We start from the raw sequence: 57,671 nt of genomic DNA, 5'->3' as shown, positions 1-57,671 counted from the left end.
GCATTGAATATTATGCTTTAGCTGTTTGTTTGGAATGTCGTTTTGAAAACAATAACATGAAATAACCAAATGTTAATGCCAAGCAAGCAACCATGAAACCAATTAACACACTATTATTAAACCAAATTTGACTAACATCGCCCGAAGAAATAGACGCTTTAAATGCTTGAACTGAATAAGTCATTGGTAATAATTTGTTGAAAAATTGTAATGGCTCAGGAAGTAACTCTAATGGGAATGTTCCAGCGCTAGTTGTTAACTGAAGAATTAACACAATTATCGCTAAAAATCTTCCTGGATCACTGAATACAGAAACGAACAATTGAATCATCGCTAAGAAAGTAAAGCTAGTGATGATTGCAGTTAAAATGAACAATCCTATGCTTTGAGTTTCTAGTTTTAATGCAAATAATGCAATTAGAACAACAATAAGCGATTGGATAATTCCAACAGCGGCAAGAACGGTAACCTTACTTGTAAACCATTTCGCTCCACTAGAAGGCGTAATAGCAGGTTGTACGAATGGGAATACAATGGAGATTAGTAACGCACCAACAAATAAACCAAGTGATAAGAAATATGGTGTAAATCCTGTTCCATAGTTTGGAACTGCATTCACTTCTTCTGTTTTTACTTCAACAGGAGCGGCAACCATATTGAATGTATCATCTGTGGCACTTACGTCTCCCACTTCTTTACTAGCGTCTTTAAGGCTAGATTGCAGTGTATTTGTACCATCGACCAAAGCTTTTGTTCCATCTGCTAGTTTTGTAGAGCCAGCTGCTAGTTCACCAGATTTTTCTGCCAGTGTTCCGGTTCCAGTTTGTAGTTGTGTGGACCCAGCTGCTAATTGATTTAAGCCACTAACCAAACTATTTGAACCAGTATAAGCTTGTTGTATTCCGGATTGAAGCTCTTTCATTTTTGCTGCTAACGTACTTGTACCTGTGGATAGACTAGTTGAGCCTTCAACTAACGCAGAAGAAGAATCATTTAGTTTTGATATACCTTGTTGTGCCTGTGAATAACCAGCACTTAGTTGTTCAGCTCCATCATGCACTTTAGCTGTTCCACTCTCCAAAGCGGCTGTACCACTTGTTAATTTTTCTAACCCTGCTGATACAGTTGAACTACCAGTCTCCAGCTGTTTCAGTGATTCCTTTAATGCAGTTGACTGTTCTTCTGGTAATGCGGCACTTAGTTGTTCCAGTTGTTTGGATAATGCTTGTATCCCAGCTGTTACATTTGTCGACCCTTGTGCTAATTGGGTAGCACTATCATTTAAATTTGCAGAACTATTTTGTAGTTGGGCTAATGATGCTAACAAAGTTTTGTCTTTCTCACTTAATAATTGATAACTTTCATTTAGCTTTGCTACTCCTTCTGTGTACTGCTGAATACCTGTTTGTAATGACCCAGCTCCTGTTGCGGCTTGACTTGCCCCATCTGCAAGTTGTGTTGAGCCATCAGACAATTGAGAGAGACCAGTATTTAATTGGGTAGAACCTTCGGCAGCAGTTTGTATTCCTGAATTAACTGTAGTAGTTCCATCACGAAGCTCTATTGTACTGCTTGCAAGTTGCTCTAAATAACCTTTTAAATCACTTGCTCCATCGTTAAGTTCAGATGCACCGTCTTTTAATTGACCTGCTCCGTCTGATGCTTCAGCGAATCCATCACCAAGTTTGTTAATAGAAGAAAATAGTTGTTCCGCATAAGTAGTCGTAACTTCTTCATTCACTTGTGCACGAATTTGTTCCATTGCAGAGTTACCAATTTGTGATGCTAAAAAGTTATATCCTTCATTCGCTTTATACGTAATAACCATTTTTTCTGGTTGTTCCTCTAATAATGTTGTTGCATGCTGTGAAAAATTACTTGGTATTTCAATTAGTAAATAATAATCTTGATCTAATAATCCTTGTTCTGCTTCCTTCTTGGAGACAGATTCAAAATTAAACTGTTCACTATCTATCAGTTTATCCGTTAATGTTTCTCCTAGAGCCAGTTTCGTCCCGTTATAATCTGCCCCTTCATCGCTATTGATAATAGCCACTGGTAGATCGCTCAATTTTGCATAAGGATCCCAAAATGCCCATAAAAACATGCCCGCATACAAAACTGGTATAAATAACACCGCAATAATTGAAACCAATACTTTCCGGTTTTTAAAGATTGCTTTCCATTCTGCTTTTATCATTTTTACCCCTCCAAAACTAATTGACCAAAATGTTCATTCGGTCATTTTTCTTCAAAAAAAGGAGTCTCAATTTAAGAGACTACGAAAGAAAGTATCTTGAATAATAGTTGAAATTTCATCTTCCGATAAAGATTGGTCATGAGTTATGTTCCAATCATTCACGAGAGCAAGATACGTTTTTAATAGTAAATATGCTACAAGTTCACTATTAACTTGTCGAATTTCTCCTCTTTCTATATATTTATCAATCTTTTCTTTCACAAACGAAACTATTGCTTGTTCCACTTGTTGGACTACTTGTTGAACGGTAGGTGTTCGTAATTCTTTTTCTTCATCTATTATTTTTACAAATAGCTGATGTGTTTCTCTAAACTCCAACATCTTCATCAACGCCGCGTGAGCATTTTCCTGAAACGAACCATCCTCTTTAATCGCTTTCGTTGCCTCATGTTTCATTTCTGCTATCATTTGAAGGACAATTTCTTGAAAAAGGACTTCTTTGTTTTCGAAAAATGTATAAATAGTTCCTTTTCCAACGTTTGCAATTTTGGCGATTTGATCCATTGTTGTAGCTTTATAACCGAAAAGCGAAAAAGATTTCGTTGCTGCTGTTAGTATTTCCTGCTTCCGATCCATCGATTTCACCCCTAAAGAAAAATTGACTAGAAAACCAAATCGGTCATCTAGTCAATATAATACACTCATTTTGTTTTTTTAGCAAGTATTTATTCGTGATGCATAGAATCATCACTGTCGTCTGGTTTCACTTTACTCATGTCAGGATTTCCGACCTTTAATTCTTGTTTCGGCATAACATGAAGGCCACGTGCTGTTGTATGGGCAAACATATAATAGACACCATCATGATCAAAAGTATAATTAGCTTCGTAAACACCGTCTTTCGTGAAAGTACCTTCTAACATTTCACTTTGGTCGCGCATCCCAGACTCCCATACTTCAAACTCCACTTTATCCGCATCGTTAACAGCCTCCTCGCCTTGAGTAACTTTTGCTGAAAGTGTGATTTCCTCTCCAACAGGTAATGTCTCTTCTGTTTGAATATCTACTACAACCTCTTCTAAAGTACCTTCATTATGTGAACCTTCGTCATGTGTTGTATCTTTAGAAGAACAACCTACTAACGTTAAAGTTACTAATGCAAGTATAGCTAAAATATTTTTCATTCGAATGAATCCTCCCAAATAGGTAATGTAATGTATACCGTCGTTCCTTTTCCAACTTCACTAGTAAATTCTAGCTTTCCTTTTTGAATAGCAACTAATTGGGAGGCAATGGAAAGTCCTAATCCTGTGCCCCCGTCTGAACGACTTCTTGCTTTATTCACGCGGTAAAAACGCTCCGTAATATGAGCTAAATGCTCTTTTTCCATACCACATCCTTCATCCTTTATTTCAATTGTCGTATCCTTTTTTGTCGTTTTATTGCTAATGCTTATACTGGACCGGTTTGGCGAATAGTGAATCGCATTTTCCAAAACATTTATCAAAATTTGTTTTGTTTTCGGTTCATCCACATTTAATATGGTATCTTCATCAACCGTTACAATAAATGATATTTCTTTTTCATAAGCGTTAGATTGTACGAGGTGAATTACTTCACGAATGGCTTCCGCTAAAACAATCGGTCCAGTCTCGACATCTTCATCGTTTTCTGCTCTAGCAACGGTTAGCAAATCATTCGTTAACTTTTGCATGCGATCTGCCTCTCGAACGATTAGTTTATAAATTTCTTCTTGTTTCTCTTCTGGTATAAGCTTTTGTTCAAAAGCCTCTCCATAACCTTTTATATAACTAATTGGTGTTCTTAATTCATGCGAAACAATTGAAAGGAAATCTCGTTTTTTTTCATCTTCCTCCTGTATAGAAGCAGCCATTTGGTTAAAGGTTTGAGCGAGCTCACCAATCTCATCTTGAGACTCCACATTCACTCGAGTAGTATAATTTCCGCCTGCCATCGAAAGAGCTGCTTCTTTTAACCTTGCCAATGGTGTTAACACTTTCTGTAGACTTTTTAGGCTAATATAAGCCATTCCTATTAACAGTAAAGAAACAATCCCAATCAAAAAGACAACATCTTTAGAAGCCATTTCGGTTATTTTTGTTAATGGTACATATAAATAAATAATTCCTTCTAACCGATTTTCATCGACAAGAGGGTAAATAACCGATACAACTTCTCGATCAAATCTACTTTCAAACCCTCTTTTCGTAACTGAATTACCGGCAAGCAGTTCTGCTCTTTCCTCTGCTCCTATTAAACTGTCATAATCGATATCGAAAGGAACGCATGCACTCAATTCCCTCGGATTTCGAACAGTAAAAGCTTCTATATTCGAAAAACGATTATACTCTTCTGTTTGTTTAATAAATTCGTCTGAGACAACTCCACCATCATATGTACGATGTAAATTTTCTGCAACCTCTTTCATAGAGTTCTCCGTATGTTGCACATACAGCTCCTCATATAAAAAATTTGTAAATACGACTAAGAAAACAATGGTAGTAGCAATAAAGACAAGCAACAGCATCCAAATTTTAAAGGATAACTTTTTCATTCTTTAACCTCAAAACGATATCCTATTCCCCAAACTGTATCAATGTATTTCCCAGCAACTTCACCGAGTTTCAGACGAAGCGTTTTTATATGCGTATCAACAGTGCGTGTACCACCTTCATACTGTATACCCCAAAGCAATTCTAGCAACTGCTCCCTAGAGAAAACTTTTCCTTCATTCTCCATGAATAAATAGATGAGTTCATATTCTTTCAAAGTAAGGACAATTTTAAAACCATCTCTCTTGAGTTGTCTCCCCACAATGTCATTTACTAATATTCCCTTTGTTATAATATCATTATTCGAGGAATATCCAGTTCTTCTAAGTATTGCATTGATTCTAGCAGTTAACTCCATTGCCGTGAATGGCTTTACAACATAATCATCTCCACCAAGCTGTAGTCCTTTTACTAAATCGCTCTTTGCATCAAGCGCTGTTAAGAAAATAATAGGAACTTCAGAAAACTGACGAATCTCTTCACAAACAGCAAACCCATCCTTTTCAGGCATCATAACATCTAAGAGAATAAGATCGATTTCTGTACTTTGTAGAAATTCGATTGCTTGATTTCCATTTTCAGCTTGGATTACTTGGAGGCCAGCCTTTTGTAAATGCATTTCAACTAGTTTTCGCATATCCTGTTCGTCATCTACAACTAATATAGTCGTCATTTACTTGCCTCCCTCTTAATCAGTTGAAAAGGCCCTTTACCAACTGAAACCTTCTTTATTACTTCTCCATTTTGTAAGAAGTAAACTTGATGATCGTCATAACCTGCTACTACAAGGCTTTCGCCAAAAGATGTAATAGAGAAAGGATTGGCTCCAACTTTAATAGAAGAAACCAGTTCTCCTCCTTTAGTGAATTTATAAACATAATTATTACCATGACTAACAGCATAAACGAATCCATCTGACGCATCCGCAAAATCTATAGGCATCATTGGTGCTTCCATTTCTCCCTGCAGTTCTCCGCTCTGTATATTGTACTTGCTAATAACTTTATTTGCCTGGCTTCCTGCACCATGTCCACCAACCCAAAGCTCGTTATCAACCAAATGTAGTCCGTGGGAGGATGTAGGTATTTCCCAAGTAGTAACTAATTTTAAATCATTTATATTGTAGACAGACAATATCGTGTCTTTGAAATTAATAACGTACAAATTGTTATGATCTGCAATCATCGACATCGGATACCGACCAGTATCAGCTTTAGCAATTTCATTCCCTTTTACATCATATGAAGTAACCGTATTTTCCTTCCCATTTGCAACATATATAGTTTCTTTAACTGCATATGCAAAGGTAGCTCCTTCATGGACAGGGTAAGTTGCAATAAGTTTTCCCGTAGAAATTTGTAAAAGTTCTGCTTCTTCTAATGTGTAACCATACAAAAATATGTAATCATCTGAGACATGTGTAAATCCCGTATATGGCTTATCCAACTCCCAAGTTTCTATCAATTCTAGATTTTTTGAAATAAATTGAATAGATGGCTCCAATGTGTTTAAGCTTGCTACAAAATCCGTAGACGAATCAATGGGTGGAAATGTTTTATCTGAACAGGCTGACAGCATTCCACATAAAAAGAATAAACCTATTATTTTTCTCAAGAATTCGCCTCCTTTTTAACCATTCTAGCCGAAATCTGTGAAAAAAGATTGAAATACCTCGAAAAATCAATCAAAAATGGAATAGTCGCAATTAGGAGATAATTTATTTGTCTGATACGCTAATAAAAAAGGGGCTGATATCAATTATTTCTCGAAATCCTCCGCAATCCCACATAGCATCAAATCGACTTCTCATTAGACTTCACACCTCACATCCAAAGACAAATGAAATATGTGAACAATTAAATAAAATAGAAGCAGGTTTTGCTGGAGAACAACTAGTAGACCGCAGTATTTTGGAAGTAAGTTTCCCAAAAGACCTGTACATTTTTACTGACCTTCAGTTGAAAATCCATGATTATCTTTACATTCAGTTAGATACGCTTATTGTTACCAAAAAATACTTACTCATTATTGAAGTGAAAAATATGGTTGGAACGATTACTTTTCAACCACATAAAGGACAGGTTATACGGAACCTGGATGGAGTAAGAACACCCTTCGAATGCCCAATCACGCAAATCAATAGACATATACACGCTATTGGGCAAATGCAATTGCCTCTCCCTATATTTAAAGCAATTGTTTATTCTTCTAATCGTGTCATATTAGAAAATGTACCCCCAGGCGAACCTATTTTCTTTCGTAAAAATCTCCCTCTATATATTCAAAATCTTAATAATATAGAGGACAGCATAAACACTTCTCAATTTGAGGAAGTAATTAAGAAAATACAATTGAGGCGAAGTACGTTTCAACAAAAACCTCTTTGTGAAAGATGGAATATACATCCTGAAACTCTCATTAGAGGATTGCTATGCAAAAACTGTGGGAAATCCTTATGTAAAATAACTAATAAAACATGGAAATGCACCAATTGTAAAGCTGTTGATCGTAATCCTATTGCACATAATATAGATGATTATTTTATATTAATTAAAGATTCTATCACTACTGCCGAATGCAAAGACTTTTTCGGTTTATCTTCTTCACATGAAGCATACTATATGTTGAAGAAGTGCAATTTACAGAGCATCAATCATGGAAAAAAAACAGTATATCGGAAGAAAAGTGGGATTTTCTGAGATTGGCCCGGGTTTTTCTGAGATACTCAGAGATTTTCTGAGATACGCTCGAGATTTTCCGAGATACTTCAAGATTTTCTGAGATACTCACGCGATTTTCTGAGATCCCTCGAGATTTTCTGAGATTCCCGGAGATTTTCTGTGATACTCGAGGTTTTCTGTGATACTCCGAGATTTCCTGAGATATTCCGAGATTTTCTGAGATACTTCGAGATTTTCTGAGATACTCCGAGATTTCCTGAGATACTTCGAGATTTTCTGAGATACCTAGATATTTTCTGAGATACTTCGAGATTTTCTGAGATACTCCTAGATTTTCTGAGATACTCCCGGGATTTTCTGAGATTCCCAGAGATTTTCTGAGATACTCAGAGATTTTCCGAGATACTTCAAGATTTTCTGAGATACTCACGTGATTTTCTGAGATCCGTATGAGATTTTCTGAGATCCCTCGAGATTTTCTGAAATACTCCCGGGATTTTCTGAGATTCCCAGAGATTTTCTGAGATACTTTTTTCGAACAATATAAAAACCTCTAGCGAGAACTATGCTAGAGGCTTTCTATGATTAAGCTTTTAAGTGTTTTAATACGACGTCTGCCATTGCATCGATAAAAAGAGGTTGTGCATTCGGCATAGCTGGACGAACATAGGTTGCGCCGATTTCGTCACAAACTACTTTACATTCGTAGTCATTATCGTATAGCACTTCTAAGTGCTCTGCTACAAATCCAACTGGAGTGTAAACGAATGTTGTGAAGCCTTTTTCTTCATGTAATTCACGTGTTAAGTCTTGTACATCTGGACCAATCCATGGTTCTGGAGTTTGTCCCGCACTTTGCCAGCCAACAGCATAGTTTTTCACGCCAGCTGCTTTTGCGATTAAGTCAGCAGTTTCTTTCAATTGATCTGGGTATGGATCGCCTAGCTCTTTAATTTTTTCTGGTAAAGAATGCGCTGAAACGATTAAGCAAGCTTTCTCACGTTGCTCTTCAGACATCGCCGCAAATGCTTCGCCTACTTTTTCAGTCCAATATTGTATGAATTTAGGCTCGTCATACCAGCTTTCAACGGAGGTAATTTTTAAGTTGCCAAGTTTTTCTGCCTCTTCTTTAATTCGACCGTTATACGATTTAATCGAGAATGTTGAGAAGTGAGGAGCCAATACCATGGAAACTGCTTCTGTAATACCGTCTTTGTGCATTTCAGACACAGCATCTTCTAGGTAAGGTTCAATATGCTTTAATCCAATGTATAATTTAAATTCAATTTCATCTTGAATTTCATTTAAACGTTCACAAAGACCTTTCGCTTGGTTTTCTGTAATTTTAGCAAGTGGAGAAATTCCTCCGATTGCTTTGTAGCGACCAGTTAAATCGGCCAATTGCTCTTCACTTGGTTTACGTCCATGACGGATATGTGTATAGTAGCGTTCTATATCTGCTTCCTCATATGGTGTTCCATATGCCATTACTAGTAATCCCATTGTTTTTTTCATTCGTATCACCTCAAGATAGTTTAGTTAGATTTTGCTGCAATCAATTCTTTACTATATTCATGTACTAAAGTTGTTAAGCGCTTCAGCGTGTCCGGATCTACCTCTGGAAATACACCATGTCCAAGATTAAAGATATGTCCTGGATTTGCTACTCCTTGTTCTACAATAACTTTTGCACGTTTTTCGATTTCTGCCCAATCTCCAATCAGATAAGAAGGATCTAGGTTCCCCATAAGCGTTTTCGTTAATCCTTTAGCACGAGCTTCCTCAATAGATAAACGCCAGTCGATTCCGACTACATCCACCGACAAATCATGCCATTCCATTGCTAAGTGACTAGCTCCAACACCAAACGTTATTAAAGGAACACCTGTCTCACGAAGCTCATTGAAAATACGTGTCATTACTGGTTTAATGAAAATACGATAATCTGCTACGTTTAAAGCTCCAACCCAAGAGTCAAAAATTTGTATCATTTTAGCTCCGGCTTTGACTTGTGCTTTGATATAAACAATGATCATATCAGCTAGCTTGTCCATTAGAGCAAACCATGCTTGAGATTCAGAAACCATAAATGCTTTCGTTTTGTTATAACTTTTCGAAGGGCCACCCTCAATCATGTAACTTGCCAATGTAAAAGGTGCACCTGCAAATCCGATTAGTGGAACATTTAATTGTTCCGTTGTTAGAAGTTTAATCGTTTCTAAAACAAAAGGTACATCATCTTCTGGTGATAGGTCCCCAAGATTATACACATCTTGCACAGTTCGAATCGGATTCGAAATGACAGGGCCAACACCCGCTTTTATTTTTACATCTACTCCAATTCCAGTTAGAGGAGTTACGATATCTTTATATAGTATAGCTGCATCCACATTATAATTTTCTACTGGAAGACGTGTTACATAGGCACATAACTCAGGCTCATGCGTAATCTGTTCTAACGAGTATTTTTCTTTAATTTTTCTATACTCTGGTTGTGAACGGCCAGCCTGCCTCATATACCATACTGGTGTGTGATCTACTGCTTCTCCACGAGCTGCACGTAGTATTGTATCATTAAAAGTTGACATTCCCTTTTCCTACCTTTCTTCTATATAACTGTACCCTGTTCAATATACGTCTCAACTATAGACGTTCTCTTGCTTATTGTATATAAATATAATGTAATTGTCATAAATTTGTCCTGCATTTCCAGTCTTTATTTTGAAATAGAGTTTTTAATTTGACTTTAAGGGGAAAAGTATTACCAATAAAGAAAGTGGAGGTTAATTATATGAACTTTTATATAACATCTGGAACACCCGAATTTATGGATTCAATTAAAAAGAAGCATCCAAAAGAAGATTTGTTTCTTTTGCATGGTGTAGGTAACTCTGTTCTGATTCATGAAACTTCTGGCAAGTCTGTTTTCCAAGTACCACGTAAATATGAAATTCTAGAGTCTTATGGTAGGTTTTCCGAAAAAGGGTATTTCGTTTTGCAACACATACCTCTTTCCGATGAAGGACGTCCTATATTTGAATATCAGTATACCAAATTAACTGAAACAGTTGAAAAAGAGCCTGGTTTTATCGCTCTTCGTGTACTGAAGCCCTTGAAGTCTGACACGTATATTATTTTAACAGAATGGTCTGGACCAAATAGTTTTGAAGTATGGAAAAAATCAAATCCATTAAATTTTGACCATGTAGCAGATAAGCAAAAGATTTTCACAAGTGCCCCTTATGTATCTACCTATAAATCATTGCCTAAAGAAGCTTGAGATGAAAGCTTCTTTTTTTCTGTTATAATATAACAAAAAGAAATTAACGGGGGCGAGGATTTTGACAGAAGAATTATTAAACAAATTAGAGAACTCTTTTAACGATATGGTTTCAATTCGCCGTTACTTACATATGCATCCTGAGGTATCCTTTCAAGAAACAAAAACAGCAAAATATATTCAAGACTTTTACACAGAATTAGGAATTCCTTTTCAAGCAAATGTTGGTGGGAATGGAGTTGTAGCAAGAGTTAAATGTGCACTTCCTGGTAAAACAGTTGCACTACGCGCTGACTTTGATGCACTTCCAATACAAGATGAAAAGGATGTCCCATACAAATCAACAGTTGCCGGAGTAATGCATGCTTGCGGACATGATGGACATACTGCCACACTACTTATTCTCGCTCGATCAATCAATGAATTGAAGGACCAATTATCTGGTGAATTTGTTTTTATTCATCAACATGCGGAAGAATATGCGCCTGGTGGAGCTAAACCGATGATTGATGCAGGCTGTTTAGAAGGTGTCGACGTTATTTTCGGTACGCATTTGTGGTCATTAACCCCCCTTGGCACAATTGAATATAAATCCGGACCTATTATGGCAGCTGCCGACCGTTTTCATATAACTATTCAAGGTAGAGGTGGTCATGGTGCCAATCCTCATCAAGCGAAGGATGCAATCTTAGTTGCTTCTCAGTTAGTTGTAAACTTGCAACAGCTAGTTTCTAGAAGAGTAAATCCAACAGAAGCTGCTGTTCTATCAGTTGGTTCTTTTGTAGCCGAAAATGCATTCAATATTATTGCAGATTCTGTTAAACTTGCTGGTACAGTGCGTACTTTTAATGCAGAAGTTCGTGATTTGATGGAAAATGAACTAGAACGTGTTATTAAGGGAACATGTCTGACAGCCGACTGTACATACTCATTTAACTTCGATAGAGGGTATCCGCCAGTTATTAACCATAAATCAGAAACAGAATTTCTAGCATCTATAGCAAATGAAATTCCCGGAGTTGAAAAGGTTCAAGAATCTGAGCTCCTCATGATTGGCGAAGATTTTGGCTATTATTTAGAGAACATTCCTGGAACATTTTTCTTCACGGGGGCTATGCCTCAAGGTGAAGTCTTCCCACACCATAGTCCAAAGTTTGACTTTGATGAACGTGCCATGCTAATCGCAGCTAAAACGTTAGGAACCGCTGCAATAAATTATCAAAAATAAAAAGAAGGCTGTCCGTGACGACAGCCTTCTTTTTATTGCTTACTCATTCGAAGTGTTATTTCAGATATTACATATATCGCTAGTGGCACTAATAGCATGAGGTTAGTGTATTCTGAAAAAATTAAGATCGCTAACAAGACAAATAATGCCTGTACAAATTGTATGATGCGAAGCAACTTATTTACAGCTATTTTTCTAGCATTCGAATCTATTGGAAATAGTAAATCCATTCGAAATTCTTGTCCTGAAAGAAGTGCATGTTTTAACTGAATGACCGAGGCAAATGCTAAAGCACCAGTGAAAATAATCGCAACGATTGGGAAAGGAATAAAAATAGCGCCTACTACAGATAAAAAGGTCAATCGAACCCATAAATAAAAATAATCATCTGTTCGAATAAACGTACGCAACACTAAATATAACTGAGCATTTTTTTGTGCAAATGGTGCAAGTTTATAAAAGCCATCCAGCCATTTTCTTCTTTTCTTTTTACCTCTAATATGTGGGACATCAGTAAACATATTGGCAAATCGATAAAAACGCATCATTCGGGATTGTTCCACTTCTATAAAATGATCAAATGGATATGCAATCTCTTTCTTTTTCTTTTGCCAAACTATGAGGTATATCACCCCAATTACAACTGCTCCAATTGAAACTATATAATAACCACTCATGAGAAAGTAAAATACGGAGAATATTAAAAGAAATCTTACAAAACGATCTATCCAAACGTACTTACCATTTGAAGCCCATCGGTAATTAAATTCCACTTGAATGCTCCAGTTTTTTAGTACAAGTAAAATTAAAAATAAATTGAAAATCTCATTTTTAGATAAACCGCCTATTTTAGTTAGCAAAGGAATTGAAACAACATAAACTGCGATAGAAACAAAGACACTTGAAAAGTATGTCCATCTTAAAGCAAGCTTTAAATAATCGGGTAGTTTTGTCTCCAAAGGAAGAAAATAAACACCATCGGCATGTTTCATTAATGTGACAGGGGGACTTATCACTAAAAACAAACTCAATACAAAAGCTACGAGTAAAAAAGCCGGGAAATCGGTTGGGGCTGTTTTTAACCATTCACTATAGGCATATCCTGCTGCTCCAATTGCAAAAACAAAGACAACCGCAATATGACCAGTTGCTATAAACTTTAAGTATTTCTGCAACTCATTTATATAAAAAACAAACCGTTTATTCCATACTTCACGCAAGTTTTTCATCGTTTTGTTCCTTCGTCATTTCGATATATAAATCATCTAATGTCGCATATGGCATATTAAAAACAGCCCGCAAATCATCCATTGTCCCCTGTGCTCTAATTTTCCCGTTGTGTAAAAGTAAAATTCGATCACAATATCTTTCTGCAGTAGATAATATATGCGTCGACATAAGTACGGATGCTCCCTCATCTTTTCTTGCTTTCATTTGATCTAGGAGTGATTGTATTCCTAATGGGTCTAGTCCCACAAATGGTTCATCGATAATATATAATGATGGACTCACTAAAAAAGCACACATTATCATAACTTTTTGACGCATTCCTTTAGAGAAATGGGAAGGAAACCAGTTAAGCCTTTTTTCCATACGAAACTCTTTTAACAAAGATTCCTTTCGTGCCTCAAATACAGATGGTTCTAAGTTGTAAGCCATAGCTGTCAATTGCAAATGCTCCATTAATGTTAGTTCATCGTATAGCACAGGTGTTTCTGGAATATAAGAAAAAGAAGAACGGTATATTTCTGGGTCTTCTTTCATCGTTTTTCCGTTTAATCGAATCTCACCTTGTGCAGCGTTCATTGTTCCAATGATATGCTTAATAGTTGTACTCTTCCCTGCTCCATTCAATCCAATTAATCCAACTAATTCTCCTTTACCAATCGAAAAAGTTAGATCATGTAAAACCGGCTTCCTTGTATAGCCGCCTGTCACATTATTTACTTCTAATACTGTCATTTCTGCACCTCATCTCTAATAAATAGTTTACCAAAGCTAATAGGAAAAATCTTCTTTCATCCACCCCAATCTATATATTATATGGTAAACTCATCGTAAGAATGAATAGGAGGTTTTTTCATGAGTGAATGTATTTTTTGCAAAATAATTGATGGTTCTATTCCTAGCGCAAAAATTTATGAAGATGAGCATGTTTACGCCTTTATGGATATTATGCCTTTGACAAAAGGCCATGCACTTGTAATACCAAAAAACCATAAAGAAAATGTGTATGATTTATCAGAAGAAGAAGCAAGTAATCTATTTAAAGTAGTTCCTAAAATCGCTTCTGCTTTAAAAGATGCATATGGCCCAGTAGGAATGAACCTACTAAACAATAACGGTGCGCCTGCAGGACAAAGTGTATTTCATTTCCATTTACACTTCATTCCTAGATACGACCAAACAGACGGGTTCCGTGCAACATGGAATACAAAAGAAAAAACATATTCACCTGAAATTATCCAAGATTTAGCGAAAGAGGTATATGAAAAGCTAAACAATTAGTTGTTGCATTTAGATTCGAAAAGAATTACAATCTAGGTAAGTTTCTTGCTAGTGGTCAAGAGGATACGTTAGAGGAATCTTACAAATAGAGCTTAGAAAAGCTGAGGAGAGATGAGAATTGAATACAAAAAATTTAGTATTAATGTCCCTATTAGTAGGTGTAGGTGCAGTTCTTTATATTGTTATCCCAGGATTTAATGGTGGGATGAAACCAGATTTCATGTTAACAATGATGTTTATCAGTATATTATTATTTCCAGAGGTTAAAAGCGTTTTCTTACTTGGAATTTCTACTGGAATCATTTCGGGATTGTTTTCTACATTCCCAGGAGGATTTATTCCAAACGTGATTGATAAAAGCGTAACAGCGTTTGTTTTCTTCGGTTTAGTACTATTACTTAGTAAATATGCAAAAAAATTACCTGTTGCAATTGTGCTAACATGTGTAGGAACGCTAGTATCTGGAACAGTATTTTTATCAAGTGCAATTTTCGTTTTTGGAGCTAGTGCATTATTTGGAGAATTATTTGTATTAGTTGTACTCCCTGCAGTGGCTATAAATGCGGTTGCATTCTTCATTATTTATCCGATAATTGGAAAGTTAATAAAACGCTCAAAATTTGAAACTGCCTTAACAGCTTAAATTACTAGCTTTCCTTTTCATAGGAAAGCTTTTTTTGTACAGTAAATTATGTTTTAATTATTGTAAGGAGAGGAATAATACATATAAAGGGGTGATGAAATGAAAGTTTCACAATTTTTAATAGGGATTGCTACTGGTGCAATCGCAGGTTCGGTTTCCGTGCTTCTTTCGACTCCACAATCAGGTAGTCAGCTTCGATCTTCCATTAAAACAACTTCACTGGATTATAAGGACAAGCTTGCGGAAGTTAAAATAAAATTACAAGATTTAAAAAGTTCAATAAGCCGGTTAAGTAAAGAGTCAAAGGAAGTAGTGCCTGAAACAATCCAGGGGCTTAAAAAGGATATCACTGAATGGAAGCGCGAAACCACTCCACTTCAGCATCAACTCCAAGCAGAAATTAGTTCCATCCAACAAGCAATCGAAGAATTAGAAAGAACACTTCCAAAACCGAAAGAGAAGGTAGTAAATTAAAAAAAGAGGAATGCATTTAGTCAACTTCATGATTAAACGCATTTCTCTTTTTTTATAAAATTATNGAATAATATTATATTTCCACATACATACTTTCTTGCTATAATGTTCGAAAGAAAAGAATCGAGAAAGAAGGGTTGGACATGACAGAACAGTTTTATACGATGAAAGAAGCAATGCTTTATAGTCAACGAATTGCTCAGCTTTCCAAAGCACTTTGGAAAGCTGTAGAAAAAGATTGGCAAATATGGATAAAACCCTATGACTTAAACATTAATGAACATCATATTCTATGGATATCGTATCATTTAGAAGGAGCGACTATTTCGGACGTAGCAAAATTTGGAGTAATGCATGTTTCTACCGCTTTTAACTTCTCAAAAAAACTAGAAGAACGAGGACTTCTTTCCTTTTCTAAGAGAGATACAGACAAACGAAACACATATGTAGATGTGACTCCAAAAGGAAAAACATTATTAGAAGAAATGTATCACAATTATCATGATACACCCCACTCTGTAATCGAAGGTTCTATACCGATGAAGGAGCTGTATGGCAAATTCCCTGAATTTATGGATGTGATGGCTGTCATTCGTAATATATATGGGGATGACTTTATGGAAATATTCGAGCGTTCTATTAAAAATATTGATGAAACATTCACAAACAATGTAATTGCATCAAGGGATGAAAGCGCTATATAAATTTTAATATATTCCCTATTGCTTTTTACAAGGAAACATCGTATTGTATGTATCTGAAAGATATTCACTTACGTATAGGAGATGCATACACTTGCATTGCTGGAAAACAATTAATGTGAAAAAACAATACGGCTTAGATCGTCTTTTTCTTTTATCTTCTTTGCTCGTTATAACTGTTTTTTCTGTCGCATATGTTTTGTTAGGAATTATTAATGATTCCACCAAATCCGATGATTACTTTTGGGTATTCTTACTTACATTTTTAAGTATCTATCCAATTCATAAACTTTTACACTATATTCCTCTTTTTCGTTATAGAGAAAAAGTAAAATTTTTAATTATTAAGCAATATGGCTTTTTGCCAATCGTTAATTTGCGTGTGATTGAACCAATTAATAAGAATAGATTTATTTTTTCATTGTTAGCACCGTTTATATTTCTTAATCTATCCTTAGTCATCGCTGCTTTATTAGTTCCTATGTTTGCTCATTACTTTACTATGTTATTAGCTTATCACTGTGGAATTTGTTTAATAGATTTAATTTATGTAAAAAATTTAAGTAAGTCACCTAAAACAGCACTTATTGAAGAAACAGATGCTGGTTATGAGATATTAGTGGCTCCAGCCCAACCTTAACAATATCTACTACTTGTAAACTATGTTCCTTCTTTGATATGCTTACTAGTATATGAAGGGAGACTAGACATGATTATATTTACGTTGATTCTATTCTCAGCATTTTACTTAATACAAATCAATCGAATGACATTCGCTTTAGTAATGTCAAAAGAAATTCCAGAAGAAAAACACCCAAAGATTTTTCGTACCATTAATATATTGATTACGATACTTCTTGTAAGCTTCTATGTGGAATTAGTTTATACAGTATAAGAAAAGTGAAAGAAGCCAGCGACAATCAAATGACTGTTTTCTGCGACGAGCTTTCTGCAGGAGCAAACTGGCATTTGACATCGAGCTAACGGCGACTGGACATTTACTTTGTAAAACATTTAATACTTTCTTATTTGAAAAAGAAAAAATTGACCCAAATCATGTAAATGATGCTGGGTCATTTCTTTTAATAAAAAAAAAAGGATGAAAAGAAGAACCAAGATCGTTTTTAACGATCTTAGTCCGCCCTTTCATTAGTAGATGAACGCTGCGCCTACAATGATTAAAAGAATAAATAACACAACAATCAAAGCAAAGCCAGAGCCACTGTTGTAACCACCATTATATTGTCCTCCCATTTTGAACACCTCCTTTTCAATGTATCCTATGCGATTTTGAAAAAAATCGGTAGGCAAATGAATGGGAACTATTTTTGTTTTTATTTCGTTTATGTTATAGTAACTACTGCAACACGAAGAAGTTAGGAGAGAAAAAAATGAAAAAAACAGTATTGTCATTTACACTTGCAGCATCAGTCCTTGCATTAGGAGCATGTAGCAATGATTCTGCAGATAACAGTGAAGTAATTGCTACTTCAAAAGTTGGAGATATCACGCAAAACGATCTATATGAAGAAATGAAATCATCTATTGGAGACCAAGCATTTCAACTTCTTATGATCGAAAAAGTACTTGATTCTAAGTATGATGTGACTAAAAAAGAAGTAGACGCTCAATTGAAAGCTGACAAAGAGCAATTAGGCGAAAACTTCGAAGCTATGATCGCACAACAAGGTTATACAGAAGAATCATATAAAAAGTACTTAGAACTTAACTTACTGCAAGAAAAAGCTTTAATTGAAGATGTAGACGTTACAGAAGAAGAAGTTAAGGCAAAATATGAAAATATTAAAAACGAAATTAACGCTCGCCACGTTTTAGTTGCAGATGAAGCAACTGCTAAAAAAGTAAAAAGTGAACTAGAATCAGGCAAAGACTTTGCTGAAGTAGCAAAAGAATATTCTACTGAACCGGCAGCTCAACAATCTGGTGGAGAATTAGGTTGGTTTGGTAAAGGTGCAATGGTACCAGAATTTGAAGAAGCTGCATTTGCATTAGAAAAAAATGTAATTAGTGATCCAGTCCAATCACAACATGGTTTCCACATTATTGAAGTAACGGACAAGCGTACAATCGAAGAATCATATGAAGATAAAAAAGCAGAACTTGAGAAACAATTAAAGCTTGAAAAAGCAGATACTTCTACATTGTTGACTAAAGTTTCGAAGATGATGAAAGACGCTGATATCAAAATTAAAGATGAAGACTTAAAAACTGCGTTAGATCAATTTTTAAATGCTTCAGACGCACCTGCTGAAGAAGGTACAACTGAAGAAGAAGCAGATACAACTACTGATAGTGAAAAATAATTAGATAAGCCCAATGTCTTTTTTGATGGACACTTTGGACTAAACCTCGTCTACACTATTATCTAGAATATTATTGAAAAGGGGAAAGTGACTGAGTCACTCTCCCCTTTTTTCTCATCTGATCAGAAAAAAACGTAAAAGCATAAAGCTTTTACGTTTTTTTATTATTCAAATGTAGGTTTATAGAACGAACGGTTTTCAAGTGGGAATAAGCGCTCTGTAAATTCACCTGGATTCGTTTTATCTAAAGCCCGATTTAACATGTTCATCTTCGCATCAATATTGTCAATATAATGCAAGATTTCGGCTTCGCGAACCATTGGACGTTTTGGGCTTCCCCATTCTTCTTTACCATGATGACTTAGTACCATATGTTGAAGGAGCATTACCTCTTCTCCTTCAATTTGAAGCTCTTCTGCGGCCTTCGATATCTCGTTCACCATAATAGTAATGTGACCAAGTAAATTACCTTCAATTGTATACGTAGTTGCTACAGGTCCAGACAGCTCTAGTACCTTTCCTATATCGTGCAAAATAATTCCTGCGAATAGCAAGTCTTTGTTAAGTGTTGGATAAAGATCACATAAAGCTTTTCCTAGCTTCAACATGGATACGACATGATCAATCAAACCAGATGCATAATCATGATGATTTTTTGTAGCTGCTGGAAACGTCATAAACTCATTTTGATGCTTTTTTAATAAATGTCGAGTAATTCTCTGTATTAACGGATTTTTCATCTCAAAGAAAAATTGCATGAGCTCTTCCATCAATTCTTCTTTAGATTTTGCAGCAGATGGAACCAAATCATTTATTGTAATCGGTTCATCTGCTTTTGCAGGTCGAATACTTTTTACACGAAGTTGAAATTTCCCACGGTAATCTTGTATTTCACCACCGACACGAACTATTTGACTTGCTGCAAATAGCTTTTCATGCTCTTCGTTTGTATCCCATAATTTAGCTTCTATATCGCCACTTTTATCTTGCAATAAAAGCGACATAAATGGTTTCCCAACAGTTGTAATTCCTTTTGTCGATTGTTTGATTAGTAAGAAATGATCTACTGGATCCCCTACTCGTAATTGTGTAATACCTTTCATTTCACAATCCCTCCACTTCCAGCTAATAATGTCGCTACTCGTATGACATTTACATCCTTCCAGACATATTGCATATTTTCATGACATGTAAAATACAGTAGTTGATGCTCTTTTTGTAGCTCCTCCATTAATTGTACCACTTGTTGTAATCGGAAACGATCGAAATGTACAAAAGGATCATCCATAATAATAGGAAAAGGTGCTTTCGTTTTTAATGATATAGCTAATGCAATACGTAGTGAGATATACGCCTGCTCTTTTGTTGCTTGACTTAGTTCTGCAATTATAAAACGCTGTCCGTTATATTTCACAGCCTCAAAGATTCCTTCTGGTGTTAATATCAATTGTTCGTATGATTGACTAGTAAGCCTTTGAAAATAGCTTTGAGCCAAGTCTAGCACTTCGGGTAGACGTTCCTCTTTTAGTTGCACCATCATTTGTTTTATAGCTACAACAACAGCTTTTAATGCTGCCCATTGCTTCACATATTCTTGCAGCTCTGCTTTTTTTTGTTCTAGTTTTTGTAACATATCACTTTGCTTTTCATCGTGGAGCAGTATGTTAGTCTTATAATCTAAAGATGCTCTCTCTTGAATCAATTCATTACGATTCTTCTGGATATCAGTTAATTGTTCCTTGGTTTCCCGTTCAAACTCTTCTTCAAAGTCATCTATGTCTATTTCTAGATTCCCTAATTGCATTTGTAACTGATGTAATTCTTTTTCTAAAAATACTTTTTGTTCAAATAATCGATGAGCCTCATAAAAATCACTTTCGGACTTTGCATTTGCTTCTTGAAATAGCGTTTGAATGCTTTCTGCATACACATCAAGCAATGAAGTATTTTCTTTTTGCTTAGTTACAATCTCATTTATTTTATCTCGAATAGATTCATTTTCTTCAAATTTCTTTTTCTCTGAAAGATAGTGCTCACGAAGCTGATGGAATAACATGTCATCAATTAAGAAAATATCTGCTACTATTTTGGATTGCTCCAATAGTTCTTTCATTCTTATGTTTATTTCATTTAATTTTATTTCCATTTGATCGAGGTGGATTTGTTGCTCTTGAATTAAACGTAATCTATTAAATAGCTCTTTTAATAAACTCGGTGAAAGTTGGTTATTAAAATAATAATTATTTAGAAATAATTGTACATGCTGATTAATAGAATGCTCACGTTGCTCTAAATCATTTATTTTATTCTCCAGCTGATTAATTTGCTGAAATAGAGCGTCCTCTTCTTTTAATAATAGTTTTTCATATGTTTGTACATCTTCTGTTTGAGTCATCATTTTTTTCAAATAATTAAAACCAACAAAAACAATGACACTGACTATTAGTGAAGCTAATCCAAACATCCAATTGGATAGGACAAAACTAAAAATAATTCCCAAAAGAAGGATGGCACCGCTAAGTGTTAAGCTAATTCCATCTGCTTTACTTTCCTCTTTTTTAGTATGCCTCACTTCTGAAATACGTGTTTTCTGATGGTGAAGATCTTCCTTTTTCATTTGTAAAATACGTTTTTCCTGAAGCAGTTCACTTTCTAACTTTTCTCGTTCTTTTAAAAGAGTTATTAGCTTTTCCTCTTGTTGAATAGATACATCTGCTTCTGTAATGTTGCTTAAGTTCTTCTCCCAATCTATTCCAACAAGAGATAGTTGCTGCATTTGATTTTGTAAAGTTTTCGTTTGTTCTTCTTCTATTTGTATTCGTTTTGCTTTGAGCTGATGCCATTCTGTTTCGTATGCTAAGAAGGATTTCAATCTTTCCAATTCTTCTACTGACAATATTTCATTATTATTCTTTAACTCTTTGAGATTGTCTCTTAACTGTTCATTCGCAATATTAAGGCTCATTCTTTTGTCTTTTATCATTTCATATCGTCTAATACCATCTGCAGGAAAAATCTGATCTTTGACTTTTTCAAAAGATTCTTCAAGCTCCAACTGCTTTTCTTTTAATGGTTTTAATTGCTTCCATTGCATATAAAGTTGTAATTGCGATTGGGCTTGTTTTTCTTGTTCAGATGATTGGACTAGAAGGGAGTCTATTTCCCTCAAACGATTAATAGATGGCTCGTACTCATTTACTTTTTCTAGATATAGCTTCCACTCTTCTTCTAATACACGTAGTTCATCTATTTTTTGATTTATGAGAGGTTTTTTGCCACTTGGTTTAAATAACTCACCCATTTCTTTGACAAATTGAGCTTCCACCTTTGATAATGTGTCCATACCAGTCGTTCCGGAAGCAAGCAAAGTTCGGGTTAACTCTTCTTCAGTCAATTTTTCAAAGCCCTGTAATTGAAGAAGTGAAAATGAAAAAATCGCCTCAAAATCAGAACGATTATATGAATGTAAGAGGGATGCTAATTCTTTTTCTCCTCCACGATCTCCATTCTCAAAGTAAACTATGACGTCACCGCTTGCTTTTCCTTTAATCCTTTCAATTACCACACGTCCCTTTTGTTCATCGTAAAATTGAATCTTTCCACCATACATTGCGCCACTTTTCGGTTCATATCTTAATAGTTGTGCATTTTTTTGTGGAAAGCCAAAAAGTATATGCAAAATGAATTGCTGAATGGACGATTTTCCAGCTTCATTTTCACCATATAGTACGTTTAATCCAGATTGAAAGTTTATTTGTACATTTTCGTGCTTTCCAAAGCCATAAATATGGAGTTTTTCAATTTTCATCGTTATTCACTCCTCTTTGCTAAAACGTTTGAAAGCAGCTGTTCAACTTCATTTATCGTTTCCTTCACAAACTCTGAACTAATTGTCTCCAGATATCTACTACCTTTTGGGTGCTGATATAATTCCTTTAATGCATATTTCCAGTCGGCATTGTTCCATTGTTCTATTGACTGAACAATAGCAGAGGATTCACTCCATATCTCCTTAGGCATTTGTATTCGGAGCTTTTGAACAACGATAAAATTTTCCTCTCCAAGTATACTTTCTTGTATTATTTGGAGCCATTCTTCATTTGTAGAAGATTGTAAAAGTTCTTCCGTATCTTCCGTAATATCAGTTAACATTACATCAACAATTGCACTTCCATTTGATTCTATATAATCACGAAGGGTTACTTCTATGCGGGCAATCAATTCATTTGCATGAATTATTCCATCACAAGACACTGCTACCTCGTCATAAATAAATGCAGAAGAATGGATAAATTGAAGGTTAGCTTGTCCTTTTGTTAAGGAAACCTCATAGAATCCTTTCAAACCCTTTTCGTTTCGGTGTCTACTTTGTGTATTACCAGGGTAGACGATAGGAGGGTCATCAGATAAAATTTGCCGCTTGTGAATATGACCAAGTGCCCAATAATCATATCCTTTACTTATTAAATCCGCTTGTCGAAAAGGCGCATATACATCATGTTCTTCGTTTCCTTCGATACTTCCATGTAGCATTCCAATGTGGAAATCTAATCCATTCGCTATTGGATAATGGACATGCATGGCATCACGAATATGCCTCTCCTTATAACTAAATCCTGATATATGGACTTTATTACCTTCCACTTCAAGTGTTTTTGTGTCTACTTCTTCCCCAAACACGTCTACATTGTCAGGTAGTTGGAATCTCACCCAATTGCCACTCAAATGATCATGGTTTCCATAGCAAATAAAAACAGGGATACCTACAGAAGAAAGCTCTTCCATCCCTTTTTGAAATAGATGCTGAGCACGTAAACTTCTATTTTCTCCATCATAAATATCACCAACAATTAAAATAAAATCAGGCTTACTTGCTTTTGCATAATTAATAATATTTGTAAAAGCTTTAAATGTACTTTCACGTATATCCTGCAATTTATTTTGCGGTATAGAGGTAAGCCCTTTAAATGGACTATCTAAGTGTAAATCAGCTATATGTAGAAAACGAACTCCAGTCATTTACCACACCTCACAAAATCGAATATTTGTTCTTATTTTATCATAAAGAAAAGATTGTATACAGTGAAATGTGTACAATCTTTAATAAAAGTTTACAAACTTTTTCGTTCTTTTTTTATTTGTTGAACACTGATTATTAGTCCGGTAAATCCAGCTGCAAAGGAAGGAAAAATACTATATAAAAAATAATTCCGTTCATTTGTTAGTAGTGAGATTAAAAGAAAAAATAGAGGGATTCCGATTAGTACAAATAAGGAAACGAGTAGAGCAAATTTAGTATTTTTTTTCATAAAAAAACCCCTCCGATTTTTAGTTATCCTTACTAGCTATTACAGCACCTATTAAGTAAGAAGTCATATGAATTACCCAAATAGCAGTCATTAAGAAAAAGTAAAGACCTGGACCTTCAATAGTCAGGATAATCATCCATACGATTAATATAACAACAGTAGTTGTCATCCAAGAAATGGATCTTGCCTTTTCATGTATTCTCGTATATCTTTCATCGAACCACCGTTTTTTCTTACCTATTTTTCTATTGATTAATAAAACAATAGCCATTACTACAATTGCAAGAGGCAAACCTAACATAAATGACACTAAATCAAACTTCTCATACATACTAATCTTCCTCCTCATAAATAAATATGTCTTCGATCGTACAATTGAACAATTTTGAAATCTTAAAAGCTAATGTGATGGATGGATTATATCTTCCCTTTTCTAACGAAATAATTGTTTGTCTGGAAACATTAAGCATTTCCGATAGTTCATCCTGTGTCATACCTAATGCCATTCGTTTATCTCTAACTAAATTTTCCATGTGTACTCCTACCTTTATTGTAAAGCTAACTTTACGTAAAGTGTACTTTACTTCTCTTTCATTTGTCAAGCTAACTTTACATTTTTCTTTTAATGTTTTTGTTGTATAATATTAGGTATAAGAAGAACAAAGGGGTGTTGATTCTTGAAAACATATAAATTTACTGCATTTGAACCAACAGGAAAGCTTATTGTAGAAGAAACATGGAATTTCGATAACGACGAAGACGCGAAGAAAAAAGGCGAGCAATTTATTGAAGAAAAAGGCTTTACTAAAACGACTCATCGTTTAGTGAACAACGCTGGAAAACTTGTTTTATTTCACGTGTAATTTAAAAAGGACATAACCCCCAAAGGGGTTATGTCCTTTTTTTATACCCATTGAAGCTTCTGCAATTTTTAGGTTATCGAGGTTAGTCAGGCTTCATCCTCATGAAAAGTATGTGCCCATGATTTAACAACCTCTATTTTTACTTCCATTCTTTTATTCCCCTTTGAAAGTAGGCTTGCGTTTTTCAACAAAAGCTTGAATGCCTTCTAGATGGTCAGCCGTTTTACGCAAAGCAGTCTGAGCTATAGCTTCTTTTTCTACTACTGCTGCTAGTTCATCTACTTTTGTAGCGTGTAATATTTCTTTGGAAGCAATCATAGCCGCTATTGGCGACTGGAGAAGTTTCTGTGCATAGGAATTTGCTGTTGTATAACCTAAACCATCAGAAGCCACTTCATCCACTATGCCGATTTTTTGCGCTTCCTTTCCTGAAAACAGTTGCCCACTCCACATAAGTTGTTTCGCCTTTGGGATTCCCACTCTTTCTTTTAAGAAGAAATGCCCGCCTCCATCTGGTATTAGCCCTATGCCTATAAAGTTCATAGCGAGCTTACTATTTTCTTCCGCGATAATAATATCGCAGCCCAGTACCATACTGAAGCCTAAACCTGCTGCGGCACCGTGAACAGAGGCAATTGTAATTTGGGGTAATGTATATAATGTTTTTGCGAGTCGCCCAAGATACACCATGACTTCTTCAATATTAAAAGGATTCTCTGTATCCAGCATTGCCTTAATGTCTCCTCCAGCAGAAAAAGCACGCCCCTCTCCTTTAATAATCAACACTTGTACGGAGCGATCTTCTTTAAGAGACTCTAAACATTCCGCTAGCTCTTTCATCATCACATCATCCATTGAATTCATGGCTTGTGGTCTATTTAATGTTAGCGTAGCAATTCTTCCTTCTTTTTCTAACAATAAAGTCTTATACATAGCAATTCCCCTTTATAAGTGAATGGTTATTCATTTATTAATAATTCGACATCTAATAAATTATTCCTTCTATTATTTTCAGCTCTGTTAAACTTCATTTTTATGTGTTTAAACATCAGGGACAGTTATTGCTCCTGCCTAGACTCATGTGTATCTTGTGGCAAGCGTATATCGTAGTCTTAAAAGAGCAAATAAATTAGGCTTTAGTTTCCAGGGAATACTACTTATCTATATGCATTCGCGCTGGCCGCACGTCCGCATGAACCGCTGTATACGCTAGACGCATCCATCTGTCTCATACGGCACGTCATGTGGCTGGGAAGGCGCGAATGAAGGTGTCAGCCATTACAAATAATAGGTTTTCTATTAACATGCGTTTATATAGAATTGGTAATTCTAAATACGTTAGCATTGATTTATAATCTACTCTTTAAAGTGCTGATTAATTTGGCTTTAGGTTATAGAGTCTACTTATCTATATGCATTCGCGCTGGCCGCACGTCCGCATGAGCCGCTGTATGCGCTAGACGCATCCATCTGTCTCATACGGCACGTCATGCGGCTGGGAAGGCGCAAATGCCAGTGTACTCTCTTGATAAGGTAAGTAGATGCTATTATATGATTGTTAATAAACAATCCTGAATACAGGATGTTCATTTACTTATTTATCGAATTGTTTCTATTTCATCGAATGTTTCCAGGATTGACGCCTTGCCTCTCACTCCGCAAAAGCGTTAAGAAGGAGCGACTCATCCTGCGGAGGCTCATGCATAGCGTACAGCAAGTGCACATCCGTGTTTCTAGTTTTTATCCTACGGTGGCTCTTTCGTAGCTTGCGGCAAGCGCGGATCATTGTTTCTAGTATTCTATGTTGTTTAAAATATATTTAAGATATAAAATACTATATCCCACGTTGACTTAATAATGGTCTTTAAATTAAAAAAGGATCTCCTATTTTAGGAGATCCTTAGCATTAAATACCTTCGTATAATTCTTGTACTGGTTTAATTAAAACTCTGTTTACTTCTTCAATTAACTGACTTAAACTCATTTCTGCTTGGAGCATTTGAAAGATTTTTTCATTTCCTTGAGCAAGCTGTGCAGTTTTTTGTGCATATTCTAGCTCTTCACCAGAAATTTCTTCTCCCTTCATTTGCTTTTCTTGAAGGGAAAGTTGAATCTTACGAAAGCTTTGGAATAATGCAAGTGCCTCAGGATCTGCTTTAACAGATTCCACCGCTGCTTTTACCTTAGCAAATTCATCGGTTTTACGTAGTGTTGCTTCCAATTTATTAATATCATCATAAATATTGACCATTTTTATTAGCTCCTTTTATTTAGCTTGTAATAAAGACGATTAGTCCCTGTATGATCCCTATAAGACCACCTAAGACTCCACCAAGTACTGTAATCATTTTAAACTCACGTTTCGATATACCTAAAACGATTTCCTCTAAACGCGCTACTGGGAAAGAATCGACTTGCTCTTTTACCATATCTTCTAATTTCATTTTACGCAATACTTCTTCTAGCTTAGCTTCCGCTTCCATGAATGCAAAGGAAGTTAATTTTGGGACAAGCGTAGTTTGCGTCCATTCTGTTGCCTCTGGGAAATAATGAACTAAACTATGACTTAAACGCTCTTCGATTGCTAGTTCCTTCTTCAAATAACTTTTTACATTTTTTACGACTGGTTCAAAATCAAAGCCGTCCATTATTTCCACAATTGGTCGGTCTTTAAGCTTTTCCCACTCATTACGAACAATATTTTCTAACATATTTTTGGTACCTGGTGCTTTTAAAAACTTTAATATTTCTGGTTGCACTTTTCCTGCAAGAGAGGAAGATTCACCAACAAACATTTGAATCATGCTTCCAAGCGTTCCTTTAGTAGATAGGAAATCATCAATTAAATTTTTTACAGTTCGTTTACCTTCTTCAGATTGAAAAAATTCTTCTCCTTTAAAAAGGATGTATGATACAATTTCTCCTATTTTACTATCTGCTTTAAACTGCCAATCTTCCGGAGCTAACTGTCTAATCGTCTCCTTTTCAAAACGGCTTTTCAAACGATTAAATTGTATATCCACTTGCTCATCTATTTTCGTATTAGCTATCGTTACAATATTTTCAATGCCACTTAGCTTTAACCAATCTTCAATCGTTTTATCAGAAAGTAGAATTTTCTCATTTAATTGTCGAACAATTAGCTTCGTAGTCTTGTCTTGCATTTCTTCATTAAAATATTTTCTTTTGAAAATATCGGGGGTCAATAAGTGATTGATTACTGTATTTCCTAGTTGTTTGGCAAGTTCATCTCGTCTCTTTGGAATTAAACCAGGTGTGAACGGGATTCGCCAAGATCCAATATATTTTGCCTCATGTGGTCGAAAAAGCATTTGAATAGCTAAGTGATTTGTTACTGCCCCTATCGCTGCTCCGACTGCTACCATGAATAAAATCGTCCAAAATAAATCCATCTATTTCACCTTTTTCCTCTAGCATATAGTTTATTATAGCAGAGGAAGGACAAACACTAAAAGAATTACAATGCGTTGAACATTGTCGAAAAACGTATAGCATGCTCCGTTTCATCATGCATCGCCACAAATAGTGGCGCATATGCTTGCTGAACAGGTATTTGGAGCAGCATTTCTTTATACATTTCAGCTCCTTCTAACTCCTCTTTAATCGCATTCTTTGCACAAGTTTTTAAGTCTAAGCAAGGGGGCTTTTTTTTCAGACTTTGAACATAAGTCCCTGTCAGCATATAATAGAGTTGTTGAAACATTTCATAGTGGCTTTTTTCATCTTCATAAGCATGTTGAATAAACCCTTGCCAATATGGATCGTTCGTCAATTTATACATATCTTTATAGAAATGGTAATCTGCGTATTCATTTTGAATCGCAAGTTGTAATTTTTCAATAAACAAGTAGATGCTCCTTCACTAGTCATTTCTACTAGTGTATGCATGGAAATTATGTCACATGAAAGGATGATTATTTTGTTACAGCATTTTAGCTTTAAACCACTATATGAAAATAAGCAATTACCGGGCTGGTCTATCTCATTCTTCTATAAACAAGTACGATATACAGGTGAATACGAACCGGATGGCACAATCAATTGGAATGGAATCGTACCAGCTGATGAAGAAACTATAAAAAAAATGATTCATGAGCTAATGCTGTTTCACGTTTACGATTAACAACATAAAAACTGCATGTGTTAAAAAAAACACATGCAGTTTAGTATTTTATTTGTCTTCTAAATAATCAAATACAGATCCTATAAACACTTTTCCTGTTGTCTTTCATCAAACACATCTCATTGGTTCTCCCTCTACTTAACTTCATTCTCATCTTAAACTCGGCACGTGTAATAGTTTTATAGATTATGATAATCACTTCGTTTTACATTGTACCAATTTTTTTCCGGCCAAATAAAACATAAAAATAAGTGGAAGCTATGATATAAAGAACTCCTGTTATTGTGAAGGTATAAGCATATCCCCAATATGCTCCATATGTCATTACCAATCCTGTAGAGATAGCTCCAGTGCTAGCCCACCCAATATTGAATACCATCTGGTTTACTGAATTGGCAAGCCCCTTATATTTATCATGAACTAAATCCATTGCAATAGCACTTTGTATTGGATTTCCAGCATTCATAAGTGCTTGACGTAGCAAAAATCCGATTGATGCTACTAGCAAGGAATTGGTATAACCAGTGATAAATAAAAAAGGGATTGATAGTAATTGAAAAATTACAAGTGCACGAACCTGCCCTACTCTTTTTACAAGTGCTGGGCCAATAAGCATTGCAATAGCCGTCATTCCTGAGCCTAATGATAATATCAAACCAATATATGAATTAGATGCATCAAAACGGTTAGCAAAGTATAAGTTCAAATAAGGAATAACTAAACCTGATCCTGTACCGATTAACAAGTTGGAAAAACCAAACAATACAATGATTATAATATTTCTTTTGAAAGAACTTGGTAATTCCTTCTCACTTGTTTTAGCAGTTTTATTTTCTTGTCTTGCTATTGGTTTTAATTTAAATAAAGGGATTAAGCCTAGTGCGAATACAATGGTACCTACTATTAAAACCCATTTTATCGATTCCTGAATAGGCATAGCAGCATACAAGTGTAGTGCATCAGCTAATACACCTCCACCGAAACTTCCAATGACACTTGCAATGGTCACTAAAGAGAAATGGATACTAAACAAATGCATACGTTCACTAGCATTCGAGTTTTCTGCTAAGAAAGGGACACCTGAAACTTGGACAAGCGCCATGAATAGTCCAGTTAAAAATGCGGCATAAATTAACGATTGTTCTTCCACCATTACGCTTCTATAAAATAATGTTAACACTGTCACCATCGAACCAACAATAATCATCCATTTTCGTCCAAAACGATCGCTTAAAAAGCCAGCAGGTATTAACATGATTGCCGATGCAAGAGAAGTCATCGTAATCACTTTACCATTTACGGTTTCAGGAAATCCCAGCTCCTTTAAATATAAATTATACATGACAGAAAAAACTCCCATACCTACTTGTATAAGAATATTTGCCATCATGAATAACCGTATATTCCTATTGAATGAAGATATTTTTGTTTTCCAATCTTTTAGCCACAGGATCATAAGATACCTCTCTTGCTTTTTATTTCGTCTCACTAAATATACGATTTTCGATAGAAAACTTCAATACATAAAAAAGGGAATATCCCCGCACGTATTATACGTGCTGAGATACTCCTGCTTGTAATTTATACATTTGTTCATAGCGTCCTTGTAGCTGTAGCAACTCATCATGCGTTCCACTCTCTACAATTTCACCTCGATCTAATACTAAAATTCGATCTGCATTCTTAATAGTAGAAAGTCGGTGTGCAATGATAAAAGTTGTTCTTCCTTTTTTCAATACATCCATTGCATGCTGTATTATTTCTTCCGTTTCTGTATCAATATTTGAAGTTGCCTCATCCAATATTAGAATGGCAGGGTCGAAAGCAAGTGCTCGAGCGAATGAAACTAGCTGTCTTTGTCCAGAGGATAGTGTACTACCCTTTTCAATTACAGGTTCATCTAAACCTTTTTCAAGATTCTTTAATACTCGCTCTCCCCCAACTGCTTCCAATGCAGCCTCCACTGTCTTACGGGAAATACGAGGATCATTTAAGCTTACGTTTGACTCGATTGTTCCTGAAAATAAATAAGGATCCTGCAAAACGATACCCATATGATCTCGTATTGTTTGCCTTGGTAACGATGTTATATCAACACCATCAATGAGAATCTTTCCTTTTGATGGATCATAGAAACGGAACAATAAGTTCATAATCGAGCTTTTTCCTGATCCAGTATGCCCAACAAGTGCTACCGTTTCCCCTTTATTGGCTACAAAGTTTAAACTTTTTAATACATAATCCTTCTCTTTATATGCAAAAGATACATTTTGAAACTCAACATTTCCTTCATATCGTTCCATACGTTGATCTTCCACTTTTTCTCCTGATTCATCAAGTAAACGGAACACACGATTACCTGCAACAAGAGATCTCTCCAATTGCGAAAATTGATTCACAATTCCTGTAATCGGATTAAATAGTCTTGTCGTATAATCAACAAATGCATAAAGCATACCTGCTGAAATGATTGTATTTGGTTCCATGGACTGGCTACCAAAATACCAAATAAACATAATAAACATTAAGGATCGTAAAACACTAACTAAGTTAAATGAAGTTGCCGAATCAAGTGTAAGCAATTTATTTTGATAGCGGTAATGCTCTCCATTCATCTCTTCAAATTCACGTTCCATTTGCTTCTCTCGTTTAAAAGCTTGAATAATGGACATACCTTGAATTGATTCGTTCAGCATTGCATTCAAATCGGCAATCTTCGTACGAACAATATGATTATATTTAGAAGCATATTTTCGATATCCGATCATCCATACATAAACGATTGGTACAACAAAAAGCGCCATTGCAGCCATTTTTACATTTAGGATAAATAAAGCTACATAAACACCTGCGATTGAAATAATACTTGTTGCAAACTGAGATAGTACCTGCACATATAGATTACGAATAGCTTCTGTATCATTTGTAACACGGGCAACTACCTTACCAGCAGGCAAGTTATCAAAATACTGTATTGGTAACGTTTGTATATGCTGAAATACATCATTTCTCAGCTTTTGTACAACACGGTTAGCCCCAATCTGAAGATTAATAAACATAAAGTATCTAAAAACTGCTGTTACAATCGATAAACCAAAGAATACAGCTAATAGCATTAATATAGGCTGAAGATCAATAGCCCCTTCTGTAATATGGTCGTCGATAATTTTCTTTGCGATGAATGGACCGGTTAAGTCTGCAAACACTGCAATTGTTAAAAAGATTAAACCAAGTAAAATTGGCTTTTTATAAAATAACGCATAATGGTAGAGTCGTTTCCCTGTACTCATGACGACACCCCCTCAAGCTGTTGACGATCGTATTGCTCTTTGTACCAACCATTTTGCTGAAGAAGTTCCTCATGAGTACCTTCTTCTACAACCATTCCTTCGTCTAAAACGATAATATGGTCTGCATGTTGAATACCTGACAATCGATGCGTCGTAATAATTGTTGTCTTCCCACTACGTTCATTTTGTATATTTTCAATAATTTTTGCTTCTGTTTTCGCATCCACTGCGGAAAGCGAATCATCTAATAGTAAAATCTCTGGATTTTTAATAAGTGCTCTTGCAATAGATACCCGTTGTTTTTGACCACCCGATAAAGAGACACCCTTTTCTCCTACCAATGTTTCAAGACCCATCGGCAAGTTCATCAAATCACGTTGGAAATGCGCTAATCGAATTGCTTCTTCTAGCTCTTCTTCCGTTGCATCTTCTTTACCAAAAAGAATGTTTTGACGAATTGTCCGTGAGAATAGAACATGATCCTGCGGAACGTATCCAATCCATTCTAGAACTTGTTCTTTTGTTTGCTCAGAAATTGCTATATCTCCAATTGTTATCTGTCCAGCTCCAATAGGATATTCCTTTAAAAGTTGTTTCATAAAGGTTGTTTTTCCTGATCCTGTTTTTCCGACAATACCAAGTGTTTGCCCTTTTTGAAGGTTTACTCGGATATTTTGAAGATTTTTCACCTGTGACATTGGATATTGGAAACCAACATCTTCAAATCCAATGGAATTCACATCAAATATTTTTACAGGAATCAATGGATCTTTTACATCAGCTTCATAGTCCAGCGTTTCTTGCACACGATCTAAGGAAGCATTCCCACGTTGCATAACATTGATTAATTCTCCAATTGCAAACATTGGCCATATTGCCATCCCTAAGTAAACGTTAAATGTGATTAAATTCCCAACTGTCATTTCATTTTGTGAAACGAGATATGCACCGTAACCTAAAGCAACTACATAACTGATACCTGTACCTACTTTTGTAATTGGACCAAATAGTGCATCAATTCGTTCAACGACCATATTTTTTTGGTATACTTCTTCACTCATGTCTGCAAACTTCTTTTCGTCTGCTCTTTCTTGGACATATGCACGAATAACACGAACACCAGCAACAGATTCAAGAACTCGGTCATTTAAATCGCCAAATGCATCTTGTGCAGTCATATATTTTTCATGAATTATTTTCCCTAAATATTGCATGATAAAAGCTAAAATCGGAATCGGTAATATTGCAAAAAATGTAAGCTTCCATGAAATAATGAACCCCATCGCTAGGATGAGTGCTGCCATATACATCGTTGAATCGATCAATGTCATAATTCCAAAACCAGCTGTAGTTGCAACCGCATTTAAATCATTTGTTGCACGAGCCATTAAATCACCCGTACGATTTTTTTCATAAAATGTTGGTGTCATACTTAAAAATTTTCTATTTAATTTGGTTCTTAAAATCCGCTCTATCGTAATAGAGCCACCAAACAATTGATATTGCCAAACAAAATTTAGCACATATCCAATGATAATTATTCCGATAAAGTAGAACACATACATCGTTAATAAGTCAGGAGTCATATTACCTGTTGTAATGGTGTCTATTGCCTCTCCGACCAACCATGGAGGTATTACTTCAAATGCACTTGCTACTATGAGCAAGCTAACAGCGACTGTATATCTCTTCCAATGATCACTAAAAAACCACTTTAATTTAAATAAAACCGAAAACATTATTTAATCCCCTCATTTCTTCTCTCTCTTAAATAAAACAAGCTAGCCACCTTCTAGAGATTCCTTTAATAAAATTTGTTTTGTCCGTTGAATAGTCATATCCAAACCCTTCCTTCCTTACATTTTCACTAAAAAATGGAAATAAATGAACACAAAAAAGCACATTACCCATATTACGGTAATGTGCTTTTAAATAGACAAAGTAAACCTAAAAAATGTCTATTATAAAATCATTTATCGTTCGATGGTAGGCATGAAAAAATTATTAAGTTGTTTTTTATATCAATTAAACGAATCATTTTTCATACCTCCATTTCTCTTTTTTTATTTAGTGTCCCTTAACATTAGCATATAAAAATTTCCAATGTCAACACTTTTCTAAAAAAAGGGACTAATTAAATTATATGCATAACGGCTCCAAAAATTGCACTAAATAATACTACGTAAATTGGCGGCCATTTATACACAGAAAGCAACGTAAAAGTAATAAGAACGATAACAAAATCCATCGTACTATTCACTGCACTAGTAAAAACAGGATTATATAATGCAGCAAGCAGGATCCCAACTACTGCGGCATTTACTCCTTTTAATGCCGCTTGTATACCTCTTTTGGAACGAATAACTGTCCAAAAGGGTAAGGTCCCAATAACTAATAAAAAAGAAGGTAAAAACATTGCAAAGACAGCTATCAGCGCACCTGGAATCCCTGCAGTTACCTGCCCTAAATAACCAGCTAATGTAAATAGTGGCCCCGGAACAGCTTGAGCTGCACCATACCCAGCAAGGAAAACATCTGGTGAAACCTCTACTTCTCTTTGAAGCATTGGTAAAACAACATGCCCTCCACCAAAAACGATGGAACCAACTCGATAATAAGCATCAAACATAGAATAATAAACAGAGTTAAATAATGGTTTTAATAATGGCAATAAAATCAATAAAACAAAAAATATAGTCCAACTTAAGAATCCTATTCTTTTCCCAAAAGAAAGTGAAATTTCTGGAGCATGCTCCACTTCCTCATTTTTGTATAAAATATATCCAAAAACTCCTGCTGCAATGATTATACAAATTTGACCGATAGCGGTTGGAATAAGTAATGTCAATATAGCACAAGCTACTGCAATAGAAATTCTTATACGATCTGGGGCAAGTGACTTTTGCATTCCTAAAAGAGCATGAGCAACTACCGCTACCGCCACTATTTTCAAACCATGTATCCATCCACTATCAAAAGAACCTGTAGCCGAAACAAACATAGCAAATAACATTAGAAGAATAACTGATGGCATAGTAAATCCTAACCAAGAAATAATACCGCCAGCTATTCCTCCACGAAGTAAACCTATAGATATTCCTACTTGAGAAGATGCAGGACCAGGTAAAAATTGACATAACGCTACAATGTCAGCGTATAATTTGTCATCCAACCATTTTCTTTTCTGAACATACTCTTCACGAAAATATCCTATATGTGCAGAAGGTCCACCAAATGATGTTAATCCAAGTTTTGTAGATGCTTTCAAAATTTCGATATATGTATTTTTCAATGTAGAACCCCCATTCTATCTTTCTATTATTATCTTATAAATTCAGCACTTTTAATGATAAGTTTATGTAAATTTTCTTTGAGTGAAAAGATATAGGCTTAATCTGTTAAGTAGAAAGATTTGTAATTTACATGACATTATTTTATTATTAAAACTATAAACTATTTTTTAGAAAACAGGAGGTGTACACTTTGTTCTACCCCTCATTTGGGTTAGGGACAAAGTAATTATTTGGACATAGCCATACGATTGACAGCTTTTGCTGTCTTAATCGCATTCACTGCATTTTTTGTTGCAAGTGAATTTGCAATAGTAAAAGTAAGATCGACAAGAATTGATCAGCTCGTTGCTGAAGGAAATAAGAGCGCGTTAAATGCCAAAAAAATAGTGTCTAATTTGGATGAATATTTATCTGCCTGTCAGCTCGGAATCACGATAACCGCATTAGGTTTAGGTTGGCTTGGAGAACCGACAATTGAGGCAATATTACATCCGGCATTTGATTATTTTGAACTTCCCGAAAGTGTTTCTTCTTTACTTTCATTTGTTATTGCATTCTCCCTTGTAACATATATACATGTAGTAGTTGGAGAATTAACTCCAAAAACTTTTGCCATTCAAAGAGCAGAAGCAATAACACTAGCAGTTGCAAAACCGCTACTTATATTTGACAAGCTTATGTACCCGGTCATTCACGGGATGAATGGTTCAGCACGATTCTTAGCTACACGAGTATTTGGCTTAGATGCTGTTTCTGAATCAGAAGTTGCCCATTCAGAGGAAGAACTTCGTATGATTCTTTCCGAAAGTTTTAAGGGCGGAGAAATTAACCAAGCTGAATATAAATATGTGAACAAAATTTTTGAATTTGATGACCGTATCGCTAAAGAAATTATGGTACCTCGCACAGAAATCATTTCCATTGATAAAGATTTAACGTTAAAAGAAGTCTTTGAGTTAATCGGAGTAGAGCAATATACAAGATATCCCGTAACAGATGGTGACAAAGACCATATTATCGGACTTGTGAATATGAAAAATTTATTAACTGCATATATTAAAAACCCTGAAAATGCCACAACTCCAGTTAGTGATTATATGCAACCAATTATTCGTGTTATTGAAACGATGCCAATAGCGGATCTATTACTTAAAATTCAGCGAGAACGAATTCACATGGCTATTTTAATGGACGAATACGGTGGTACCTCTGGACTTGTTACAATAGAAGATATAATCGAAGAGATTGTCGGAGACATCCGTGATGAATTCGATACAGATGAACTTCCAGAAGTTCAAAAGGTCGGAGATAACCACTATATTGTTGATGCTAAAATGTTGATTGAAAATGTCAATGATTTACTTGGCATTGATATTGATGAGGAAGATATCGATACAATTGGCGGATGGTTTATGTCAAAAAGCTTCGATGCCGTTAAAGGCGAAAAAATATTTGAACAGGGCTTTGAGTTTATGATAAAAGATATTGACGGACATCATATTCAATATTTAGAGATTATCAAAACACCTCCTTTCGAAGAAGAAAAAGAAGATATAGAAGAAGACATTCAAACAGAACAATAATAGCAACGACTCTCCCAATAAGAGAGTCGTTTTCATATGCCTAAAAATGTTGAAAAGAGGAAACACTTTGGAACTATACACAAACTTACGCGAAGGGGAAAAAGGCGCTTGGGTTAGTATTTGTATTTATTTAGTATTAAGTGCATTTAAACTAACTGTCGGTTTCCTTGGTTCTTCCGAAGCATTAAAAGCGGATGGACTAAATAACTTTACGGATATTATTGCATCAATTGCAATACTTATCGGGCTTAGAATCTCTCAAAAACCACCTGATGATCATCATCAATATGGACATCTACGTGCAGAAACGATAGCATCCTTAGTTGCTGCCTTCATTATGGCTGCAATAGGTATTCAAGTTATACTTCAAGCTGTTCAACATCTAGCAAATCCAGTAGAAGAAGTTCCTTCTACATTAACTGCGATTGTAGGTTTTATCAGTGCAGTGGTCATGTATATTGTCTATAGATACAATCTAAAATTAGGTACTCGTATTAATAGTGCAGCCCTTAAAGCAGCAGCGTATGATAATCGCTCGGATGCATTAGTAAGTATCGGAGCTACAATAGGTATAGTTGGATCCATTTTAGGTTTTCCTATATTAGATGGCATAACAGCTTTAATTGTAGGGATTATAATCATGTATACCGCGTATACTATTTTTCATGAAGCAGCTTATACACTCTCGGATGGTTTTAATGTGGATGAAGCTGAAGCCCTTTCAACAGTTGTAAAGCTTGTGAATGGGGTTAAAACTTTAAAAAGCTTTAAAGGAAGAATGCATGGTAATTTAATGTTTGTTGATTTAACAGTTACAGTTGATCCTAATCTCAACGTAGTGGACAGCCATCGAATTACAGAAGAGATTGAGCAGCGCATCATGAAAGTAAAACCCTTTTCCGTCGTTCTTGTACATATAGAACCTCATTTAGAAGAGTTATTAATGGATTGAGCGATTGTTTGGGATGATTGAGCGATAATTTGGTGTTGTTGAGCGATTCTGTCTGAAGATTGAGCGACTCTCCCAAAAGATTGAGCGATACCCAGATTTTTAACAAAAAAACCGATGTATCGCAAGGATACATCGGTTTTTTATTGTCCGCTTGGCTCTGTCAGTCCGTGTTTCACTGCATACAATGCTGCCTGTGTACGATCTTGAACATGAAGCTTTGCGAAAATATTGGATATATGTGTTTTTACTGTTTTTTCCGTTACAAACAGTGAAGAAGCAATTTCTCGATTGCTTTTCCCTTTTGTTAGCTCTGACAATACATCTTGTTCTCTTGGTGTTAAAGGGTGTTCTTCATGTGGACTTATTTCGGCTGGTTCATTTTCTCTTTCTAACTGCGTCGTTGCTTCAGGATGTATCGTATGTTCCCCACGCATTAATTTTCGAATAGCTTCTGCCAGATCATCGGGTTCAATATCTTTTAATTGGTATCCTGCTGCTCCTGCCTTTAATGCTGGAATAACATGATCTCTATCCGAAAAGCTAGTAAGCATTAAAATTTGAATATCTGGAAACTTTTCTTTTATTCGCTTAGTTGCTTGAATTCCATCCATTTCAGGCATAACTAGGTCCATAAGTATAACGTCTGGATGTAAAGAAGCTGTCAACTCTATCGCTTCTCTTCCATTCGTTGCTTCTCCGATAATATCCATATCCTTTTGCGTTTTTAAAAAGAACATTAAGCCTCTTCTAACAACATGATGGTCATCTGCAATCAATACTCGTATCATGCTTACTCCCTCCTAATAAGGTAAACGTACTAAAATTTCCGTACCTTTATTCCATTCTGTCACCCAATCTACTGTTCCACCAACTGCACGTGCTCGATCTCTCATACTCTGTAAACCAATAGAAGGTAAACTTTTCAATTCATTCATATGAAATCCTCTACCTTCATCTTTAACAACTAATAGAATATCCGTCGGAGTAACCGTTAAGTAGAGCTCCGCTTTTAGTACACCTGAATGCTTTCGAACGTTGTTAAGCGCTTCCTGAGCAATTCGAAACAGAGTCTCTTCAATACTCGCTGGCAAATTTACAACCCCTTTTACTTTAACAGTAAGTGTTAATCCTAAAATCTCTCCATACCCTTTTATACCCTCGATGATGCCAGACTCTAAGCCTTTTGGACGTAGCTGCCAGATAAGTGCTCTCATTTCGGTTAGTGCATCTTGCGTTAAATATTGAATTTCTTTAAACGTTTCTTTTATTTCTTTTTGGTCGGTCATTTCAACCCCGCCACGTGCTGTCAACGTCACCGAAAAAAGTAATTGATTAACTGAATCATGTAAATCACGTGCGAGTCTATTTCTTTCCTGTACAAGTGCAACTTGTTGCTCCTGTTTCGTTAAATAAATTCGTTTTATAGCAGAACCGATTTGAAAGGCAACAGATTCAAGAAGAGCAAGTTCCCCTTCTTCAAATCGAATTGTATTCGGTGTTGCTACATTTAATAGTCCAAATTGTTCTTGTCCTGATTGTAAAGGGACCGTTGCATGATGCGTTATGCCACCGTGATCTTCACGATTCATATTTCTTGCATTGACGATTCGTTTACATTCAATAATATTAGAAGCTTTGTTTAAATCACCTTTTTGAAATCTTGTAACACACCAACATCCACCTTTTTGTAAATGTTTGCATTCATTTTCTTGAAGTGCTCTTGGCAACTTTTCATGAGTAATGAGCTGTTGCTTTCCTTTTTTATTGATAAAAAATATCCATCCGGTTTCAAAAATTGTTCCTTCTAAAAGTTTTTGTAGTGCCCCTTGCAGCATCTGTTCCATTTCGGTTTCTTCATTTAAAAACTCAGCTATTTCTTTCAATAATTCTATGTTTGAGAGTTCATTGGATTGCATGTAAACTCCTCCGTATTCCGTAATTTCCTATTCCCATCTTATCATTTTATGTTCGATGATTGTAAAAACAAGACATCATACTTTTGACTGAAACTATTACATTCAAATGAAAAAAATCCGAGTATATAATTTACTCGGATTCAGATTGAAGACTAAAGCCAGTTGGCTACTTGGTCTCATTCATTATTTAGATTTTATGTTGTAACTATTTAAATACTCAAGATTATTCCTGAGAAATAAAGAAAATATTAAGGTAACATTTATTGGTTTGAAGAAGCGTCCGCTCGATACCTGCGGGAAAGCGAGACAGACGAGATCCTGGTGGAGCGTAGAGAGGGCAGTGAAAAAATCTATAGAATTTGACTTTACTAAATAACAAGGAATCGCTTTTTGTTTGGGCACCGTTGATTTCCGTTCCAGGCGGACGCTTTCCGCCGGCATGGCTTCAGCCGCTTCCCTCTCTGCGCTCAGTCCAGGGTCTTCAGCTCATGCACCTGCCGCTTCGCTTTCGGTGCAGAAAACATTTGCTATTCCGGCTGGAGTCGCCACCTTCCACTCCAATCAACTATTATTCGCTTTTCAATTAGAAAACCATCATGCCATTAATAAAGCAAGTTTTTATCACTTAAATTTTTTCAATTAGTATTTTTTGAAAATCGTTGAAAAAGGCGACACTCCTGCGGGAATAGCGTTAGCCGAAGACCCCGCAGCACAGCGAGGAGGCTAAGGCAACGCCCGCGGAAAGGGAGCCGTTTCAACGATTTTCTTATTTATTGGACGACATTTCAGTGCCCTCAGCGTAAAGTAGGAAGGCTAAGAATGCCTCGTTCTGAGGCAACGCCTTCATAACCAACATCGTGTTGGCCCAAGCGGCTCGGTGCTCGCCTGCAGAAAGCGAGCGGTAAGCTTCGGAAAAACTGAATTATCTATATAAATTCGAGTTTGTCTAATCTAAATCCGAGTATATAATTTACTCGGATTGTCTCAATTAATTCAAGAACTTATTCATTTCTGTTGTAAATGCATGTTTAATTGCTTCTAATTTCTCCATACTTTCAGTTTCTGAAGCGCTTGTCACACCAAAATAATACTTTATCTTTGGCTCTGTTCCACTCGGTCTAACACATACCCAAGAACCGTCCGTTAGAAAATATTTAATAACATTTGATTTTGGTAATAACAATTGCTCCTCTTCTCGACCGTCTGCAAATGTTCTCAAAGAAGTTAAATAATCTTCTTGTGAAAGGACTGCTATTCCAGCCACTTCTGCCAAGGTATTTAATCGTAATTGTTCCAGTAAATTTCTAATTGAATTTGCCCCAGTAACACCTTTTTTCGTGACTGAAATGAGACCTTCTAAGTAATAACCATGTCTATCGTATAATGCATGTAAAAGTTCCACTAATGTCATTCCTTGCTCTTTATAGTAAGCAGCTGCTTCTACTATAGCTAGAACACTTTGGATGGCATCCTTATCTCTTGCAAAACTTTTAACTAAATAACCATAGCTCTCTTCATAACCAAATAAAAACTCGAATTGTTTCGTTTCTTCATATTGTTTAATTTTCTCACCAATAAATTTAAAACCTGTTAACACATCTTCCGAACTTGCTCCATGATATTCAGCAATAACACGTCCAAAATCAGAGGTCACAATTGTTTTAAATACTCGTCCATTAGCAGGCATCTCACCTTTTTCTTTTCTTTGTGTCAATAAATACTCTATTAATATCGCACCTGTTTGATTGCCCGTTAATAATTTATAACCTTCGCTCGTTTTAACTGCTAGTCCAACTCGATCTCCATCTGGATCTACCGCAATTAATATATCAGCATCTACTTCGTTGCCATATTGAATAGCATATTCAAAAGCACTCTCTTCTTCTGGATTTGGGGATTTTACTGTAGGGAACTCACCGTTTGGTTCCATTTGTTCTTTTACATAATGGATATGTCTGTATCCTACTTCGTTTAATATCCTCTTCACAGTTTTTCCTGATGCACCGTGAAGAGGTGTAAATACTACTTTTAAATCAGAATTGTTCGCAATTGTTGGATTTTCTTGTACTGTTTTTAATTCATTTATATATGCTTTGTCTATGTCCTCATCTAACCGGACAATTAGGTTTTCATTTAAAGATTTTTGTTTTATTTGGAGTGCATCTCCTGCTTCATTAACATAAGCAATGACTGCATCTGCATCACTTAAGTTCAGCTGAGCCCCATCTTCCCCGTATACTTTGTAACCATTATACTCAGGTGGATTATGACTAGCGGTAATAACGACTCCCATAAATGCTTGTAGTTTGCGAACAGAATAGGAAAGCTGAGGAGTTGTTCTAGGCTCACTATATAAATAGGCTTTAATGCCATTGGACGCTAGTGTATTAGCAGTTTCCTGTGCAAACTCAGGAGAATATCTACGGCTATCATAAGCAATAACCACTCCACGATTCATTGCTTCTGATCCAGCCGCTTTTATATATTCAGCAAGTCCAGTAGTAGCCTTGCGAATCGTATATGTATTCATACGATTCGTCCCGGCTCCAATTTCTCCACGCATTCCACCTGTACCAAACTCTAGGTCACGGTAAAAAGCATCTTCCATTCGTTTATCATCTTTGATCAGTAACTGAAGATCTTCTTTCCAAATAGGTTCTAAATCGGAAAAACTATTCCATTGGTCAAATAATTGTTTATAGGACATATTGCGAAACTCCCATTCCTCATTTTTTATAATCAATACCATAGACGTCATGACGGCGGTCTTTTAAATGCTTTACCGTACCATCTTGTCTTTGACGTCTTAGAATTTCTAAATCGACATCCCCGATTAAGACCATTTCAACATTTGGCTCTGTTTCTCCTACAATTCCATCTCTTGCAAATTCAAAATCGGAAGGTGCAAAGATAGCAGACTGGGCATACTGGATATCCATATTTTCTGTTTGGGGTAAGTTTCCTACAGTACCTGAGATAACAGTATATATTTGATTTTCTACTGCGCGAGCTTGCGCACAATAACGAACACGTAAATATCCTTGACGATCCTCTGTACAAAACGGTGCAAAAATAATATTTGCACCCATATCTGTCGCAATCCTAGCAAGCTCAGGAAACTCGATATCATAACAAATTTGAATGGCAATTTTACCACAATCAGTGTCAAATACTTGAACAGTATCTCCAGAACTAATTCCCCACCATTTCCGTTCATTCGGCGTAATGTGGATTTTATACTGTTTATCGATTGCGCCGTCTCTGTGGAATAAATACGCAATATTATAGATTTCCTCATTTTCTTCCTCTACAAAATGAGATCCAGCAATAATATTAATATTGTAGCGAACAGATAAATCTGCAAATAATTCCATATACTGCGGCGTATATTCAGTTAACTTGCGAACGGCCTGGCTAGGTGAAGGCTCGTCTAAAATTGACATTAATTGTGTTGTGAATATTTCTGGAAATACAACAAAATCCGATTGTGCATCGGAAGCTACATCCACAAAGTACTCGCATTGATGTGCAAACTCTTCAAAGGAATTAATTTTACGCATCATATATTGTACTGCACAAATACGTACTGGGTAGCTCGTTTTAAAATGTCTCTTGGACAAAGGAATATAATCTACATTATTCCATTCCATCAACGTAGCGTATTTTGCAGAAGCCCGATCATCAGGAAGATAATTAGGATTAATACGCATAAGCGTAAATCCGTTCATTAACTGAAATGTTAGGACTGGGTCATATATTTTATGTCGTGATACTGCTGTAACGTATTCTCTTGGTGACATTTCATTAGCGTGTTTATGATAATTAGGAATCCGTCCACCAATAATAATGGACTTTAAATTGAACTGTCTCGCAACGTCTTTTCGACCTTCATATAAACGCTGGCCCACCTTCATTCTACGATAATCCGGATGCACCATCACTTCAATTCCATATAAGTTATATCCGTCTGGATTATGATTCGTTATATATCCTGAATCTGTAACGTCTGACCAGGAATGCCGGTCATCATACTCATCGAAGTTAATAATTAAGCTGGAGCAAGATCCAATTACTTTTCCGTCTAGTTCTGCAACCAATTGCCCTTCCGGAAAAATAGTTAAATGACTTCGTAAATGTGCAACATCCCATGGCTCCATTCCAGGGAAACATAGGCGTGAGATTTCTAAGATGGAATCTATATCTGAAAAAGACATTTGTCTTATAATCATAATTTTTTCAAACTGTGATAAATCGAATTCTTCTGACATTCTGAACGCTCCTCTTTTTATTAACTATTTTATATTATAGCTCTCTTTCCTAAACAGATAAAATAATTTACATACCTTAAAATAACCCTTATACTTTGATTTGAGTTCAAAGTATTTTAAAGGAGCAACCTATGACAAAAAAAATTGAAAATATCTTGTTATTTATGTGGTCAGTGGCTTTAACTGCTACAATTGGTTCCTTATATTTTTCTGAAATCCGAGGGTACGAGCCCTGTGAATTATGTTGGTATCAACGTATTCTCATGTATCCACTCGTCATTATTTTAGGAGTCGCTTACGCGCAAAAAAATGCAAAAATAGCACTTACTTCTCTCATTTTTTCAGTAATTGGTGGTTGTATATCAGCATATCACTATAGCATTCAAAAACTAAGTTTTATGCAAGAAACTGCTCCAACGTGTGGTAGAGTTCCATGTACTGGAGAGTATATAAACTATTTAGGATTTATTACAATACCATTTTTAGCACTTATTGCATTTATTTTAATCGCAATTAGCAGTGTATTAATTTTAAGAAGCATTAAGGAGGAAAAAAAAGGATGAAAAAATTAGCCATTTTCGGCGGAATAATCGTTGTTGTATTTGTATTAATCATCGTCTTAACAAACCAAGCTAATAAATCGAAATTAGCTGACAGTCCCTATGACAAAGAGGATTTAAGCCAATCCACAATTGATTTAATTGATGATGAAAACTACCAAAATATTATCAATCCTGATGAGTTACAAGCAAAAATTGAAAGCGGTGAACCAGTAACTGCCTACTTCTTTAGTCCAGAATGTGTACACTGTAAAGAATTGACGCCTAGATTAACCCCTCTTGCAGAGGAAAACGGTGTAGATATTGTAAAATATAATATCCTTGAATATGAGCAAGGCTGGGATGACTATCAAATCACAGCAACACCAACTTTAGTTTATTTTGATAATGGGAAAGAAGTTGAGCGAGTAGAAGGTGCAGTACCTAACGAAAACATACAAGCCTTTTTCGATCAAGTAGTATTGAAATAATAAAAGTGGAATATTCCCAAAGAGACAAGCATTCGTTATATTTGATAAGCAGAAAGGTCATGACCCAACAGGCATGACCTTTTTTTAAAAGGAGACACGATCATGAACCATACATTCCGTTATACAGTATTAGAAGATGGATTAACAATTGAAACGATTTTACAACAAAAGTGGAAGCTTGGGAAAAAACTTATCCATGATTTGCGCATGCAAAAGGCAGTTAGTGATGTAAACGGAGAGCTTCTGCAATGGAAATCTACTCTTTCAAAAGGAGACATCCTAGTTTTCAAATGGGAAGGGGATGCTTCGAACTATCTTCTTTCTGATCAAATCCCACTTTATGTTGCATATGAAGACGAATATTTACTAATTGCATCTAAACCACGTGGAGTGGCTACTCATCCAAATGAATCAGGACAAAACCATACATTCATGAATACGGTGCAGAACTATTTAGCAAACAATGGCCAAAAGTATGGGGAACATGTCCATCGAATTGATGAGGGGACAAAAGGGTTAGTCGTTATAGCGAAAAATCCAATTGTTAAAGGCATGCTAGATCGAATGCTTGAAAACAAAGAAATTGTTCGCACATATGAAGCTGTAGTCGAGGGGCAAGTGAAAAATAATCATGGTACGATTCGAGCTGCAATCGGAAGTGATCGTCATCATCCTACAAAAAGACGAGTTTCACCTTCCGGCCAACTAGCTATTACACATTATGAAGTAGTTGGTAGACATCCGAATTTCACCAAGGTACACGCAATATTAGAAACAGGACGCACACACCAAATTCGTGTACATTTTGCTCACTTAGGTCATCCGATTGTTGGTGATGATTTATATGGAGCGAAAAAAACACCGACAAAAACTTATGAGCTTCATGCATTCAAAGTTCAATTCGTTCATCCAATTACAGGCGAAGTAATTGTCGTGGAAGATAAAAAGCAATGAAAAATTGACCATTTTGTCACTTGGAAATGATTAAAGATCAAGAAGTTATTTTACAAAATGAAAAGTGTATGTTCATTCAAATTCCACGATGTATTAATTGGTTCAGGTCTTATTGTCCCAATTAGCCATCGTGAAAATGTATTCGACTTAACAGAGGATGAATGGAATACTACATTTTCACTGTTAAAAGAAGTGAAAGCTCTACTAGATGAAAACCTAAGTCCAGATGGATACAACATAGGTTGGAATAGCAGTTCTTATGCTGGACAACATATAATGCATGCACACCTTCACGTTATTCCAAGTTTCAAAGATGAGCCTTATGCAGGTAAAGGAATTAGATACTGGATAAAGAATCCTAAAAACAAACGTGGAAACATAAAATAATTCTCTTCTAAAAAGTATCGGTTCCTTTTACCGATACTTTTTCTGTTTTTTAGGAGTTTATTACAAGATTCTTCTTCGTTTATTAGGGTATTTAAGATAATAGTGTTGATAATATCAATTTAAGGGAAGTGATAAAATCTTTGGTTTTTCAGATTTACTTTCATTAATCATTTCAGCATTTATTATCTTGCCCGTAGTAGTATTTTTGAGAGAAACAGGATACTTAATTGTGAGTAAAATTTTTGGAGTTCAAAATCCTAGGCTTACCATTGGATCTGGTCCTCGGATTTTTAAAATAGGAATTTTTGATGTGCGAAAATATTATCATCTATACAGTTGGTATTCTTATGATTCTATTAAGAGAAAAAGTAAGCCAGCGTATATTTGCATTTACGCTGGCCCGATTCTCATTAATCTACTAGTAGCACTAATTATTAATGCGCTATTAGCAAACGGATACTTACAGGAATACCAAACATTTTTGGAACGTTTTATTTTTTATACATTTTACTTTGTTCTATTCGATATCGTGCCCATGAAAACAATAAATGGAATGCCTAATAATGGAATGATCATTTATGAGATATGCCGATATGGAAAACGAACTGATTACAACGATGAGCCCTTTATCCCGTCAACTTCAGATGTAGAAGAAGAATATCAAGAAAGTATGAAAAAAATAGAAATGGAGAAAGAAAAAGAGAAGTGAATATATAAGAGCAATATCCCTCGTTTTTTTCGATGAGGGGTATTGTTCTGGCCAAAGGTAACGGGATCCATTCTTATACTTTAACCTCCACTTTGCCTTCTAACGTTGTTACTTGTTTTATCTTAATACCTATAAAGACATACCCGATTGCCATAAGAACAGAAAAGGACCCTCCTATAACTCTCGTATAAAGAAGCATAGAACTATAAGCATCCACACCATACTTATAGATAAGCCAAGACTTTACCCCGGCTAAAGCTAACCCCCTCACGACGAATAGCAAGGTTAATAACTGAAACCATATTAATAGCTCTTTTCTAAAAAATAATTTTTTGCTATTCTCTCGTGCATACCCTTGTAGATAGGCTAGATCTACGAAAAAGTACAAAGCAAGTGGTTTTTTTAATGTAAGCGAGCCAAGATAAATTAAACTAAAAGCTAAACCGACAATAACTTGATTCCATAACATTCGTTCAGCTGACCCAGACAGTAAATCTACCAACGTACCAATCAATAGACTTATCAATATAAAAGTTCCCGTAATATTGAATTGACGATCTATCACGAATCGAAAGACTGTGTATATGAAGCCAGGTGAGGTTGACAATAACATAGCCCAATAATCGCCTAGAATCTCCCGTCCATAAGTCCAAATGATAAAAGGGAGAATAATATAAAATAAAATATCCAACCATATCATATTTTTATTCATTTAATTTATCATCCGCCTTTTAAATTTGTGGCTTCAACACTCCACTTAGTTTAGTACAACATACGATTAAATAGACGATTTAGTTTCATATTTAGAAAATAGTCTCTGTTATTTATTGTGTCTTGTTTAGGATGTTAACCTTGTTATTCATTCTTCTCGCACTTGCCACTTTTAAGGCGCACATTCTTAATACTGACAGTTGCCAGCGCGTATGCTATACCTTTTCAAATCTTTACTTAACAACAATAAAGTTAAAAATAACAAAAAAATAGAAAAACACTTACTCTATGTATTTAATAGAATAAGTGTTATTAGTGTTTAATTAAAATTAAAATTATCTGGGTCTGCACCTGTGCGTTCATTCAGATTGAGTGAATCTATGTTTTTCATGTCTTCAAACGATAATTCAAAATCAAATACATTTATATTATCTTCTATTCTAGTTGGTGTTACTGATTTAGGAATTACAATTAAGTCATGCTGTAAGTGCCAGCGTATAATCGTTTGAGCTGGTGATTTACCATATTTTTCACTAATTCTTTGTAGACTAGGTTCGTTTAGTAATCCGCCTCTTGCTAGAGGGGACCATGAAGTTACCGCAATACCCTGCTCCGCACAATATTCACGAAGATCAAATTGTGTCAAGCGAGGATGACATTCGATTTGATTGACCATTGGCTTAACATTTGCCTTTGCAGCAATTGCTTCCAAATGGTGCTGATGGTGGTTTGAAACACCCGTTGCACGAATCAGCTTTTCTTCATATAAGCGTTCAATCGCACGGTACGTGTCTACAAAAGTATCTTTTACTGGCCAATGTGTTAAATATAAATCTATGTAATCTAGTCCTAATAATTCTAAAGACTTCTCAAATGCTTTTAAGGTTTGATCATATCCTTGGTCCGTGTTCCAAACTTTAGTTGTTACGAAAATATCTTCACGGGAAACAGATGAATTGCGTACAGCTTCTCCGACTTCTTTCTCATTCGCGTAAAGGGAAGCTGTATCAATATGACGATAACCTACATCAAGTGCTGCTGTAATTGCTTGAAGTGCGATATCCGGTTCCGTCATTTTATATACACCTAAACCAATTCGTGGCATTTCTACACCGTTTGCAAGTTGTTTCGTCGAGTTTATATGTAATTCCATTGTCCTCATCCTTTCTTATAAGGAAAACGACTGATTGAATCAGTCGTTTTCTCTTTTCTTCATCTTACTAACATCATCCGACTGGGCTGGGTCTGATACACGATTATCTTGCTCCAGCTCGTTATTGTCTCTCAGCCTATCCATCTGTTTACCTAGTAACTTCACTTCTTCCATATTCGTTGCCATCGAACCGTTTTCTGGACCATTTTTCAAATTACTCATTTAAAAAATCACTCCTTTTCTTTATGGTAGATGAATAATTAGAAGGTTGCAACTTTCAAAAGAAACATTTTAGACATAATTACACTTTTTCGCAATATTTCTTTTTCAAACAAAGTAGGGTATACTTAGTTCAGAATATATAGAGGAGGCACTCGATATGAAACTTATCCTTATTCTTGGCGTTTGTGTATCATTCCTTACTGCTATTTTTAAAGCAGGTTACGATGACAAACCAGGTGCATCTGAGAAGTAATAAATATTAAAAACGGACGAGTCTCAAAAGACTACGTCCGTTTTTTTATGACTAGTGCTTCTATTAATGAAGACCAGGATAATTTTGCTGTCTTAATGCTTCATAAATAAGAATAGCTGCAGTATTAGATAAATTTAACGAACGGATATTGTCGTTCATTGGAATACGTAAGCAACGGTCGGGATGGGCATCAATAATTTCTCGTGGCAACCCTTTCGTTTCACGCCCAAAAATAAAGAAATGATCCTTTTCTCCATCACTAAAATCATAGGTAGTATGAGGTTTTGCCCCAAATTTAGTAATTAAATAAAATAGCCCTTCAGGAAACGCGTCAAAAAATTCTTCTAAACCATCATAATACGTAATATCTACATGTTCCCAATAATCAAGACCTGCACGCTTTAACATTTTATCGTCTGTAGAAAATCCTAGAGGACGTATTAAATGTAATTTCGCTCCTGTTCCTGCGCATGTTCTTGCGATATTTCCAGTATTAGCTGGAATTTCTGGTTGATATAACACTACATTAATGCTCAACATTTCCACTTCCTATTTCTCTATAGTATAGAATTGAAGCCCTTTACGAATTTCTTCTAGTACTTCATTGTTTTCTTCTTTTTGTTCTGCTTTCTTCAGTGCTACTAGTCCATCTTCTGTGTTTATTTTACCAATTGCCCATGCAGCTGTTCCTCGAATAACAGGTCGTGCATCATTTTCAAGCAATTCTATCAGTTTTGGTACTGCGGCTACTTCTTTAAAATGCGCTAATGCTATAATTGCATTTCGCTGTATTGGATTTTTTCCTCTCCAAGCACCAGACATATGTCCATATGTTTCTTTGAAGGTTCGATTAGTCATTTCTAACATTGGCATAAGTAGTGGCTTCACGAGCTCGGGATCTGGCTGAAAAGCTGGTTGATGCAAATTAGCTTTTCCTTTATTTTTGGGGCAAATAGTTTGGCATGTGTCACAGCCATAGATTCTGTTTCCAATCTTTGCACGAAATTCATCCGGAACCATGGTTTTTGTTTGGGTTATAAATGCAATACATCGCTGAGCATTTAATTGTCCTCCTTCTATTAGAGCTCCAGTTGGACAAATATCTAAGCAAAGCCTACAATCACCACATTGTTCCTCCATTTGTTCGCTCGGAGAGAATGGAATAGATGTAATCATCTCACCTAAGTATACATAGGAGCCGAACTCCGGCGTAATAATGGAACAATTTTTTGCGCTCCAACCAATACCAGCTCTCTCTGCAACTGCGCGATCAGAAAGTTCTCCTGTGTCTACCATGGAACGCAACCTTGCATTTGGTATATGCGTTAATATATATAACTCTAAAAGTGCTAGTTTCTCACGTAGCACAGTATGATAATCTATCCCCCATGAAGCTCTTGCAAAAATACCACGTCTCGCCCCTTTGACACTTAAAGGCGCATCTTTCATTTTTGATGGATACGCAATGGCAATAGATATAATACTCTCTGCTTCCGGAAGCAAGAGATCTGGCTGAGTTCTTTTCTCTATATCAGGCTCTTCAAAACCAGAAGCAAATTCTAGCTCTTGTTGGCGAATCAATCTATTTTTTAATTCATGGAAAGGAGAAGCAGAAGTAAATCCTATCTTATCAATCCCAATAGAAGCAGCATATTCAATTAGTTCTTGTTGAAATTGGTTTATATTCACAATTGTTCTCCTTTCTTATGGTAAACTAAAGAAAATATGTGTAAGGATGGTTATTATGCTTGTAAAAATGGATAATTCTTTATTACAAATAGACCCTACCTTTAAAATAGGCATTATACATTATACCAAAATTGTTGTAACTTCTTCCCCTCAAATGCTTAAAGGACGCCTCCAATTATTTCAAGAACAGCTGTTTTTTGAAATGGAGGACAAAGCGATAACTGAATTCGCTGGAATAAAAGAATGGCGTATTTTATGGAAAAAATTCGGGGCTGACCCAAATCGATACCGACCATCAGTTGAAGCACTATATAGACGGATTGCAAAACAAAATTATATCACACCTATGCATTCTGCTGTTGATCTAAATAACTTTTTCTCGATGCGTTATGAAATACCGATGGGAATTTATGATGTAGATAAGATTCAAGGAGATATTACAATATCTCTTGGTAATGAAGAAACGGTTTACGAAGGGCTAAATGGACGTGAAAATAAATTGAATAACATCCTTACTTTACAAGATACATATGGTCCATTCGGAAGTCCATTTGTTGATTCTAAAAGAACTGCTGTAACGGAGAACACAAAAAATGCTATTCAAATTGTTTTTCTCCGGCCATCAATGGGTGAAGTAGACGCTCTTCAATTAGTTGAGTCCATGGGAACTATGTTTACCCAAATCCATGGAGGAGAAGCGTACTCTACTGTTTTACACGATGACCAAATAGAAAGGGGAATATAGATATGCCGAATATATCATTAGCAGAAGCAGTTAAACTAAAGAGTTTATTAATGAAAAGAGTTCATGAACTGGAAGAAGAAATTATGCGTGTTGCTTATAAAATTATAGAGAAAGACACTGTTCCAGAAGTTGGACCACGAACAGTTTCAGTAGTAGACAATGAAATTACCGAAACACGTAAAGACATCCGTACACTTGATCGACTCATCTATGAAGCAAATATTAACAACACGGTTATGTTTAAAGACAAAGCATATACCATTGTGGAGGCAATTGAATTAGCAACACAAATGAGAGCCCAAGCTCGAATTTATAAACAGCTAGGGGCTGCTGAAAAAGAAAGAGTGCAATACGGATATGGAGGCGAAGGAGCTACATATATTCAAATTGCGTTATTCAATCCAGAAGAATATCGTTTAAATGCTCTACAATATGAAAAAGAGGCAAATAAACTTTCAGGACTCATTAATGCTAAAAACTATGCAATAAGCCTTAACTTCGACGACGAAAAGTATGCATAATCCTTGGTAAGGTGAGACTCCTTGCCAAGGCATAGTTAGGAAATCATTTAACCCTACCGGCAAACCAATGACCTGTAACTTTTCACCATGTTACCAGTGACTAATGACTAACTATCGCAAACGTTAACTCAATTAGTTTCTCTGGATTTCCTACTATGAAAAACGCTCCTTCCACTATTGTGGTAGGAGCGTTTTAGATTTTGTACCCGTTAATTTCCGTTTCAGGCGGACGCGGTCCGCCGGCATGGCTTCAGCCGCTTCCCTTGCTTCTGCGCAAAGCTCGTCGCAAAAAAACAATGCTCCTGCGCAAGCTCGTCGCAAAAATTAATTTCGCTACGCTCTGTCCAGCAGCGCAGCGAGGAGGCTAAGGCAACACCCGAGGAAAGGGAGCCGTTTCAACGATTTTCTTATTTATCGGCCGACATTATTTATTTATAATGAGACAACTACATTATAAATACAAAGTTTCTTTGTCTAGTTCTCAAATAATCCCGTCTCCTCCCCATCAATAAGTAGTCTCCATGAGCCATGTTCCCCCCATGTAATTTCACCTGAATAATGATAAATTGTCTGATTGGTATTAGCATCTATTGCGGAACTATCAAGTTGAAACATAGAAGTTTCCTTTACGTTTCCTTTTTCATCGATTAGCTTTACTTCTATTTTTTCTTTATCACCAATGGTACTTTCTATATTCAATTCACTTTCTTTACCAACAGGAATCTCCTTTGGTGAATTCAGTAATGTATAATGCTTTGTTTTCGGAAATGGTGGTAACACATTAATAGTAAATGATTCATACAAACGATCCTCCACGTAAAAGGATAACTGCCAGCCCCCCTCTGTTGGAAATGGAATAAAGCTAGTTAATGCATGAGCATCCTCACTATTTAAACCACTAGATAGAATCCCTTTAGTCAATTCAATATTTTTACCATTCATACCTTCCGCTTCTACTCGATAATTCTTTCCTACAAGCTTTTCGACATCTCCCCAAAAGTAAAGCATGAGCTTTGCCCCTCGTCTTCTGTCTTCCGCAATAAATTGCTCTTTAGATACAAGTATTCCTATTTTCCCTTCTACTCCAATAACCTGCTGATTTCTATCAGGTAATGTAAAAATCGCTCCATGTTGCACATTATAGTTATTAAAGAGGCTACTAGTTAAAAAAAGAAATAATAGAATGATAGCTAGGCTTAAAAAAGACATGATTGGTTTTAAAGAAGTCCAATATTTTTGAGTAGTTCTCTTTGATTTCAATAAATAAAGTATTTTATTCCTTTTATCAATTTCTAATGAATATTGGGGGAAGTTTTTTAATTTTTCTTCAAGACTCTTATATTCTTCCATGTTCAAACCCCTCCTTTTCCAGCAATTCTTTCAATTTTTTTAAGGAACGGTGGTACAGAACATTTACGTTATTCTCGTTACTTCTGATCACTAAACCGACTTCCTTGGATGACATTTCCATAATCCCTTTTAAAATAATTATTTCTTTATAATGAGCTGGCAGTTGGTTTATTGTATGATATAAAACGCTATTATCTTGGTTTATCATTATGTTTTGTTCCATATTTATAAGAATATCTTGTTCTTTTATAAATAGATGTCTTATTTTATTCCAAACATTACTTTTTCGATATTGGTCAATCACCATATTTCTTGCTATCGATACTAGCCACGTTTTAGGGTGCCCATTTTTCTTATAGACCGTCATTTTTTTCATAGCCCTTAGAAAGGTTTCTTGGACGAGATCTTCTACGTCTATTGATCCCGTATAATATATTAGATAACTAGTAACATCCTTTTCATATAACTCAAACCATTCTTCTATTAGATGCTTCTCCAAAGAATTCCTCCTCCCTCTATTTATTAGACGAATCTCTTGCTTTAATCTTACACATTTTTTATGAAATAAAAAAACAACCATTGTCTATGCAATGGTTGTTTAGAATGTAAGATTAAATTAATATGCGCGACCGAACCATACAGTATGTTTTGATTCTTTTCCACAGTTGATACATGTAGACTTTTCAGCAGGTGGATTGAATGGAATGTTACGTGTTGTGAATTTAGTTTCTTCTTTTACATGCTCTTCACAAGCGTCATCTCCACACCAACCAGCAAGAATCCAGCCAGGAATTTCCCCATTTTCAGTAGAGTTCGAAAGATGGTGTTTTAACTCCTCCAGTGAATTTACATGTGTATGTGAGTTTTGATCACGGAATGCACGTGCTTTTTCTAGTAAACGTGTTTGCATTGTGTTTAGTTCTTCCTCAATACGCTCCACTAAATTAGCAAGGTCCACTGAGAATTTATCTGCCTCATCACGTGCTTTCATTAACGCTTGATTGTTTTCTAAATCACGAGGTCCTAATTCAACACGAACTGGAACACCTTTTAGTTCCCATTCATTGAATTTATAGCCTGGAGATTGATCGGAATCATCTAGGCGCACACGAATACCTTTTGTTTTTAATGCTACAAATAGTTCATCCAGTTTTTCCATAATTGCAGGATTCTTCTTCCAAGGTCCCACTGGAATCAATACAACTTGGGTTGGAGCAACACGTGGTGGTAAGACTAAACCTTGCTCATCCCCATGCACCATTATTACAGAACCGATTAAACGAGTAGAAGTTCCCCACGAAGTTGTATGAACATGTTCATGTTTGTTTTCTTTATTTAAATATTTAATATCAAATGCTTCAGCAAACTTTGTTCCAAGGTAATGAGATGTACCTGCCTGAACTGCTTTTCCATCCTTCATCATTGCTTCGATAGAATACGTATCTACAGCTCCTGCAAATCGTTCTGAAGGTGTCTTTTGTCCATCATATACTGGAATAGCCAAAAGTTCTTCAACAACCTCTTTATAAATGTTTAGCATTTGCATCGTTTCTTTACGAGCTTCTTCCTCATCTACATGTGCAGTGTGCCCTTCTTGCCATAAAAATTCGGACGTACGGATGAAAGGAAGAGTTTTCTTTTCCCAACGGAATACGTTTGCCCATTGGTTTATTAACACTGGAAGATCACGATAACTTTTGATCCAATCGGAATATAAGTGTCCGATCATCGTTTCTGAAGTTGGACGAAGTGCTAAACGTTCTTCCAATTGTTCACCAGCAGCTTCCGTTACCCATGGAAGCTCTGGAGAAAATCCTTCGATGTGATCTTTTTCTTTTTGGAAAAACGATTCTGGAATTAGCATTGGGAAATAAGCATTACGATGTCCAGTTTCTTTAAAACGTTTGTTCATTTCTTCTTGAATGTGCTCCCAAATTTCAAAGCCATCTGGTTTGAATGCGATGCATCCGCGAACAGGCGTGTAATCCATTAAATCTGCTTTCTGAATCGTTTCAATATACCATTTTGTAAAATCATTCTGTTGTGTAGACATCTACTTTTCCTCCTTTAAAATAAAAAAAGTGTAAAAACTCCCCTATAAAAAGGGCGTCTTTACACTGGATAGACACGGTACCACCTTTAATTAGTTCGCAAATTTAGCGAACTATCTCAAACGTTGGTTAACGACAACGAACCGGTTATGTTTACATAACATCTCCGTGGTAGGTTTCAACAAGAAGCGGTGATATAGCTCTCAGCAATTGCTATATTTTCTGTTTCACAATTCTCATTTACTTGGTCACATCGTAGACTGTATTACTAATAATATACCAAATACTCGCAATTAATACAATGAGTCTTAAAACAATTCAGCCGCTAACAATCGATACACATCTAAACGCTTCTCTTGTGAATGTGGGATACTACAGATCATCGCTTCGTCAAAGCCATACATTTCTTGTTCATCTTGTAAAATCGTTGCAACTTCTTTTGCACTTCCAACTAAATGTATCTTACGATTTTCTTGAATCATCATTCGATCCATTTCAGTTAATGGATACTCTTGTGCTTCTTCTGGTGTCATCGTTTGCATTATCGACCCTCTCATTAAAGAAAGTCTAGAAATATCTTGAGGAAGTGCTTGAAACTCTGCTTCTTCTTTTGTTTCAGCTACTGTAGCTAAGTAAGTCACAGAAATCTTTGGTTTCTCCATAAAAGCTGAAGCTTGAAAGTTCTTTCTATATGCTTCTAAAATTTCCTTACTCATTCCACCATTGAAAAACTGTGCAAACGAATACCCAACACCCATACGTCCTGCCTGAATTGCACTATTACCACTGGACCCAAGTAACCATGCCTCCGGTAACATTATGTTATAAGGTGTCGCGATTGTTTTATTATATAGGCTATCTTCCGGCACTTCATCGTTCATTAGCTTTAGAGCTGTTTTAAATTTCTCATACATATTATTCAACATTGGCTGGCGCCCCTCAGATAAAGCATAAATGGAATAGTTATCCCCACCTGGAGCTCGGCCAACTCCAAAATCAATTCGGCCAGGTGAAAAAGCACTTAGCGTTTTAAATACTTCTGCAAGTTTTAACGGAGAATAATGCATCATCATTACTCCACCGGTTCCAATGCGTATATTTTTCGTTTTGGCAGCAAGATGAGTGGCTGTTATCTCAGGTGATGAACTAGCAAAAGCTTTTGTTCCATGATGCTCTGCCATCCACATTCGATAATATCCTAGCTTATCCGCCAATATAGCTAACTCTTCCGCTTTTTTTAGGGCTCCCTCTGCTGTATTACCTTTTGTTATAGGAGCTTGATCTAGTACGCTTAATCTCATCGCAATACTTCCTTTCACTTCAACCGTTCCTTATGTATTACGATAACTTTCAATAACCTCCATGTAAATTTTTATGCCTAACTACCAGCATACTTCCGTTTCTTAAATCAGACATATAAACCAAAATAAAAAAGCTTATAAATGCTAATAATTCAACATTTATATGCTTATCGTTATGAATATTACTTATGGAAAAGCCCTTTATGCCCAATGTAACTTTTGATGGGATCTGTCTTCTATTCTTATTTCATCATAAATTTTCTTTGCTTTTTCTTGTGCTTCTGTTTTTGATTTCGCATATACATCGATAATTTTTCCTTCAATAATAAAATTATATTTTTTTATCATTCTATATTTCCTCCTTC

Annotated in this window: 60 protein-coding genes; 22 read left to right on the top strand and 38 right to left on the bottom strand. The window is 35.7% G+C overall.

The features are described from left to right. Positions 1–10: 10 nt before the first annotated feature. From AN959_RS16900 to AN959_RS16875, 6 genes are all read right to left on the bottom strand, one after another. Positions 11–2,200 (bottom strand): YhgE/Pip domain-containing protein, encoded by a 2,190-nt coding sequence (locus tag AN959_RS16900; RefSeq protein ID WP_056832472.1) that lies wholly within the window; start codon positions 2,198–2,200, stop codon positions 11–13. 66 nt (positions 2,201–2,266) lie between these two features. Further along, positions 2,267–2,836, bottom strand: a complete 570-nt coding sequence (locus AN959_RS16895; protein ID WP_056832470.1) for a TetR/AcrR family transcriptional regulator — start codon at positions 2,834–2,836, stop codon at positions 2,267–2,269. 89 nt (positions 2,837–2,925) lie between these two features. Continuing rightward, positions 2,926–3,384, bottom strand: a complete 459-nt coding sequence (locus AN959_RS16890; protein WP_056832468.1) for a FixH family protein — start codon at positions 3,382–3,384, stop codon at positions 2,926–2,928. Continuing rightward, positions 3,381–4,775 carry a cell wall metabolism sensor histidine kinase WalK gene (locus AN959_RS16885; protein WP_056832466.1) on the bottom strand — a complete coding sequence of 465 codons (1,395 nt, stop codon included), beginning with the start codon at positions 4,773–4,775 and terminating at the stop codon, positions 3,381–3,383. Before AN959_RS16885 ends, AN959_RS16890 begins: the two co-directional genes overlap by 4 nt. Further along, positions 4,772–5,446, bottom strand: coding sequence for a response regulator transcription factor (locus AN959_RS16880; protein WP_056832464.1), 675 nt, complete (start codon positions 5,444–5,446; stop codon positions 4,772–4,774). The genes AN959_RS16885 and AN959_RS16880 overlap by 4 nt, the downstream gene beginning before the upstream one ends. Next, positions 5,443–6,387 carry a YncE family protein gene (locus AN959_RS16875; RefSeq protein ID WP_056832462.1) on the bottom strand — a complete coding sequence of 315 codons (945 nt, stop codon included), beginning with the start codon at positions 6,385–6,387 and terminating at the stop codon, positions 5,443–5,445. Before AN959_RS16875 ends, AN959_RS16880 begins: the two co-directional genes overlap by 4 nt. A 107-nt stretch (positions 6,388–6,494) precedes the next feature. Between AN959_RS16875 and AN959_RS16870 the strand changes: the two genes are divergently transcribed. Further along, complete coding sequence (locus tag AN959_RS16870) at positions 6,495–7,472, top strand: nuclease-related domain-containing protein (RefSeq protein ID WP_056832460.1); 978 nt, start codon at positions 6,495–6,497, stop codon at positions 7,470–7,472. 567 nt (positions 7,473–8,039) lie between these two features. Here AN959_RS16870 and hemH read toward each other — a convergent pair. Further along, positions 8,040–8,969: a ferrochelatase gene (gene hemH / locus AN959_RS16865; protein WP_056832458.1), complete on the bottom strand. Its 930-nt coding sequence runs from the start codon at positions 8,967–8,969 to the stop codon at positions 8,040–8,042. A 20-nt stretch (positions 8,970–8,989) separates the two neighbouring features. Beyond that, positions 8,990–10,042 carry a uroporphyrinogen decarboxylase gene (hemE, locus tag AN959_RS16860; protein ID WP_056832456.1) on the bottom strand — a complete coding sequence of 351 codons (1,053 nt, stop codon included), beginning with the start codon at positions 10,040–10,042 and terminating at the stop codon, positions 8,990–8,992. A 203-nt stretch (positions 10,043–10,245) separates the two neighbouring features. On the opposite strand from hemE, the gene AN959_RS16855 reads away from it, so the two are divergent. Next, positions 10,246–10,734: an antibiotic biosynthesis monooxygenase gene (locus AN959_RS16855; protein WP_056832454.1), complete on the top strand. Its 489-nt coding sequence runs from the start codon at positions 10,246–10,248 to the stop codon at positions 10,732–10,734. A gap of 61 nt (positions 10,735–10,795) precedes the next feature. Continuing rightward, positions 10,796–11,962, top strand: a complete 1,167-nt coding sequence (locus AN959_RS16850) for a M20 family metallopeptidase (RefSeq protein ID WP_056832452.1) — start codon at positions 10,796–10,798, stop codon at positions 11,960–11,962. A gap of 32 nt (positions 11,963–11,994) precedes the next feature. Here AN959_RS16850 and AN959_RS16845 read toward each other — a convergent pair whose 3' ends face one another. Both AN959_RS16845 and AN959_RS16840 read right to left on the bottom strand, forming a co-directional pair. Next, positions 11,995–13,191 (bottom strand): ABC transporter permease, encoded by a 1,197-nt coding sequence (locus AN959_RS16845; protein WP_056832451.1) that lies wholly within the window; start codon positions 13,189–13,191, stop codon positions 11,995–11,997. Then, complete coding sequence (locus AN959_RS16840; RefSeq protein ID WP_053588342.1) at positions 13,175–13,924, bottom strand: ABC transporter ATP-binding protein; 750 nt, start codon at positions 13,922–13,924, stop codon at positions 13,175–13,177. Before AN959_RS16840 ends, AN959_RS16845 begins: the two co-directional genes overlap by 17 nt. Before the next feature lie 120 nt (positions 13,925–14,044). Here AN959_RS16840 and AN959_RS16835 point away from each other — a divergent pair, with 120 nt between their 5' ends. From AN959_RS16835 to AN959_RS16810, 6 genes are all read left to right on the top strand, one after another. After that, the gene (locus tag AN959_RS16835) at positions 14,045–14,470 is read left to right on the top strand and encodes an HIT family protein (protein ID WP_056832448.1); all 426 of its coding nucleotides are present in this window, start codon (positions 14,045–14,047) and stop codon (positions 14,468–14,470) included. A gap of 118 nt (positions 14,471–14,588) precedes the next feature. Then, entirely contained in the window at positions 14,589–15,113 is a 525-nt protein-coding gene (locus tag AN959_RS16830; protein WP_056832446.1) for a tryptophan transporter, read from the top strand. A gap of 99 nt (positions 15,114–15,212) precedes the next feature. Beyond that, positions 15,213–15,587: a YtxH domain-containing protein gene (locus tag AN959_RS16825; protein ID WP_056832444.1), complete on the top strand. Its 375-nt coding sequence runs from the start codon at positions 15,213–15,215 to the stop codon at positions 15,585–15,587. A 143-nt stretch (positions 15,588–15,730) separates the two neighbouring features. Further along, positions 15,731–16,291 carry an HTH-type transcriptional regulator Hpr gene (locus tag AN959_RS16820; RefSeq protein ID WP_056832441.1) on the top strand — a complete coding sequence of 187 codons (561 nt, stop codon included), beginning with the start codon at positions 15,731–15,733 and terminating at the stop codon, positions 16,289–16,291. A gap of 91 nt (positions 16,292–16,382) precedes the next feature. Next, complete coding sequence (locus AN959_RS16815; RefSeq protein WP_053588337.1) at positions 16,383–16,928, top strand: DUF3267 domain-containing protein; 546 nt, start codon at positions 16,383–16,385, stop codon at positions 16,926–16,928. Positions 16,929–16,997: 69 nt separating this feature from the next. Beyond that, positions 16,998–17,183 (top strand): hypothetical protein, encoded by a 186-nt coding sequence (locus AN959_RS16810; protein ID WP_053588336.1) that lies wholly within the window; start codon positions 16,998–17,000, stop codon positions 17,181–17,183. A gap of 254 nt (positions 17,184–17,437) precedes the next feature. On the opposite strand, the gene AN959_RS20815 is transcribed toward AN959_RS16810, so the two are convergent. Further along, positions 17,438–17,542: a YjcZ family sporulation protein gene (locus AN959_RS20815; protein WP_082355134.1), complete on the bottom strand. Its 105-nt coding sequence runs from the start codon at positions 17,540–17,542 to the stop codon at positions 17,438–17,440. A 137-nt stretch (positions 17,543–17,679) separates the two neighbouring features. Between AN959_RS20815 and AN959_RS16805 the strand changes: the two genes are divergently transcribed. Next, complete coding sequence (locus tag AN959_RS16805; protein WP_056832439.1) at positions 17,680–18,612, top strand: peptidylprolyl isomerase; 933 nt, start codon at positions 17,680–17,682, stop codon at positions 18,610–18,612. 164 nt (positions 18,613–18,776) lie between these two features. Here the strand turns inward: AN959_RS16805 and yhaM are convergent, their stop codons facing one another. The 6 genes from yhaM to AN959_RS16775 all read right to left on the bottom strand — a co-directional run bounded on the left by yhaM (position 18,777) and on the right by AN959_RS16775 (position 24,454). Then, positions 18,777–19,715, bottom strand: a complete 939-nt coding sequence (yhaM, locus tag AN959_RS16800) for a 3'-5' exoribonuclease YhaM (protein WP_053588334.1) — start codon at positions 19,713–19,715, stop codon at positions 18,777–18,779. Beyond that, positions 19,712–22,420 (bottom strand): AAA family ATPase, encoded by a 2,709-nt coding sequence (locus AN959_RS16795; protein WP_056832437.1) that lies wholly within the window; start codon positions 22,418–22,420, stop codon positions 19,712–19,714. The genes yhaM and AN959_RS16795 overlap by 4 nt, the downstream gene beginning before the upstream one ends. A gap of 2 nt (positions 22,421–22,422) precedes the next feature. Continuing rightward, on the bottom strand, positions 22,423–23,631 hold the full coding sequence (locus tag AN959_RS16790) for a DNA repair exonuclease (RefSeq protein WP_056832435.1): 1,209 nt from the start codon (positions 23,629–23,631) through the stop codon (positions 22,423–22,425). Positions 23,632–23,723: 92 nt separating this feature from the next. Continuing rightward, positions 23,724–23,921: a hypothetical protein gene (locus AN959_RS16785; protein ID WP_053588331.1), complete on the bottom strand. Its 198-nt coding sequence runs from the start codon at positions 23,919–23,921 to the stop codon at positions 23,724–23,726. A gap of 19 nt (positions 23,922–23,940) precedes the next feature. Then, the gene (locus AN959_RS16780; protein WP_056832434.1) at positions 23,941–24,252 is read right to left on the bottom strand and encodes a hypothetical protein; all 312 of its coding nucleotides are present in this window, start codon (positions 24,250–24,252) and stop codon (positions 23,941–23,943) included. Position 24,253: 1 nt separating this feature from the next. After that, positions 24,254–24,454, bottom strand: coding sequence for a helix-turn-helix transcriptional regulator (locus AN959_RS16775; protein WP_056832433.1), 201 nt, complete (start codon positions 24,452–24,454; stop codon positions 24,254–24,256). A 144-nt stretch (positions 24,455–24,598) separates the two neighbouring features. Here AN959_RS16775 and AN959_RS16770 point away from each other — a divergent pair, with 144 nt between their 5' ends. Further along, the gene (locus tag AN959_RS16770) at positions 24,599–24,784 is read left to right on the top strand and encodes a YhzD family protein (RefSeq protein ID WP_053588328.1); all 186 of its coding nucleotides are present in this window, start codon (positions 24,599–24,601) and stop codon (positions 24,782–24,784) included. Between the two features lie 153 nt (positions 24,785–24,937). Here AN959_RS16770 and AN959_RS16765 read toward each other — a convergent pair whose 3' ends face one another. The 4 genes from AN959_RS16765 to AN959_RS16750 form a co-directional block, all read right to left on the bottom strand. After that, the gene (locus AN959_RS16765; protein WP_056832432.1) at positions 24,938–25,717 is read right to left on the bottom strand and encodes an enoyl-CoA hydratase; all 780 of its coding nucleotides are present in this window, start codon (positions 25,715–25,717) and stop codon (positions 24,938–24,940) included. Positions 25,718–26,690: 973 nt separating this feature from the next. Then, positions 26,691–27,035, bottom strand: coding sequence for a YlbF family regulator (locus AN959_RS16760; protein WP_053588324.1), 345 nt, complete (start codon positions 27,033–27,035; stop codon positions 26,691–26,693). Between the two features lie 19 nt (positions 27,036–27,054). Further along, positions 27,055–28,197, bottom strand: a complete 1,143-nt coding sequence (locus AN959_RS16755) for a DUF445 domain-containing protein (protein ID WP_056832431.1) — start codon at positions 28,195–28,197, stop codon at positions 27,055–27,057. 65 nt (positions 28,198–28,262) lie between these two features. Further along, positions 28,263–28,652: a ferritin-like domain-containing protein gene (locus AN959_RS16750; RefSeq protein ID WP_056832430.1), complete on the bottom strand. Its 390-nt coding sequence runs from the start codon at positions 28,650–28,652 to the stop codon at positions 28,263–28,265. A 72-nt stretch (positions 28,653–28,724) separates the two neighbouring features. Here AN959_RS16750 and AN959_RS16745 point away from each other — a divergent pair, with 72 nt between their 5' ends. Then, positions 28,725–28,928, top strand: coding sequence for a YheE family protein (locus AN959_RS16745; RefSeq protein WP_053588321.1), 204 nt, complete (start codon positions 28,725–28,727; stop codon positions 28,926–28,928). 205 nt (positions 28,929–29,133) lie between these two features. On the opposite strand, the gene AN959_RS16740 is transcribed toward AN959_RS16745, so the two are convergent. From AN959_RS16740 to chrA, 4 genes are all read right to left on the bottom strand, one after another. After that, on the bottom strand, positions 29,134–30,384 hold the full coding sequence (locus AN959_RS16740; RefSeq protein ID WP_156350822.1) for an MFS transporter: 1,251 nt from the start codon (positions 30,382–30,384) through the stop codon (positions 29,134–29,136). A gap of 94 nt (positions 30,385–30,478) precedes the next feature. After that, a complete protein-coding gene (locus tag AN959_RS16735; RefSeq protein ID WP_056832429.1) occupies positions 30,479–32,218 on the bottom strand; it encodes an ABC transporter ATP-binding protein in 1,740 nt (579 codons plus the stop codon). After that, positions 32,215–33,957: an ABC transporter ATP-binding protein gene (locus AN959_RS16730; protein WP_056832427.1), complete on the bottom strand. Its 1,743-nt coding sequence runs from the start codon at positions 33,955–33,957 to the stop codon at positions 32,215–32,217. The genes AN959_RS16735 and AN959_RS16730 overlap by 4 nt, the downstream gene beginning before the upstream one ends. 395 nt (positions 33,958–34,352) lie before the next feature. Next, complete coding sequence (chrA, locus tag AN959_RS16725; protein ID WP_056832425.1) at positions 34,353–35,510, bottom strand: chromate efflux transporter; 1,158 nt, start codon at positions 35,508–35,510, stop codon at positions 34,353–34,355. 231 nt (positions 35,511–35,741) lie between these two features. On the opposite strand from chrA, the gene AN959_RS16720 reads away from it, so the two are divergent. Together AN959_RS16720 and AN959_RS16715 are read left to right on the top strand one after the other, a co-directional pair. After that, a complete protein-coding gene (locus AN959_RS16720) occupies positions 35,742–37,094 on the top strand; it encodes a hemolysin family protein (RefSeq protein WP_231687510.1) in 1,353 nt (450 codons plus the stop codon). A gap of 67 nt (positions 37,095–37,161) precedes the next feature. Beyond that, the gene (locus AN959_RS16715; protein WP_053588316.1) at positions 37,162–38,046 is read left to right on the top strand and encodes a cation diffusion facilitator family transporter; all 885 of its coding nucleotides are present in this window, start codon (positions 37,162–37,164) and stop codon (positions 38,044–38,046) included. 140 nt (positions 38,047–38,186) lie between these two features. On the opposite strand, the gene AN959_RS16710 is transcribed toward AN959_RS16715, so the two are convergent. Next, on the bottom strand, positions 38,187–38,834 hold the full coding sequence (locus AN959_RS16710) for a response regulator transcription factor (protein ID WP_053588315.1): 648 nt from the start codon (positions 38,832–38,834) through the stop codon (positions 38,187–38,189). A gap of 12 nt (positions 38,835–38,846) precedes the next feature. Continuing rightward, positions 38,847–39,962 (bottom strand): GAF domain-containing sensor histidine kinase, encoded by a 1,116-nt coding sequence (locus tag AN959_RS16705; RefSeq protein ID WP_053588314.1) that lies wholly within the window; start codon positions 39,960–39,962, stop codon positions 38,847–38,849. Positions 39,963–40,356: 394 nt separating this feature from the next. Between AN959_RS16705 and AN959_RS16700 the strand changes: the two genes are divergently transcribed. After that, positions 40,357–40,605 carry a hypothetical protein gene (locus AN959_RS16700; protein ID WP_156350821.1) on the top strand — a complete coding sequence of 83 codons (249 nt, stop codon included), beginning with the start codon at positions 40,357–40,359 and terminating at the stop codon, positions 40,603–40,605. Between the two features lie 345 nt (positions 40,606–40,950). Here the strand turns inward: AN959_RS16700 and AN959_RS16695 are convergent, their stop codons facing one another. Further along, positions 40,951–42,669: a phospho-sugar mutase gene (locus AN959_RS16695; protein WP_056832806.1), complete on the bottom strand. Its 1,719-nt coding sequence runs from the start codon at positions 42,667–42,669 to the stop codon at positions 40,951–40,953. A 19-nt stretch (positions 42,670–42,688) separates the two neighbouring features. Continuing rightward, positions 42,689–44,230 (bottom strand): carbon-nitrogen hydrolase family protein, encoded by a 1,542-nt coding sequence (locus AN959_RS16690; protein WP_056832421.1) that lies wholly within the window; start codon positions 44,228–44,230, stop codon positions 42,689–42,691. Between the two features lie 131 nt (positions 44,231–44,361). On the opposite strand from AN959_RS16690, the gene AN959_RS16685 reads away from it, so the two are divergent. From AN959_RS16685 to AN959_RS16665, 5 genes are all read left to right on the top strand, one after another. Beyond that, on the top strand, positions 44,362–44,793 hold the full coding sequence (locus tag AN959_RS16685; protein WP_056832419.1) for a disulfide oxidoreductase: 432 nt from the start codon (positions 44,362–44,364) through the stop codon (positions 44,791–44,793). Continuing rightward, positions 44,790–45,260: a co-chaperone YbbN gene (locus AN959_RS16680; RefSeq protein WP_056832417.1), complete on the top strand. Its 471-nt coding sequence runs from the start codon at positions 44,790–44,792 to the stop codon at positions 45,258–45,260. The genes AN959_RS16685 and AN959_RS16680 overlap by 4 nt, the downstream gene beginning before the upstream one ends. A gap of 102 nt (positions 45,261–45,362) precedes the next feature. Beyond that, entirely contained in the window at positions 45,363–46,214 is an 852-nt protein-coding gene (locus AN959_RS16675; protein ID WP_056832416.1) for an RluA family pseudouridine synthase, read from the top strand. Between the two features lie 57 nt (positions 46,215–46,271). Further along, positions 46,272–46,601 (top strand): HIT family protein, encoded by a 330-nt coding sequence (locus tag AN959_RS16670; RefSeq protein ID WP_056832414.1) that lies wholly within the window; start codon positions 46,272–46,274, stop codon positions 46,599–46,601. A gap of 229 nt (positions 46,602–46,830) precedes the next feature. After that, on the top strand, positions 46,831–47,310 hold the full coding sequence (locus tag AN959_RS16665; RefSeq protein WP_253278940.1) for a hypothetical protein: 480 nt from the start codon (positions 46,831–46,833) through the stop codon (positions 47,308–47,310). 73 nt (positions 47,311–47,383) lie between these two features. Here the strand turns inward: AN959_RS16665 and AN959_RS16660 are convergent, their stop codons facing one another. The 5 genes from AN959_RS16660 to queG form a co-directional block, all read right to left on the bottom strand. Further along, the gene (locus AN959_RS16660) at positions 47,384–48,022 is read right to left on the bottom strand and encodes a VC0807 family protein (RefSeq protein ID WP_056832413.1); all 639 of its coding nucleotides are present in this window, start codon (positions 48,020–48,022) and stop codon (positions 47,384–47,386) included. Between the two features lie 318 nt (positions 48,023–48,340). Continuing rightward, positions 48,341–49,174 carry an aldo/keto reductase gene (locus AN959_RS16655; RefSeq protein WP_053588306.1) on the bottom strand — a complete coding sequence of 278 codons (834 nt, stop codon included), beginning with the start codon at positions 49,172–49,174 and terminating at the stop codon, positions 48,341–48,343. Positions 49,175–49,213: 39 nt separating this feature from the next. After that, complete coding sequence (locus tag AN959_RS16650; RefSeq protein ID WP_053588305.1) at positions 49,214–49,396, bottom strand: hypothetical protein; 183 nt, start codon at positions 49,394–49,396, stop codon at positions 49,214–49,216. Between the two features lie 316 nt (positions 49,397–49,712). After that, complete coding sequence (trmL, locus tag AN959_RS16645) at positions 49,713–50,189, bottom strand: tRNA (uridine(34)/cytosine(34)/5-carboxymethylaminomethyluridine(34)-2'-O)-methyltransferase TrmL (RefSeq protein WP_172794396.1); 477 nt, start codon at positions 50,187–50,189, stop codon at positions 49,713–49,715. Between the two features lie 9 nt (positions 50,190–50,198). After that, positions 50,199–51,338, bottom strand: a complete 1,140-nt coding sequence (queG, locus tag AN959_RS16640; RefSeq protein ID WP_056832409.1) for a tRNA epoxyqueuosine(34) reductase QueG — start codon at positions 51,336–51,338, stop codon at positions 50,199–50,201. A 55-nt stretch (positions 51,339–51,393) separates the two neighbouring features. On the opposite strand from queG, the gene AN959_RS16635 reads away from it, so the two are divergent. Continuing rightward, positions 51,394–52,083 carry a B3/4 domain-containing protein gene (locus AN959_RS16635; RefSeq protein WP_056832407.1) on the top strand — a complete coding sequence of 230 codons (690 nt, stop codon included), beginning with the start codon at positions 51,394–51,396 and terminating at the stop codon, positions 52,081–52,083. 2 nt (positions 52,084–52,085) lie between these two features. Then, positions 52,086–52,604: a hypothetical protein gene (locus tag AN959_RS16630; protein WP_053588301.1), complete on the top strand. Its 519-nt coding sequence runs from the start codon at positions 52,086–52,088 to the stop codon at positions 52,602–52,604. Between the two features lie 474 nt (positions 52,605–53,078). Here the strand turns inward: AN959_RS16630 and AN959_RS16625 are convergent, their stop codons facing one another. From AN959_RS16625 to AN959_RS16610, 4 genes are all read right to left on the bottom strand, one after another. Then, the gene (locus AN959_RS16625; protein WP_056832405.1) at positions 53,079–53,954 is read right to left on the bottom strand and encodes a hypothetical protein; all 876 of its coding nucleotides are present in this window, start codon (positions 53,952–53,954) and stop codon (positions 53,079–53,081) included. Further along, positions 53,941–54,453, bottom strand: coding sequence for an RNA polymerase sigma factor (locus AN959_RS16620; RefSeq protein ID WP_053588299.1), 513 nt, complete (start codon positions 54,451–54,453; stop codon positions 53,941–53,943). Before AN959_RS16620 ends, AN959_RS16625 begins: the two co-directional genes overlap by 14 nt. Before the next feature lie 117 nt (positions 54,454–54,570). After that, positions 54,571–56,007: a proline--tRNA ligase gene (gene proS, locus AN959_RS16615; RefSeq protein ID WP_053588298.1), complete on the bottom strand. Its 1,437-nt coding sequence runs from the start codon at positions 56,005–56,007 to the stop codon at positions 54,571–54,573. 306 nt (positions 56,008–56,313) lie between these two features. Further along, entirely contained in the window at positions 56,314–57,306 is a 993-nt protein-coding gene (locus AN959_RS16610) for an LLM class flavin-dependent oxidoreductase (protein WP_056832404.1), read from the bottom strand. Positions 57,307–57,671: the final 365 nt, after the last annotated feature.

It is taken from the genome of Psychrobacillus sp. FJAT-21963, from assembly GCF_001420585.1.
Taxonomy (GTDB): domain Bacteria; phylum Bacillota; class Bacilli; order Bacillales_A; family Planococcaceae; genus Psychrobacillus.
The sequence above is the reverse complement of the archived record's forward strand: the minus strand, read 5'-3'. Positions and strand labels throughout refer to the sequence as shown.

Bases quoted from the DNA above. Each gene is read 5' to 3' on its own strand.
- AN959_RS16900 (WP_056832472.1), bottom strand. From the start codon at position 2,200: ATGATAAAAGCAGAATGGAAAGCAATCTTTAAAAACCGGAAAGTATTG.
- AN959_RS16895 (WP_056832470.1), bottom strand. From the start codon at position 2,836: ATGGATCGGAAGCAGGAAATACTAACAGCAGCAACGAAATCTTTTTCG.
- AN959_RS16890 (WP_056832468.1), bottom strand. From the start codon at position 3,384: ATGAAAAATATTTTAGCTATACTTGCATTAGTAACTTTAACGTTAGTA.
- AN959_RS16885 (WP_056832466.1), bottom strand. From the start codon at position 4,775: ATGAAAAAGTTATCCTTTAAAATTTGGATGCTGTTGCTTGTCTTTATT.
- AN959_RS16880 (WP_056832464.1), bottom strand. From the start codon at position 5,446: ATGACGACTATATTAGTTGTAGATGACGAACAGGATATGCGAAAACTA.
- hemH (WP_056832458.1), bottom strand. From the start codon at position 8,969: ATGAAAAAAACAATGGGATTACTAGTAATGGCATATGGAACACCATAT.
- hemE (WP_056832456.1), bottom strand. From the start codon at position 10,042: ATGTCAACTTTTAATGATACAATACTACGTGCAGCTCGTGGAGAAGCA.
- AN959_RS16855 (WP_056832454.1), top strand. From the start codon at position 10,246: ATGAACTTTTATATAACATCTGGAACACCCGAATTTATGGATTCAATT.
- AN959_RS16845 (WP_056832451.1), bottom strand. From the start codon at position 13,191: ATGAAAAACTTGCGTGAAGTATGGAATAAACGGTTTGTTTTTTATATA.
- AN959_RS16840 (WP_053588342.1), bottom strand. From the start codon at position 13,924: ATGACAGTATTAGAAGTAAATAATGTGACAGGCGGCTATACAAGGAAG.
- AN959_RS16835 (WP_056832448.1), top strand. From the start codon at position 14,045: ATGAGTGAATGTATTTTTTGCAAAATAATTGATGGTTCTATTCCTAGC.
- AN959_RS16825 (WP_056832444.1), top strand. From the start codon at position 15,213: ATGAAAGTTTCACAATTTTTAATAGGGATTGCTACTGGTGCAATCGCA.
- AN959_RS16820 (WP_056832441.1), top strand. From the start codon at position 15,731: ATGACAGAACAGTTTTATACGATGAAAGAAGCAATGCTTTATAGTCAA.
- AN959_RS16810 (WP_053588336.1), top strand. From the start codon at position 16,998: ATGATTATATTTACGTTGATTCTATTCTCAGCATTTTACTTAATACAA.
- AN959_RS20815 (WP_082355134.1), bottom strand. From the start codon at position 17,542: ATGGGAGGACAATATAATGGTGGTTACAACAGTGGCTCTGGCTTTGCT.
- AN959_RS16805 (WP_056832439.1), top strand. From the start codon at position 17,680: ATGAAAAAAACAGTATTGTCATTTACACTTGCAGCATCAGTCCTTGCA.
- yhaM (WP_053588334.1), bottom strand. From the start codon at position 19,715: ATGAAAGGTATTACACAATTACGAGTAGGGGATCCAGTAGATCATTTC.
- AN959_RS16795 (WP_056832437.1), bottom strand. From the start codon at position 22,420: ATGAAAATTGAAAAACTCCATATTTATGGCTTTGGAAAGCACGAAAAT.
- AN959_RS16790 (WP_056832435.1), bottom strand. From the start codon at position 23,631: ATGACTGGAGTTCGTTTTCTACATATAGCTGATTTACACTTAGATAGT.
- AN959_RS16785 (WP_053588331.1), bottom strand. From the start codon at position 23,921: ATGAAAAAAAATACTAAATTTGCTCTACTCGTTTCCTTATTTGTACTA.
- AN959_RS16780 (WP_056832434.1), bottom strand. From the start codon at position 24,252: ATGTATGAGAAGTTTGATTTAGTGTCATTTATGTTAGGTTTGCCTCTT.
- AN959_RS16775 (WP_056832433.1), bottom strand. From the start codon at position 24,454: ATGGAAAATTTAGTTAGAGATAAACGAATGGCATTAGGTATGACACAG.
- AN959_RS16765 (WP_056832432.1), bottom strand. From the start codon at position 25,717: ATGTATAAGACTTTATTGTTAGAAAAAGAAGGAAGAATTGCTACGCTA.
- AN959_RS16760 (WP_053588324.1), bottom strand. From the start codon at position 27,035: ATGGTCAATATTTATGATGATATTAATAAATTGGAAGCAACACTACGT.
- AN959_RS16755 (WP_056832431.1), bottom strand. From the start codon at position 28,197: ATGGATTTATTTTGGACGATTTTATTCATGGTAGCAGTCGGAGCAGCG.
- AN959_RS16740 (WP_156350822.1), bottom strand. From the start codon at position 30,384: ATGATCCTGTGGCTAAAAGATTGGAAAACAAAAATATCTTCATTCAAT.
- AN959_RS16735 (WP_056832429.1), bottom strand. From the start codon at position 32,218: ATGAGTACAGGGAAACGACTCTACCATTATGCGTTATTTTATAAAAAG.
- AN959_RS16730 (WP_056832427.1), bottom strand. From the start codon at position 33,957: ATGTTTTCGGTTTTATTTAAATTAAAGTGGTTTTTTAGTGATCATTGG.
- AN959_RS16710 (WP_053588315.1), bottom strand. From the start codon at position 38,834: ATGATACGAGTATTGATTGCAGATGACCATCATGTTGTTAGAAGAGGC.
- AN959_RS16705 (WP_053588314.1), bottom strand. From the start codon at position 39,962: ATGCAATCCAATGAACTCTCAAACATAGAATTATTGAAAGAAATAGCT.
- AN959_RS16695 (WP_056832806.1), bottom strand. From the start codon at position 42,669: ATGTCCTATAAACAATTATTTGACCAATGGAATAGTTTTTCCGATTTA.
- AN959_RS16690 (WP_056832421.1), bottom strand. From the start codon at position 44,230: ATGTCAGAAGAATTCGATTTATCACAGTTTGAAAAAATTATGATTATA.
- AN959_RS16685 (WP_056832419.1), top strand. From the start codon at position 44,362: ATGACAAAAAAAATTGAAAATATCTTGTTATTTATGTGGTCAGTGGCT.
- AN959_RS16680 (WP_056832417.1), top strand. From the start codon at position 44,790: ATGAAAAAATTAGCCATTTTCGGCGGAATAATCGTTGTTGTATTTGTA.
- AN959_RS16675 (WP_056832416.1), top strand. From the start codon at position 45,363: ATGAACCATACATTCCGTTATACAGTATTAGAAGATGGATTAACAATT.
- AN959_RS16670 (WP_056832414.1), top strand. From the start codon at position 46,272: ATGAAAAGTGTATGTTCATTCAAATTCCACGATGTATTAATTGGTTCA.
- AN959_RS16660 (WP_056832413.1), bottom strand. From the start codon at position 48,022: ATGAATAAAAATATGATATGGTTGGATATTTTATTTTATATTATTCTC.
- AN959_RS16655 (WP_053588306.1), bottom strand. From the start codon at position 49,174: ATGGAATTACATATAAACTCGACGAAACAACTTGCAAACGGTGTAGAA.
- AN959_RS16650 (WP_053588305.1), bottom strand. From the start codon at position 49,396: ATGAGTAATTTGAAAAATGGTCCAGAAAACGGTTCGATGGCAACGAAT.
- trmL (WP_172794396.1), bottom strand. From the start codon at position 50,189: ATGTTGAGCATTAATGTAGTGTTATATCAACCAGAAATTCCAGCTAAT.
- AN959_RS16635 (WP_056832407.1), top strand. From the start codon at position 51,394: ATGCTTGTAAAAATGGATAATTCTTTATTACAAATAGACCCTACCTTT.
- AN959_RS16630 (WP_053588301.1), top strand. From the start codon at position 52,086: ATGCCGAATATATCATTAGCAGAAGCAGTTAAACTAAAGAGTTTATTA.
- AN959_RS16625 (WP_056832405.1), bottom strand. From the start codon at position 53,954: ATGGAAGAATATAAGAGTCTTGAAGAAAAATTAAAAAACTTCCCCCAA.
- proS (WP_053588298.1), bottom strand. From the start codon at position 56,007: ATGTCTACACAACAGAATGATTTTACAAAATGGTATATTGAAACGATT.
- AN959_RS16610 (WP_056832404.1), bottom strand. From the start codon at position 57,306: ATGAGATTAAGCGTACTAGATCAAGCTCCTATAACAAAAGGTAATACA.